This is a genomic window from Pseudomonas maioricensis (assembly GCF_022790535.1).
GTDB classification, from domain to species: domain Bacteria; phylum Pseudomonadota; class Gammaproteobacteria; order Pseudomonadales; family Pseudomonadaceae; genus Aquipseudomonas; species Aquipseudomonas maioricensis.
This window is the reverse complement of record NZ_LOHG01000027.1, coordinates 1-47,820: the sequence shown is the minus strand read 5'-3', so window position 1 is coordinate 47,820 and position 47,820 is coordinate 1. Positions and strand designations below refer to the sequence as shown.

At 54.7% G+C, this 47,820-nt stretch carries 54 protein-coding genes and 4 tRNA genes; 53 read left to right on the top strand and 5 right to left on the bottom strand.

The annotated features are described in order from the left end of the window. Window positions 1-238: 238 nt before the first annotated feature. The 49 genes from birA (at window position 239) to bfr (ending at window position 35,597) form a co-directional block, all read left to right on the top strand. Complete coding sequence (birA, locus tag AUC61_RS24945; RefSeq protein WP_243248910.1) at window positions 239-1,201, top strand: bifunctional biotin--[acetyl-CoA-carboxylase] ligase/biotin operon repressor BirA; 963 nt, start codon at window positions 239-241, stop codon at window positions 1,199-1,201. Beyond that, window positions 1,191-1,940, top strand: coding sequence for a pantothenate kinase (locus AUC61_RS24940; RefSeq protein WP_243248909.1), 750 nt, complete (start codon window positions 1,191-1,193; stop codon window positions 1,938-1,940). The genes birA and AUC61_RS24940 overlap by 11 nt, the downstream gene beginning before the upstream one ends. A 7-nt stretch (window positions 1,941-1,947) precedes the next feature. Next, window positions 1,948-2,385, top strand: a complete 438-nt coding sequence (locus tag AUC61_RS24935) for a hypothetical protein (protein WP_243248908.1) — start codon at window positions 1,948-1,950, stop codon at window positions 2,383-2,385. 143 nt (window positions 2,386-2,528) lie between these two features. Continuing rightward, window positions 2,529-2,613 (top strand) — tRNA-Tyr (locus AUC61_RS24930). A gap of 25 nt (window positions 2,614-2,638) precedes the next feature. Next, window positions 2,639-2,712, top strand: a tRNA-Gly gene (locus AUC61_RS24925). A 25-nt stretch (window positions 2,713-2,737) separates the two neighbouring features. Continuing rightward, a tRNA-Thr gene (locus AUC61_RS24920) sits at window positions 2,738-2,813 on the top strand. A gap of 187 nt (window positions 2,814-3,000) precedes the next feature. Continuing rightward, window positions 3,001-3,076, top strand: a tRNA-Trp gene (locus tag AUC61_RS24915). A 46-nt stretch (window positions 3,077-3,122) separates the two neighbouring features. Further along, on the top strand, window positions 3,123-3,491 hold the full coding sequence (gene secE / locus AUC61_RS24910; protein WP_032626526.1) for a preprotein translocase subunit SecE: 369 nt from the start codon (window positions 3,123-3,125) through the stop codon (window positions 3,489-3,491). Window positions 3,492-3,500: 9 nt separating this feature from the next. After that, entirely contained in the window at window positions 3,501-4,034 is a 534-nt protein-coding gene (gene nusG, locus AUC61_RS24905; RefSeq protein WP_020290714.1) for a transcription termination/antitermination protein NusG, read from the top strand. Between the two features lie 118 nt (window positions 4,035-4,152). Beyond that, window positions 4,153-4,584, top strand: coding sequence for a 50S ribosomal protein L11 (rplK, locus tag AUC61_RS24900; RefSeq protein WP_020290713.1), 432 nt, complete (start codon window positions 4,153-4,155; stop codon window positions 4,582-4,584). Beyond that, on the top strand, window positions 4,584-5,279 hold the full coding sequence (rplA, locus tag AUC61_RS24895; protein WP_032626524.1) for a 50S ribosomal protein L1: 696 nt from the start codon (window positions 4,584-4,586) through the stop codon (window positions 5,277-5,279). The genes rplK and rplA overlap by 1 nt, the downstream gene beginning before the upstream one ends. A gap of 195 nt (window positions 5,280-5,474) precedes the next feature. Next, a complete protein-coding gene (gene rplJ, locus AUC61_RS24890; RefSeq protein WP_122662257.1) occupies window positions 5,475-5,975 on the top strand; it encodes a 50S ribosomal protein L10 in 501 nt (166 codons plus the stop codon). Window positions 5,976-6,053: 78 nt separating this feature from the next. Further along, window positions 6,054-6,419: a 50S ribosomal protein L7/L12 gene (gene rplL / locus AUC61_RS24885; RefSeq protein WP_122662259.1), complete on the top strand. Its 366-nt coding sequence runs from the start codon at window positions 6,054-6,056 to the stop codon at window positions 6,417-6,419. A gap of 220 nt (window positions 6,420-6,639) precedes the next feature. Next, window positions 6,640-10,713 carry a DNA-directed RNA polymerase subunit beta gene (gene rpoB, locus AUC61_RS24880; RefSeq protein ID WP_243248907.1) on the top strand — a complete coding sequence of 1,358 codons (4,074 nt, stop codon included), beginning with the start codon at window positions 6,640-6,642 and terminating at the stop codon, window positions 10,711-10,713. A gap of 63 nt (window positions 10,714-10,776) precedes the next feature. After that, window positions 10,777-14,976 (top strand): DNA-directed RNA polymerase subunit beta', encoded by a 4,200-nt coding sequence (gene rpoC, locus AUC61_RS24875; RefSeq protein WP_122662263.1) that lies wholly within the window; start codon window positions 10,777-10,779, stop codon window positions 14,974-14,976. Between the two features lie 201 nt (window positions 14,977-15,177). Continuing rightward, the gene (gene rpsL / locus AUC61_RS24870) at window positions 15,178-15,549 is read left to right on the top strand and encodes a 30S ribosomal protein S12 (protein ID WP_002555494.1); all 372 of its coding nucleotides are present in this window, start codon (window positions 15,178-15,180) and stop codon (window positions 15,547-15,549) included. Window positions 15,550-15,671: 122 nt separating this feature from the next. Beyond that, window positions 15,672-16,142 (top strand): 30S ribosomal protein S7, encoded by a 471-nt coding sequence (rpsG, locus tag AUC61_RS24865; protein ID WP_002555493.1) that lies wholly within the window; start codon window positions 15,672-15,674, stop codon window positions 16,140-16,142. A gap of 30 nt (window positions 16,143-16,172) precedes the next feature. After that, window positions 16,173-18,275, top strand: a complete 2,103-nt coding sequence (gene fusA, locus AUC61_RS24860; RefSeq protein ID WP_122662265.1) for an elongation factor G — start codon at window positions 16,173-16,175, stop codon at window positions 18,273-18,275. A gap of 32 nt (window positions 18,276-18,307) precedes the next feature. After that, entirely contained in the window at window positions 18,308-19,501 is a 1,194-nt protein-coding gene (gene tuf / locus AUC61_RS24855) for an elongation factor Tu (RefSeq protein ID WP_122662267.1), read from the top strand. A gap of 139 nt (window positions 19,502-19,640) precedes the next feature. Then, on the top strand, window positions 19,641-19,952 hold the full coding sequence (rpsJ, locus tag AUC61_RS24850; RefSeq protein ID WP_003186070.1) for a 30S ribosomal protein S10: 312 nt from the start codon (window positions 19,641-19,643) through the stop codon (window positions 19,950-19,952). 81 nt (window positions 19,953-20,033) lie between these two features. Continuing rightward, complete coding sequence (gene rplC, locus AUC61_RS24845; protein ID WP_027898301.1) at window positions 20,034-20,669, top strand: 50S ribosomal protein L3; 636 nt, start codon at window positions 20,034-20,036, stop codon at window positions 20,667-20,669. A 12-nt stretch (window positions 20,670-20,681) separates the two neighbouring features. Further along, window positions 20,682-21,284, top strand: coding sequence for a 50S ribosomal protein L4 (gene rplD / locus AUC61_RS24840; protein WP_020290705.1), 603 nt, complete (start codon window positions 20,682-20,684; stop codon window positions 21,282-21,284). Then, window positions 21,281-21,580 (top strand): 50S ribosomal protein L23, encoded by a 300-nt coding sequence (rplW, locus tag AUC61_RS24835; RefSeq protein WP_002555488.1) that lies wholly within the window; start codon window positions 21,281-21,283, stop codon window positions 21,578-21,580. Before rplD ends, rplW begins: the two co-directional genes overlap by 4 nt. Window positions 21,581-21,594: 14 nt before the next feature. Next, a complete protein-coding gene (gene rplB / locus AUC61_RS24830) occupies window positions 21,595-22,419 on the top strand; it encodes a 50S ribosomal protein L2 (protein ID WP_003317104.1) in 825 nt (274 codons plus the stop codon). A gap of 16 nt (window positions 22,420-22,435) precedes the next feature. Then, the gene (gene rpsS, locus AUC61_RS24825; protein WP_002555486.1) at window positions 22,436-22,711 is read left to right on the top strand and encodes a 30S ribosomal protein S19; all 276 of its coding nucleotides are present in this window, start codon (window positions 22,436-22,438) and stop codon (window positions 22,709-22,711) included. 13 nt (window positions 22,712-22,724) lie between these two features. Next, entirely contained in the window at window positions 22,725-23,057 is a 333-nt protein-coding gene (rplV, locus tag AUC61_RS24820) for a 50S ribosomal protein L22 (RefSeq protein WP_027898302.1), read from the top strand. A 13-nt stretch (window positions 23,058-23,070) separates the two neighbouring features. Next, entirely contained in the window at window positions 23,071-23,757 is a 687-nt protein-coding gene (gene rpsC / locus AUC61_RS24815; RefSeq protein WP_003176422.1) for a 30S ribosomal protein S3, read from the top strand. Window positions 23,758-23,769: 12 nt separating this feature from the next. Beyond that, window positions 23,770-24,183, top strand: a complete 414-nt coding sequence (gene rplP, locus AUC61_RS24810) for a 50S ribosomal protein L16 (protein WP_003186052.1) — start codon at window positions 23,770-23,772, stop codon at window positions 24,181-24,183. Further along, window positions 24,183-24,374 (top strand): 50S ribosomal protein L29, encoded by a 192-nt coding sequence (gene rpmC, locus AUC61_RS24805; protein ID WP_002555481.1) that lies wholly within the window; start codon window positions 24,183-24,185, stop codon window positions 24,372-24,374. Before rplP ends, rpmC begins: the two co-directional genes overlap by 1 nt. Window positions 24,375-24,376: 2 nt before the next feature. After that, complete coding sequence (gene rpsQ, locus AUC61_RS24800; RefSeq protein WP_002555480.1) at window positions 24,377-24,643, top strand: 30S ribosomal protein S17; 267 nt, start codon at window positions 24,377-24,379, stop codon at window positions 24,641-24,643. A 23-nt stretch (window positions 24,644-24,666) separates the two neighbouring features. After that, entirely contained in the window at window positions 24,667-25,035 is a 369-nt protein-coding gene (gene rplN, locus AUC61_RS24795) for a 50S ribosomal protein L14 (RefSeq protein ID WP_002555479.1), read from the top strand. An 11-nt stretch (window positions 25,036-25,046) separates the two neighbouring features. Beyond that, window positions 25,047-25,361 carry a 50S ribosomal protein L24 gene (gene rplX / locus AUC61_RS24790; protein ID WP_243248906.1) on the top strand — a complete coding sequence of 105 codons (315 nt, stop codon included), beginning with the start codon at window positions 25,047-25,049 and terminating at the stop codon, window positions 25,359-25,361. 20 nt (window positions 25,362-25,381) lie between these two features. Continuing rightward, complete coding sequence (gene rplE, locus AUC61_RS24785; protein WP_003210069.1) at window positions 25,382-25,921, top strand: 50S ribosomal protein L5; 540 nt, start codon at window positions 25,382-25,384, stop codon at window positions 25,919-25,921. Between the two features lie 13 nt (window positions 25,922-25,934). Then, window positions 25,935-26,240 (top strand): 30S ribosomal protein S14, encoded by a 306-nt coding sequence (gene rpsN, locus AUC61_RS24780; RefSeq protein WP_027898304.1) that lies wholly within the window; start codon window positions 25,935-25,937, stop codon window positions 26,238-26,240. 214 nt (window positions 26,241-26,454) lie between these two features. After that, a complete protein-coding gene (gene rpsH, locus AUC61_RS24775) occupies window positions 26,455-26,847 on the top strand; it encodes a 30S ribosomal protein S8 (protein ID WP_020290698.1) in 393 nt (130 codons plus the stop codon). A gap of 12 nt (window positions 26,848-26,859) precedes the next feature. Further along, window positions 26,860-27,393 (top strand): 50S ribosomal protein L6, encoded by a 534-nt coding sequence (gene rplF, locus AUC61_RS24770; RefSeq protein ID WP_020290697.1) that lies wholly within the window; start codon window positions 26,860-26,862, stop codon window positions 27,391-27,393. Window positions 27,394-27,403: 10 nt separating this feature from the next. Then, entirely contained in the window at window positions 27,404-27,754 is a 351-nt protein-coding gene (gene rplR, locus AUC61_RS24765; protein WP_087267435.1) for a 50S ribosomal protein L18, read from the top strand. A 3-nt stretch (window positions 27,755-27,757) separates the two neighbouring features. Further along, window positions 27,758-28,258: a 30S ribosomal protein S5 gene (rpsE, locus tag AUC61_RS24760; protein ID WP_003186035.1), complete on the top strand. Its 501-nt coding sequence runs from the start codon at window positions 27,758-27,760 to the stop codon at window positions 28,256-28,258. Between the two features lie 2 nt (window positions 28,259-28,260). Then, window positions 28,261-28,437 (top strand): 50S ribosomal protein L30, encoded by a 177-nt coding sequence (rpmD, locus tag AUC61_RS24755; protein WP_003186033.1) that lies wholly within the window; start codon window positions 28,261-28,263, stop codon window positions 28,435-28,437. 3 nt (window positions 28,438-28,440) lie between these two features. After that, complete coding sequence (gene rplO / locus AUC61_RS24750; RefSeq protein ID WP_027898308.1) at window positions 28,441-28,875, top strand: 50S ribosomal protein L15; 435 nt, start codon at window positions 28,441-28,443, stop codon at window positions 28,873-28,875. After that, on the top strand, window positions 28,876-30,204 hold the full coding sequence (secY, locus tag AUC61_RS24745; protein WP_027898309.1) for a preprotein translocase subunit SecY: 1,329 nt from the start codon (window positions 28,876-28,878) through the stop codon (window positions 30,202-30,204). It abuts the gene before it with no gap. 28 nt (window positions 30,205-30,232) lie between these two features. Continuing rightward, entirely contained in the window at window positions 30,233-30,349 is a 117-nt protein-coding gene (rpmJ, locus tag AUC61_RS24740; protein ID WP_002555468.1) for a 50S ribosomal protein L36, read from the top strand. Window positions 30,350-30,479: 130 nt separating this feature from the next. Next, window positions 30,480-30,836, top strand: coding sequence for a 30S ribosomal protein S13 (rpsM, locus tag AUC61_RS24735; protein WP_004883692.1), 357 nt, complete (start codon window positions 30,480-30,482; stop codon window positions 30,834-30,836). A gap of 30 nt (window positions 30,837-30,866) precedes the next feature. Further along, complete coding sequence (gene rpsK, locus AUC61_RS24730) at window positions 30,867-31,256, top strand: 30S ribosomal protein S11 (protein ID WP_002555466.1); 390 nt, start codon at window positions 30,867-30,869, stop codon at window positions 31,254-31,256. Between the two features lie 18 nt (window positions 31,257-31,274). After that, the gene (gene rpsD / locus AUC61_RS24725; RefSeq protein WP_025262045.1) at window positions 31,275-31,895 is read left to right on the top strand and encodes a 30S ribosomal protein S4; all 621 of its coding nucleotides are present in this window, start codon (window positions 31,275-31,277) and stop codon (window positions 31,893-31,895) included. A gap of 22 nt (window positions 31,896-31,917) precedes the next feature. After that, window positions 31,918-32,919 carry a DNA-directed RNA polymerase subunit alpha gene (locus AUC61_RS24720; protein ID WP_003176403.1) on the top strand — a complete coding sequence of 334 codons (1,002 nt, stop codon included), beginning with the start codon at window positions 31,918-31,920 and terminating at the stop codon, window positions 32,917-32,919. 42 nt (window positions 32,920-32,961) lie between these two features. Further along, window positions 32,962-33,348 carry a 50S ribosomal protein L17 gene (gene rplQ / locus AUC61_RS24715; protein WP_008145500.1) on the top strand — a complete coding sequence of 129 codons (387 nt, stop codon included), beginning with the start codon at window positions 32,962-32,964 and terminating at the stop codon, window positions 33,346-33,348. Between the two features lie 181 nt (window positions 33,349-33,529). Then, window positions 33,530-34,978 (top strand): catalase, encoded by a 1,449-nt coding sequence (locus AUC61_RS24710; RefSeq protein ID WP_243248905.1) that lies wholly within the window; start codon window positions 33,530-33,532, stop codon window positions 34,976-34,978. Between the two features lie 154 nt (window positions 34,979-35,132). Beyond that, entirely contained in the window at window positions 35,133-35,597 is a 465-nt protein-coding gene (bfr, locus tag AUC61_RS24705) for a bacterioferritin (RefSeq protein WP_122662271.1), read from the top strand. Window positions 35,598-35,673: 76 nt separating this feature from the next. Here bfr and uvrA read toward each other — a convergent pair whose 3' ends face one another. Continuing rightward, window positions 35,674-38,508 carry an excinuclease ABC subunit UvrA gene (gene uvrA, locus AUC61_RS24700; protein ID WP_243248904.1) on the bottom strand — a complete coding sequence of 945 codons (2,835 nt, stop codon included), beginning with the start codon at window positions 38,506-38,508 and terminating at the stop codon, window positions 35,674-35,676. A gap of 190 nt (window positions 38,509-38,698) precedes the next feature. On the opposite strand from uvrA, the gene AUC61_RS24695 reads away from it, so the two are divergent. Then, complete coding sequence (locus AUC61_RS24695; RefSeq protein ID WP_243248903.1) at window positions 38,699-40,093, top strand: MFS transporter; 1,395 nt, start codon at window positions 38,699-38,701, stop codon at window positions 40,091-40,093. 9 nt (window positions 40,094-40,102) lie between these two features. After that, window positions 40,103-40,639: a single-stranded DNA-binding protein gene (locus tag AUC61_RS24690; RefSeq protein WP_027898315.1), complete on the top strand. Its 537-nt coding sequence runs from the start codon at window positions 40,103-40,105 to the stop codon at window positions 40,637-40,639. A 97-nt stretch (window positions 40,640-40,736) separates the two neighbouring features. Here the strand turns inward: AUC61_RS24690 and AUC61_RS24685 are convergent, their stop codons facing one another. Both AUC61_RS24685 and AUC61_RS24680 read right to left on the bottom strand, forming a co-directional pair. Then, complete coding sequence (locus AUC61_RS24685) at window positions 40,737-42,101, bottom strand: NTP/NDP exchange transporter (RefSeq protein ID WP_243248902.1); 1,365 nt, start codon at window positions 42,099-42,101, stop codon at window positions 40,737-40,739. 55 nt (window positions 42,102-42,156) lie between these two features. Continuing rightward, window positions 42,157-43,149, bottom strand: a complete 993-nt coding sequence (locus tag AUC61_RS24680; RefSeq protein WP_422765681.1) for an SDR family oxidoreductase — start codon at window positions 43,147-43,149, stop codon at window positions 42,157-42,159. A 223-nt stretch (window positions 43,150-43,372) separates the two neighbouring features. Between AUC61_RS24680 and AUC61_RS24675 the strand changes: the two genes are divergently transcribed. Beyond that, window positions 43,373-44,299, top strand: a complete 927-nt coding sequence (locus tag AUC61_RS24675; RefSeq protein ID WP_243248900.1) for a LysR family transcriptional regulator — start codon at window positions 43,373-43,375, stop codon at window positions 44,297-44,299. On the opposite strand, the gene AUC61_RS24670 is transcribed toward AUC61_RS24675, so the two are convergent. Together AUC61_RS24670 and AUC61_RS24665 are read right to left on the bottom strand one after the other, a co-directional pair. Further along, entirely contained in the window at window positions 44,300-44,779 is a 480-nt protein-coding gene (locus tag AUC61_RS24670) for a nuclear transport factor 2 family protein (RefSeq protein WP_243248899.1), read from the bottom strand. 29 nt (window positions 44,780-44,808) lie between these two features. Then, window positions 44,809-45,402, bottom strand: coding sequence for a TetR/AcrR family transcriptional regulator (locus AUC61_RS24665; protein ID WP_243248898.1), 594 nt, complete (start codon window positions 45,400-45,402; stop codon window positions 44,809-44,811). A gap of 126 nt (window positions 45,403-45,528) precedes the next feature. Between AUC61_RS24665 and AUC61_RS24660 the strand changes: the two genes are divergently transcribed. Further along, a complete protein-coding gene (locus AUC61_RS24660; RefSeq protein WP_340163305.1) occupies window positions 45,529-47,703 on the top strand; it encodes a mechanosensitive ion channel family protein in 2,175 nt (724 codons plus the stop codon). Window positions 47,704-47,820: the final 117 nt, after the last annotated feature.

Here is a 47,820-nt window from a genome sequence, read left to right as displayed (position 1 = left end):
TTTATGCACGAAGAAAAAGGATTAGCGGTAGGAGCGCGCTTGCCCGCGATGGACGACCATGCTTCTAGCCTGACACACTGCCTCGCAGCCTTCGGCAGCTCCTGCCGTCCAGCGTGGACTCCGTTATCCCCATGCGCACGATGTCTCTTCTGCTATCGCTGAATTAACGATCGGTCGTTTCTATGCATCTTCGTCTTGCGTGGCTATGATGCGAGCCTTATTGCATGGCGATCTCTAAATGCTGACGTTGTTGAAGCTCCTTGAGGATGGAAAATTCCATTCGGGGCAGGCTCTGGGTGAGGCTCTCGGAGTTAGTCGTACCTCTGTGTGGAAGCAGCTGCAGTTGTTGGAGTCTGAGCTGCATATTGGCGTCCATAAAGTCAGGGGGCGTGGATATAAACTCGAGAGTCCTCTATCTCTTCTGCAGGCTGGCGAAATATCTGCGGCAGCAGGAGAGGCTAGCGGCTGGCCGGTTGTTGTCTACGATTCTATAGGGTCAACCAATGCGGCTGCTGTAAAGCTGATTGGCGAAAACTCTCCTACGCCTTTTGTGGTAACTGCAGAGCGTCAGACTGCAGGGCGTGGTCGCAGGGGGAGAAAGTGGGTCAGTCCCTTTGGTGAAAACATCTATTACAGCCTGGCCCTTCGTATTGATGGTGGGATGCGTCAGCTCGAAGGTATGAGTCTTCTGATTGGGCTCGCCGTCCTGAAGACTTTGCGGGAAATGGGTGTGCAGAGTGCTGGATTGAAGTGGCCAAATGACGTCCTTGTGGGGCAGCGCAAAATCGCCGGAATACTCCTGGAGCTGGTTGGTGATCCCGCTGATGTCTGTCACGTGGTCATTGGGGTTGGAATAAACGTGAATATGCGCGCGACAGAGGAAGTCGATCAGTTATGGACCTCGTTGAGGTTGGAAACTGGTGCTCTGTCCAGTCGTAATGTATTGGCTGGCAAATTAACCAGTAATATCCAAGAGTATTTATCTGCTCATCAAGCCTCCGGTTTTGCTGCGTTCAGGTCTGAGTGGGAGCGTAATCACCTATGGCAGGGATGTGCTGTCAGTTTACTTGCTGGTGTTCAGATGATTGAGGGCACTGTGTTGGGTATTGATTCGCAAGGAGCGCTGCGATTGCAGGTTGGAGATGAAGAGAAGGTGTTTAGCGGTGGAGAGCTCAGCTTGAGGTTGCGTGATGATACTTGAGCTGGATTGTGGGAATAGCTTCATAAAATGGCGTGTTATTCGCCAGGGGTTGCCAGGGCTTGTATTGGGGGGTGTCGTCGACTCCGATGAGAAGCTTATTGAGGTTCTTGCGGCTACCTCTGGTTTAAGTCTCCGTCATAGCCGGATGGTTAGCGTGCGTAGTGCCGAGGAGACCCAGAAGCTGGTTGCGCTGATCGCTGAAGAGTTCGGCGTTGAAACTCAGTGTGCGAGTTCGGCCAGAATATTGGCCGGCGTAGCGAATGGTTACGAGGCTTATGAGCGCCTAGGGCTTGATCGTTGGCTGGCTTTGGTGGGGGCTTATGCAACTGTTGGTAAGGCGTGTCTGGTGCTTGATTTGGGTACCGCGATTACCTCGGATTTTGTTAGCGCAAAGGGGGAGCATCTGGGTGGCTACATATGCCCAGGGATGCCGTTGATGCGCGGCCAGCTGCGTACTCATACCCGACGTATTCGATACGATGACGTGGCTGCTGAGGAGGCGCAATCCAGCTTCGCTCCGGGGCGGTCGACCGCTGAGGCTGTGGAGCGGGGTTGCGCGCTGATGATAAGGGGGTTTGCGGCTTCTCAGTTAACGCTTGCGCAGCAGTATCTCGGGGATGATTTCATCGTGTTTGTGACGGGTGGAGATGCTGAGTTGATCGGGGATGTCACGCCGGGTGCGAGGCACATGCCGGATCTGGTATTCGTTGGTCTCGCGTTAGCCTGTCCTTTGGTTTGAGGTTTTTATGCGGTGGTTATTTCTTTTGCTGCTTATGCTCAATGGTCTCTATTACGTGTGGCATCAGCAAGAGGCCCCGTTGAGGGCAAAAGAAGTTTTGCCGCTGTCTCTTTATCGGGCTGAGCAGCAAAACATACATCTCCTCAGTGAGACCGAGGGTAGTGCGGAGTCGTTGGGTGGGCGCGAAGCTCCGGACCGATGTCTCTACCTGGGCGGGTTTGCGCGACAGGAGGAGGCGCGCACGGTTGAGCAGCGTCTAATGAGTCTCGATGTGCAGACTCAATTCCGTGAGATCCATATTGATGGTGCCAGTGCGTACTGGATTAAAATAGAACCTGCCAGCCGTCGTCTTGTCGGAGATGCTCTTTTGAGAGGGTTGGCTCAGGATTTCCCCGATCTGAAAAATAAAATAATGTTGTGCGAAGGCATTGCAACCGCGCAGTAGTTTGCATAGAATGGCGCCCGCTTCGCAGTGCTTGATAATTTTTAAAAGGCTCTGCAACTGCGGTCAACGTTTGTAACCTCAGGTTTTTAATGAGAAAAAGGTTGACAGAAGGGTAGCATGAGTTGAGAATGCTGCCTCGTTCAGGAGGGGTTCCCGAGCGGCCAAAGGGATCAGACTGTAAATCTGACGTCTACGACTTCGAAGGTTCGAATCCTTCTCCCTCCACCATATTTAAGGCTGTGCAGCAAGTTAGGCGGGTATAGTTTAGTGGTAGAACCTCAGCCTTCCAAGCTGATGATGCGGGTTCGATTCCCGCTACCCGCTCCAGATTTGCTGTATGTCCAAAGAGTTTGCTCTTGTAGCTCAGTTGGTAGAGCACACCCTTGGTAAGGGTGAGGTCAGCGGTTCAAATCCGCTCAAGAGCTCCATTATAAAGGCAGATATGAAAATATCTGCCTTTGCTTTACTAGTCATTTCGGTGTCGTTTGGAGTGGCTTGCTTCTAGTCTTTTTGCCTTGGCGTTTCCTTATCTTGGGTCTCGTAGGTTGGTTGGGTTGGAAGGCTGTTGAAAAAATATTGTTGGGCTGGCATATTGGTCGGCCTGATTTTGCTTTTAGGTCAGTAGCTCAATTGGCAGAGCGACGGTCTCCAAAACCGTAGGTTGGGGGTTCGATTCCCTCCTGACCTGCCAGATTCACTAGATTGTATCTGGCTTTCTTTTCACAGGATTATCGTAGATGACTCTCAAGGCTGAAGCCCAAGAATCTCGCTTCGATCTGCTCAAGTGGCTGGTTGTGGTCGCTCTGGTAGTGGTTGGGGTTGTCGGTAATCAATACTACTCAGCTCAGCCTATTTTGTACCGCGTCCTGGTCCTGCTTGTGCTGGCTGGGGTTGCTGCGTTTGTGGGCTTGCAGACTGGTAGGGGCAAGGCTTTCTTTGTTCTGGCTAAGGAAGCTCGTGCTGAAATTCGCAAAGTCGTTTGGCCGACTCGCCAAGAAACCACGCAGACCACTTTGATTGTTGTGGCTGTTGTTCTGGTTATGGCGTTGCTGTTGTGGGGGCTTGATTCCCTCCTCGGCTGGCTTGTTTCCTTGATTGTTGGCTAAGGGTGTCCCGTGGCTAAGCGTTGGTACGTAGTGCATGCTTATTCGGGTTACGAAAAGCATGTAATGCGCTCGTTGATCGAGCGTGTGAAGCTGGCTGGCATGGAAGATGGCTTCGGCGAAATTCTGGTTCCCACTGAAGAAGTGGTGGAAATGCGTAACGGCCAGAAGCGCAAAAGTGAGCGTAAATTCTTCCCTGGCTATGTGTTGGTCCAAATGGACATGAATGAAGGGACTTGGCACTTGGTCAAGGATACCCCTCGTGTCATGGGCTTTATTGGTGGTACGGCCGACAAGCCTGCACCAATCACAGATAAAGAAGCCGATGCGATTCTTCGTCGCGTTGCTGATGGTAGCGATAAGCCTAAGCCTAAGACTCTGTTCGAGCCGGGTGAAGTGGTTCGCGTCACTGATGGTCCATTTGCAGATTTTAATGGCACTGTCGAAGAAGTTAACTACGAGAAGAGCCGCATTCAAGTTGCAGTGCTCATTTTCGGTCGTTCCACTCCGGTGGAGCTGGAGTTCAGTCAGGTCGAAAAGGTCTAGCTGGGCGAGAATCCCATACCCCGTAGCCGTAGGCTGTGGGGTTTTTTCGTCACTGGGATAAACGTGCAAGTAACCGGGGAGCCTTTATTGGCGTTTGAACCCGTAATTGGAGTGCCTCATGGCCAAGAAAATTACCGCTTACATCAAGCTGCAAGTGAAAGCTGCTCAAGCTAACCCAAGCCCGCCAGTTGGTCCGGCCTTGGGTCAGCACGGCGTGAACATCATGGAATTCTGCAAGGCTTTCAACGCCCGTACTCAGGGTCTTGAGCCAGGTCTGCCGACTCCAGTGATCATTACTGTCTACAGTGACCGTAGCTTCACTTTCGAAACAAAGAGCACCCCTGCTTCGGTTCTGCTGAAGAAAGCTGCTGGTCTGACTAGCGGCTCGGCACGTCCGAACACCGTTAAAGTTGGCACCGTGACTCGTGCACAGCTGGAAGATATCGCTAAAGCAAAAAATGCGGATCTGACTGCTGCTGACATGGAAGCGGCCGTGCGTACTATCGCCGGTTCCGCTCGTAGCATGGGCCTTAACGTGGAGGGTGTGTAATGGCTAAGCTGACTAAGCGCCAAAAAGCTATCGCGGCTAAAATCGAGCCGGGCAAATCTTACAGCTTCACCGACGCAGCTACGCTGCTGGCCGAGCTGTCGACCGTTAAGTTCAGTGAGTCTGTAGACGTTGCTGTGAACCTCGGTGTTGACCCGCGTAAATCTGACCAGGTTGTTCGTAGCGCTACTGTGCTGCCGCACGGCACTGGCAAGACTGTTCGCGTTGCTGTGTTCACCCAGGGTCCTGCTGCAGAAGCCGCTCTGGCTGCTGGCGCTGATCGTGTTGGTATGGACGATCTGGCTGCCGAAATGAAAGGCGGCGACCTGAACTACGACGTAGTTATCGCTTCCCCGGACGCGATGCGTGTTGTTGGTCAGTTGGGTCAGATTCTCGGTCCTCGCGGCCTGATGCCTAACCCTAAAGTCGGCACTGTTACTCCTGACGTGGCTAACGCTGTCAAGAATGCCAAGGCTGGTCAGGTTCGTTATCGTACCGACAAAAACGGCATCATCCACACTTCAGTTGGCAAGGTCGGTTTCGACGCAGTCAAGCTGAAAGAAAACGTTGAAGCCCTGATCGCTGATCTTAAGCGTATCAAGCCAGCTTCTTCGAAAGGCATCTACGTTAAGCGCGTAACCTTGAGCACCACTATGGGCCCAGGCCTGGTGATCGACCAGGGTTCCCTGGACGCGTAAGACGTGTTGGTGCGCTTGTCGCACCAGCGAAAAAATTGGGGTCCCTGCCTGGCGGGGGCTATCCAAGACCGTAGGCGGCGCGAGTCTTAAAACACAAGCCTACGCAGATGGTGCTCCCGGTTCCTTACCGAATCAGACACCAAAACGACATCCGGCTTAGGTCAGATGAAACGGTAACAAGCAGGAGTTAAACCCGTGGCAATTAAACTCGAAGACAAGAAGGCCATCGTCGCTGAAGTCAACGAGGCTGCCAAAGTCGCTCTGTCTGCTGTCGTGGCTGATGCCCGTGGCGTGACAGTTGGCGCAATGACCGGACTCCGTAAAGAGGCTCGTGAAGCTGGCGTTTATGTACGCGTTGTACGTAACACCCTGCTCAAGCGCGCTGTTGAAGGGACTGATTACAGTGTCCTCAACGACGCGTTCACTGGCCCGACCCTGATCGCTTTCTCTAACGAACATCCTGGCGCTGCTGCCCGTTTGTTCAAAGAGTTTGCCAAGGGTCAGGATAAGTTCGAGATCAAGGCAGCTGCGTTCGAGGGCAAGTTCCTCGCAGCTAATCAGATCGACGTGCTGGCAACCTTGCCGACCCGTGACGAAGCAATCTCCCAGCTGATGAGCGTGATTCAAGGCGCTACCAGCAAATTGGCTCGTACTCTGGCGGCTATTCGCGACCAAAAAGAAGCTACCGCAGCCTAAGGCTCCGTACCTCCTTTCGCGTATTTTTGTTTATTTCGATGGTCGCGTAGGCCGTCCCCCAATTCAGGAATTAGATTCATGTCTATCTCTCAAGACGATATCCTCAACGCAGTTGGCGAAATGTCCGTTCTGCAGGTTGTTGAGCTGATCAAAGCCTTCGAAGAAAAGTTCGGCGTAACTGCTGCAGCTGCTTCGGCTGGTCCAGCTGCTGCTGCCGCTGTTGTTGAAGAGCAAACTGAATTCAACGTCATGCTGCTGGAAGCTGGCGAGAAGAAAGTTAACGTGATCAAGGCTGTACGTGAACTGACTGGTCTGGGCTTGAAAGAAGCCAAGGCTGTAGTTGACGGCGCCCCAGCACTGGTTCTGGAAGCAGTTGCGAAAGACGCTGCTGACAAAGCCAAAGCTGCGCTGGAAGAAGCAGGCGCTAAAGTCGAGCTGAAATAAGTATCGACTTTGAGTGTCCAGCCCAAGCGTTAAGCGAAAGGCTGATGGCTGGTGGCTCTTGCCACCGGCCTTTTTCCGTTATAGATGACTGGCTCGGCCGGTATCCATAGCGCGTAAAAACCACCGGTGATGGTGGCGCAAACCAAGGGGTTTGCACGATTTTCTGGCTGTTCCCGTCGGGAGGAGCCAAACAAGCAGGTGACCAAGCTGGGGAACGCTGATGGCTTACTCATATACTGAGAAAAAACGTATCCGCAAGGACTTTAGCAAGTTGCCGGACGTAATGGATGTGCCGTATCTCCTGGCCATCCAGCTGGATTCGTATCGCGAATTCCTGCAAGCGGGAGCGACCAAAGATCAGTTCCGCGACGTCGGTCTGCATGCAGCCTTCAAATCCGTTTTCCCGATCATCAGCTACTCCGGCAATGCTGCGCTGGAGTATGTAGGTTATCGCTTGGGCGAACCGGCATTTGATGTCAAAGAGTGTGTGCTGCGCGGTGTGACTTACGCTGTACCTCTGCGAGTAAAAGTCCGTCTGATCATTTTCGACAAAGAGTCGTCGAACAAAGCGATCAAGGACATCAAAGAGCAAGAAGTCTACATGGGTGAAATCCCCCTGATGACTGAAAACGGTACCTTCGTTATTAATGGTACCGAGCGCGTTATCGTTTCCCAGCTGCACCGTTCCCCGGGCGTGTTCTTTGACCACGACCGCGGTAAGACGCACAGCTCCGGCAAGCTGCTTTACTCCGCTCGTATCATTCCTTACCGTGGTTCGTGGCTGGACTTCGAGTTCGATCCAAAGGACTGTGTATTCGTCCGTATCGACCGTCGTCGCAAGCTGCCTGCGTCAGTATTGCTGCGCGCGCTGGGTTATACGACCGAACAGGTTCTGGATGCGTTCTACACCACCAACGTTTTCCATGTGCAGGGTGAAAACCTTAGCCTGGAACTGGTGCCTCAGCGCCTGCGCGGTGAAATTGCAGTCCTGGACATCCTGGATGACAAGGGCAAGGTTATTGTTGAACAGGGCCGCCGTATCACGGCTCGTCACATTAATCAGCTGGAAAAAGCCGGCATCAAACAGCTGGAAGTTCCTTTGGACTACGTCCTGGGTCGCACCACTGCCAAAGTCATTGTGCATCCAGCCACTGGTGAAATCATTGCCGAGTGCAACACCGAGCTGAACACTGAAATCCTGGCCAAAATCGCCAAGGCTCAGGTTGTTCGCATCGAAACGTTGTACACCAACGATATCGACTGTGGTCCGTTCGTATCCGACACGCTGAAGATCGATTCCACCAGCAATCAACTCGAAGCGCTGGTTGAGATCTACCGCATGATGCGTCCAGGCGAGCCGCCTACCAAGGACGCAGCAGAGACTCTGTTCAACAACCTGTTCTTCAGTCCAGAGCGCTATGACCTCTCTGCTGTTGGCCGGATGAAGTTCAACCGTCGAATCGGTCGTACCGAGATCGAAGGTTCTGGCGTCCTGTGCAAAGAAGATATCGTTGCCGTTCTCAAGACGCTGGTTGATATCCGTAACGGTAAAGGCATCGTCGACGACATCGACCACTTGGGTAACCGTCGTGTTCGTTGTGTTGGCGAGATGGCTGAAAACCAGTTCCGCGTTGGCTTGGTGCGTGTTGAGCGTGCGGTCAAAGAGCGTCTGTCGATGGCAGAAAGCGAAGGCCTGATGCCTCAGGACCTCATCAATGCCAAGCCAGTTGCTGCCGCGGTCAAAGAGTTCTTCGGCTCCAGCCAGCTTTCCCAGTTCATGGACCAGAACAACCCGCTTTCCGAGATCACTCACAAGCGTCGTGTCTCCGCACTCGGCCCTGGTGGTTTGACTCGTGAGCGTGCTGGCTTTGAAGTGCGTGACGTACACCCGACTCACTACGGTCGTGTATGCCCGATTGAAACGCCGGAAGGTCCGAACATTGGTCTGATCAACTCTTTGGCGGCTTATGCGCGCACCAACCAGTACGGCTTCCTGGAAAGCCCGTACCGTGTTGTTAAAGACGCGTTGGTCACTGACGAGATCGTGTTCCTGTCGGCTATTGAAGAAGCGGATCACGTCATCGCCCAGGCATCTGCGGCAATGAACGACAAGAAGATCCTGATCGACGAGCTGGTTGCTGTACGTCACTTGAACGAGTTCACCGTCAAGGCTCCAGAAGACGTGACGCTGATGGACGTATCGCCGAAGCAGGTAGTTTCGGTCGCGGCTTCGCTGATCCCGTTCCTCGAGCACGACGACGCCAACCGTGCGTTGATGGGTTCGAACATGCAGCGTCAAGCTGTGCCAACCCTGCGTGCTGACAAGCCGCTGGTAGGTACTGGCATGGAGCGCAACGTGGCTCGCGACTCCGGCGTTTGCGTCGTGGCTCGTCGTGGAGGCGTGATCGACTCTGTTGATGCAAGCCGTATCGTGGTTCGTGTTGCTGATGACGAAGTTGAAACCGGTGAAGCTGGTGTCGACATCTACAACCTGACCAAGTACACCCGTTCCAACCAGAACACCTGCATCAACCAGCGTCCGTTGGTGAGCAAAGGTGATCGGGTTGAACGTAGCGACATCATGGCTGACGGCCCGTCCACCGATATGGGTGAGCTGGCTCTGGGTCAGAACATGCGCATCGCGTTCATGGCGTGGAACGGCTTCAACTTCGAGGACTCCATCTGCCTGTCCGAGCGTGTGGTTCAGGAAGATCGTTTCACCACGATCCACATTCAGGAACTGACCTGTGTGGCGCGTGACACCAAGCTTGGGCCTGAAGAGATCACTGCAGACATCCCTAACGTGGGTGAAGCTGCACTGAACAAGCTGGACGAAGCCGGTATCGTTTACGTAGGTGCTGAAGTTGGCGCTGGCGACATTCTGGTAGGTAAGGTCACTCCAAAAGGCGAGACCCAGCTCACTCCAGAAGAAAAACTGCTGCGCGCTATCTTCGGTGAGAAGGCAAGCGACGTTAAAGACACCTCCCTGCGGGTACCTACCGGTACCAAGGGTACTGTCATCGACGTTCAGGTCTTCACTCGTGATGGTGTAGAGCGTGACGCCCGTGCACTTTCCATCGAGAAAACTCAGCTCGACGAGATCCGTAAGGACTTGAACGAAGAGTTCCGGATCGTTGAAGGCGCTACTTTTGAGCGTCTGCGTTCCGCTCTGGTTGGCCGTAAGGTCGAAGGCGGCGCTGGCTTGAAGAAAGGTCAGGACATCACCGACGAAGTTCTCGACGGTCTTGAGCATGGTCAGTGGTTCAAACTGCGCATGGCTGAAGATGCTCTGAACGAGCAGCTCGAGAAGGCTCAGGCTTACATCGTTGATCGTCGCCGTCTTCTGGATGACAAGTTCGAAGACAAGAAGCGCAAGCTGCAGCAAGGCGATGACCTGGCTCCAGGCGTTCTGAAGATCGTTAAGGTTTACCTGGCAATCCGTCGTCGCATCCAGCCGGGCGACAAGATGGCCGGTCGTCACGGTAACAAGGGTGTGGTCTCCGTGATCATGCCGGTTGAAGATATGCCGCACGATGCCAACGGCACGCCGGTCGATATCGTGCTCAACCCGTTGGGCGTACCTTCGCGTATGAACGTTGGTCAGATTCTCGAAACTCACCTGGGTCTAGCGGCCAAAGGTTTGGGCGAGAAGATCAACCGCATGCTTGAAGAGCAGCGTAAAGTTGTTGAACTGCGCAAGTTCCTGACCGAAATCTACAACGAGATCGGCGGCCGCCAAGAAAACCTGGAAGACTTTAGCGATAAAGAAATCCTGGATCTGGCGAAGAACCTGCGTAACGGCGTGCCTATGGCCACCCCGGTGTTCGACGGTGCCAAAGAAGTTGAAATCAAGGCAATGCTCAAACTGGCAGATATGCCAGAAAGCGGCCAGATGCAGCTGTTCGATGGTCGTACCGGCAACAAGTTCGAGCGTCCGGTTACCGTTGGCTACATGTACATGCTGAAGCTGAACCACTTGGTGGACGACAAGATGCATGCGCGTTCCACTGGTTCTTACAGCCTGGTTACCCAGCAGCCGCTGGGTGGTAAGGCTCAGTTCGGTGGTCAGCGTTTCGGGGAGATGGAGGTGTGGGCGCTGGAAGCATACGGCGCGGCCTACACTCTGCAGGAAATGCTCACAGTGAAGTCGGACGATGTGAACGGCCGTACCAAGATGTACAAAAACATCGTGGATGGCGATCACCGCATGGAGCCGGGCATGCCCGAGTCTTTCAACGTGTTGATCAAAGAAATCCGTTCGCTCGGCATCGATATCGATCTGGAAACCGAATAACACGTGACGCGAATCGAGGGTGGGTCTTTATGACCGCCCTCTGCTCCGCCAGGAGGAAAGGCCTTGAAAGACCTACTGAATTTGCTGAAAAACCAGGGTCAAGTCGAAGAGTTCGACGCCATCCGTATTGGATTGGCATCGCCTGAGATGATCCGTTCGTGGTCGTTCGGTGAAGTTAAAAAGCCGGAAACCATCAACTACCGTACGTTCAAACCTGAACGTGACGGCTTGTTCTGCGCCAAGATCTTTGGCCCGGTCAAGGATTACGAGTGCCTGTGCGGTAAGTACAAGCGCCTGAAGCACCGTGGTGTGATCTGTGAGAAGTGCGGCGTTGAAGTTGCGCTGGCCAAAGTCCGTCGTGAGCGTATGGCTCACATCGAACTGGCATCGCCTGTCGCCCACATCTGGTTCCTGAAGTCCCTGCCATCCCGTATCGGCTTGCTGATGGACATGACCCTGCGTGATATCGAGCGCGTTCTCTACTTCGAGAGCTACGTCGTTATCGATCCAGGCATGACCACCCTTGAAAAAGGTCAGCTGCTGAACGATGAGCAGTACTTCGAAGCTTTGGAAGAGTTCGGTGATGACTTCGACGCCCGTATGGGTGCTGAAGCCGTCCGTGAGCTCCTGCACGCTATCGATCTGGAACACGAGATTGGCCGTCTGCGTGAAGAAATTCCGCAAACCAACTCCGAAACCAAAATCAAGAAGCTGTCCAAGCGTCTGAAGCTGATGGAAGCCTTCCAGGGTTCGGGCAACCTGCCTGAGTGGATGGTTCTGACCGTTCTGCCGGTTCTGCCGCCAGATCTGCGTCCATTGGTTCCGCTGGACGGTGGTCGCTTCGCGACTTCTGACCTCAACGATCTGTATCGTCGAGTGATCAACCGTAACAACCGTTTGAAGCGCCTGCTTGATCTGTCCGCTCCGGACATCATCGTGCGCAACGAAAAACGTATGTTGCAGGAAGCTGTCGATGCTCTGCTCGACAACGGCCGTCGCGGTCGCGCCATTACTGGTTCGAACAAGCGTCCTCTAAAATCCCTGGCTGACATGATCAAGGGTAAGCAGGGTCGTTTCCGTCAGAACTTGCTCGGTAAGCGTGTTGACTACTCGGGTCGTTCGGTAATTACCGTTGGTCCGACCCTGCGTCTGCACCAGTGCGGTCTGCCGAAGAAAATGGCTCTCGAGCTGTTCAAACCGTTCATTTTTGGCAAGCTGGAAATGCGTGGCCTCGCCACGACCATCAAAGCTGCCAAGAAAATGGTTGAGCGCGAATTGCCAGAGGTTTGGGACGTTCTCGCGGAAGTTATCCGTGAACACCCAGTGCTTCTTAACCGTGCACCAACTCTTCACCGTCTGGGTATTCAGGCTTTTGAACCGGTACTGATCGAAGGTAAGGCTATTCAGCTGCACCCTCTGGTCTGTGCTGCGTACAACGCCGACTTCGACGGCGACCAGATGGCTGTACACGTACCGTTGACGCTGGAAGCCCAGCTCGAAGCGCGTGCGTTGATGATGTCGACCAACAACATTCTGTCGCCAGCCAACGGTGAGCCAATCATCGTTCCTTCGCAGGACGTTGTATTGGGTCTGTACTACATGACTCGTGAAGCGATCAACGCCAAGGGCGAAGGTCGTGTGTTTGCGGATCTGCAGGAAGTTGACCGTGTATTCCGTGCCGGCGAAGCCGCGCTGCATGCCAAGGTTAAAGTCCGCATCCACGAAACGATCAACGATCGTGATGGTGGCAGCGTCAAGAACACCCGTATCGTCGACACCACTGTCGGCCGTGCGCTGTTGTTCCAGGTGGTTCCGGCTGGCCTGTCGTATGACGTGGTCAACCAGCCAATGAAGAAAAAGGCGATCTCCAAGCTGATCAACCAGTGTTACCGCGTGGTTGGTTTGAAAGAGACCGTTATCTTCGCTGACCAGTTGATGTACACCGGTTTTGCTTACTCGACGATTTCGGGTGTTTCCATTGGTGTTAACGACTTCGTTATCCCTGATGAAAAAGCTCGCATCATTGACGCGGCTACCGAAGAAGTTAAAGAAATCGAGAGTCAGTACGCCTCGGGCCTGGTAACTCAGGGCGAGAAGTACAACAAGGTAATCGACCTTTGGTCCAAGGCGAACGACGAAGTCTCGAAAGCGATGATGTCGAACCTGTCCAAAGAGCGCGTTATCGACCGTCACGGCGTCGAAGTTGATCAGGAATCCTTCAACTCGATGTACATGATGGCTGACTCCGGCGCACGGGGTTCGGCTGCACAGATTCGTCAGCTGGCGGGTATGCGTGGTCTGATGGCCAAGCCAGACGGCTCGATCATTGAGACGCCGATCACTGCGAACTTCCGTGAAGGTTTGAGCGTACTTCAGTACTTCATCTCTACTCACGGTGCTCGTAAGGGTCTTGCGGATACCGCGTTGAAAACCGCTAACTCCGGTTATCTGACCCGTCGTCTGGTTGACGTTGCTCAGGATCTGGTCGTTACCGAAGTTGACTGCGGTACAGAGCACGGTCTGCTGATGACGCCGCACATTGAAGGCGGCGACGTTGTTGAGCCATTGGGTGAGCGCGTACTGGGTCGAGTTATCGCTCGTGACGTATTCAAGCCTGGCACCGACGAAGTCATCGTGCCTGCCGGTACTCTGGTAGACGAGAAGTGGGTTGAGTTCATCGAGCTGAACAGCATCGACGAAGTAATCGTTCGCTCGCCAATCAGCTGCGAAACCCGTTACGGCATCTGCGCCAAGTGCTACGGCCGTGATCTGGCTCGTGGTCACCAGGTAAACATCGGTGAAGCGGTCGGCGTAATTGCTGCCCAGTCCATCGGTGAGCCGGGTACCCAGCTGACCATGCGTACGTTCCACATCGGTGGTGCGGCAAGCCGGACATCCGCTGCAGACAGCGTTCAGGTGAAGAATGGCGGTACTGTCCGTCTGCACAACCTGAAGCACGTTGAGCGAGTAGATGGTCACCTGGTTGCTGTATCGCGTTCCGGTGAGCTGGCGATCGCTGATGACTACGGTCGTGAGCGTGAGCGTTACAAGCTGCCTTACGGTGCAGTGATTTCGGTGAAGGAAGGCGACAAGGTCGACGCTGGTTCGATCGTAGCCAAGTGGGATCCGCACACTCACCCAATCGTTACCGAAATGAAAGGTACCGTGACCTACGTGGGCATGGAAGAAGGCATCACGATCAAGCGTCAGACAGACGAATTGACCGGTATGACCAACATTGAAGTTCTGGATGCCAAGGACCGTCCTGCTGCCGGTAAGGACATCCGTCCAGCCGTCAAGATGGTAGGTCTGGATGGCAAGGATCTGCTGTTGCCAGGTACCGATGTGCCTGCACAGTATTTCCTGCCTGCTAACGCCTTGGTTGGTGTGGCTGACGGTGCTCAGATCGCGATCGGTGATGTTATCGCCCGTATCCCGCAAGAAACTTCGAAAACTCGAGACATCACCGGTGGTCTGCCGCGTGTTGCCGACTTGTTCGAAGCTCGTCGTCCGAAAGAGGCGTCGATCCTTGCAGAAGTCAGCGGTACCATTGCTTTCGGTAAAGAGACTAAAGGCAAGCGTCGTCTGGTTATCACGCCTAACGACGGTAGCGATCCATACGAAGAGCTGATTCCAAAATGGCGTCACCTGAACGTCTTCGAAGGCGAACAGGTTAACCGTGGTGAAGTTATCTCTGATGGTCCTAGCGATCCGCACGACATCCTGCGTTTGCTGGGTGTGAGTGCGCTGGCCAAGTACATCGTGAACGAGATTCAAGACGTTTACCGTCTGCAGGGCGTGAAGATCAACGATAAGCACATCGAGACCATTCTGCGTCAGATGCTGCGTAAAGTTGAAATCTCCGAATCTGGCGATTCCACCTTCATCAAAGGTGATCAGATGGAGTTGACTCACGTTCTCGTAGAAAACGAGCGCTTGAACACCGACGAGAAGTTTGTCGCCAAGTTCACCCGTGTACTGCTGGGTATCACCAAGGCTTCGTTGTCCACTGAGTCGTTCATCTCCGCGGCGTCTTTCCAAGAGACAACTCGCGTACTGACCGAAGCAGCAGTTACAGGCAAGCGCGATTATCTGCGCGGCTTGAAAGAGAACGTGGTTGTAGGTCGTCTGATCCCTGCCGGTACCGGTCTGGCTTATCACAGCGAGCGCAAGCGTCGTCGTGATGTTGACAAGCCGTTGCGCGTCAGCGCTAGCGAAGTCGAAGCAGCATTGACTGAAGCGTTGAACTCCAGCGGTAATTAAAGAGTAAGGCCTCGGTCTCTTTTCTCACCGAACGACAGGTAAATCCTGTTGTTCGGTGAGAAAGGAGCTCGGGGCTTTGTCTTGACTGGGGGCAAGATCCTCTTTAGACTCTTGTACCCCTAAATTTGGCGGGACTCGCGTCCTGCCATTTTGCTTTTCTTGCAAGACAATAGCGTCGCAAGACAACAGTGGAGCTAGTAGATGGCAACTATCAACCAGCTGGTACGTCAGCCGCGTAAGCGTATCGTCGAGAAATCCGACGTGCCTGCGCTGCAGAACTGCCCGCAACGTCGTGGCGTATGCACTCGTGTGTATACCACCACGCCGAAAAAACCTAACTCGGCACTGCGTAAAGTATGCCGTGTGCGCCTGACCAACGGTTTCGAGGTTTCCTCGTACATCGGTGGTGAAGGTCACAACCTGCAAGAGCACAGCGTGGTACTGATCCGTGGCGGTCGTGTAAAAGACTTGCCAGGTGTTCGTTATCACACCGTTCGTGGTTCTCTGGATACTTCCGGCGTTAAAGGTCGTAACCAGGGTCGTTCGAAATACGGTACCAAGAAGCCTAAGTAGTATTTGGCTTCCTGTGACAAATTGCAGATTTCTATTTTTCTGAGTCGATAAGAGTAAGGTCGGGCGCGCCCTTGATGGGTGATGGTCCCGAGCTAACCTGAAGACCGTTTGAGGGCTTATCCATGCCAAGAAGACGCGTAGCAGCCAAGCGCGAAGTGCTTGACGATCCAAAATACGGAAGCCAAATTCTGGCCAAGTTCATGAACCACGTGATGGAAAGCGGTAAAAAAGCCGTTGCCGAGCGTATCGTTTATGGCGCGCTGGAAAAGGTTAAAGAACGCAAGAACAGCGATCCCCTGGAAATCTTCGAGAAAGCTCTCGACGCCATCGCTCCGCTGGTCGAAGTGAAGTCGCGCCGTGTAGGCGGTGCTACTTACCAGGTTCCGGTCGAAGTTCGTCCGTCCCGTCGTAATGCGTTGGCAATGCGCTGGCTGGTAGACTTCGCGCGCAAGCGCGGTGAGAAGTCTATGGCTCTGCGTTTGGCTGGCGAACTGTTGGACGCCGCCGAAGGTAAAGGTGCTGCAGTTAAGAAGCGTGAAGACGTGCACCGTATGGCTGAAGCTAACAAAGCTTTCTCGCACTACCGCTTCTAATTTCAGCGTCACTAATTTTGCGAGGGCTTTATGGCTCGTACTACTCCGATTAACCGCTACCGTAACATCGGTATCGTTGCTCACGTGGATGCTGGTAAAACCACTACCACTGAGCGCGTCCTTTTTTACACTGGCGTAAACCACAAAATGGGCGAGGTGCATGATGGCGCCGCGACCATGGACTGGATGGTGCAAGAGCAGGAGCGGGGTATTACCATTACTTCCGCTGCTACGACTGCATTCTGGGCTGGCTCCGTTAAGCAGTTCGAGAAGCACCGCTTCAATATCATCGATACTCCGGGTCACGTTGACTTCACCATTGAAGTGGAGCGCTCTTTGCGCGTACTCGATGGCGCGGTCGTTGTGTTCTGTGGCACTTCGGGTGTTGAGCCTCAGTCCGAAACCGTATGGCGTCAAGCCAACAAGTACGGTGTTCCGCGTCTTGTTTACGTAAACAAGATGGACCGTGCTGGTGCAAACTTCCTGCGCGTGATCGGTCAGATCAAGCAGCGCCTGGGTCACACTCCGGTGCCAATCCAGTTGGCTATCGGCTCTGAAGACAACTTCCAGGGTCAGATCGATCTGATGACCATGGAAGCGGTTTACTGGGATGACGCCGACAAGGGCATGGCCCCTCGTCGCGAAGCTATTCCTGCTGAGCTGCAAGAGTTGGCTGATGAGTGGCGTAGCAACATGGTTGAAGCTGCTGCTGAAGCCAGTGAAGAGCTGATGAACAAGTATCTCGAGGGTGAAGAGCTCACCAACGAGGAAATCGAAGGCGCTCTGCGTCAGCGTACTATCGCTGGTGAAATCGTTCTCGCTGTTTGCGGTTCTTCCTTCAAGAACAAGGGTGTTCCCCTGGTTCTCGATGCTGTGATCAAGTACCTGCCTGCGCCTGTGGACATTCCTGCCATCAAGGGTTCCGATCCGGATGACGAGACTGTCGAAATGGAGCGTCATGCAGACGACAACGAGCCATTCTCGGCTCTGGCGTTCAAGATCGCTACCGACCCATTCGTGGGTACTTTGACCTTTGCTCGCGTTTACTCGGGTGTGTTGAGCTCCGGCGACGGCGTGATCAACTCGGTAAAAGGCAAGAAAGAGCGCGTTGGTCGTATGGTGCAAATGCATGCGAACACCCGTGAAGAGATCAAAGAAGTTCGCGCTGGTGACATCGCGGCTCTGATCGGCATGAAGGACGTCACTACTGGTGACACCCTCTGCTCGGCTGACAAGCCAATCATCCTGGTTCGCATGGACTTCCCGGAGCCGGTTATTTCGGTTGCCGTTGAGCCTAAAACCAAGGATGACCAGGAAAAAATGGGTATCGCTCTGGGCAAACTTGCTCAGGAAGACCCTTCTTTCCGCGTTAAGACTGATGAAGAGACTGGTCAAACGATCATCTCTGGCATGGGCGAATTGCACCTGGACATCCTGGTTGACCGGATGCGCCGTGAGTTCAACGTCGAAGCCAACATCGGCAAGCCACAGGTTTCCTATCGTGAGAAAATCACGAAGGCTTGTGAGATCGAAGGCAAGTTCGTTCGTCAATCCGGCGGTCGTGGTCAGTTCGGCCATTGCTGGATTCGTTTTGCTCCTGCTGACGAAGGTCAGGAAGGTCTGCAGTTCGTGAACGAAGTGGTTGGTGGTGTTGTTCCTAAGGAATACATCCCGGCTATCCAGAAGGGTATCGAAGAGCAGATGAAGAACGGTGTTGTTGCCGGCTATCCGCTGATCGGCCTGAAGGCTACCGTTTTCGATGGTTCTTACCACGACGTCGACTCCAACGAGATGGCGTTTAAGGTGGCAGCCTCCATGGCGACCAAGCAACTCGCTACCAAAGGTGGTGGTGTTGTTCTTGAGCCGATCATGAAGGTTGAAGTTGTTACACCTGAGGACTACATGGGTGACGTGATGGGTGACCTGAACCGTCGTCGTGGTCTGATCCAGGGTATGGAAGATACGGTTTCTGGCAAAGTGATTCGCGCCGAAGTACCGTTGGGTGAGATGTTCGGTTATGCGACCGACGTTCGCTCCATGTCTCAGGGTCGCGCGAGCTACTCCATGGAATTCTCCAAATACTCCGAAGCTCCGTCGAATGTCGTCGAAGCTATCGTTAAAAAACAAGGCTGATTTCAGCCCCTTTAGGCTAGGAGTTCACTGTCGTGGCTAAAGAAAAATTTGAACGTAACAAACCGCACGTCAACGTTGGCACTATCGGTCACGTTGACCACGGTAAAACCACTCTGACTGCTGCTCTGACTCGCGTCTGCTCCGAAGTTTTCGGTTCGGCCAAAGTCGACTTCGATAAAATCGATAGCGCACCAGAAGAAAAAGCTCGCGGTATCACCATCAACACCGCTCACGTTGAATACGATTCGGCCGTTCGCCACTACGCGCACGTTGACTGCCCAGGTCACGCCGACTACGTAAAAAACATGATCACCGGTGCTGCTCAGATGGACGGCGCTATCCTGGTTTGTTCCGCTGCTGACGGCCCGATGCCTCAGACTCGTGAGCACATCCTGCTGTCCCGTCAGGTAGGCGTTCCGTACATCGTTGTCTTCCTGAACAAGGCTGACATGGTTGACGACGCAGAGCTGCTGGAACTGGTTGAAATGGAAGTTCGTGATCTGCTGAGCACTTACGAGTTCCCAGGTGATGACACTCCGATCATCATCGGTTCTGCTCTGATGGCTCTGAACGGCCAAGACGACAACGAAATGGGCACCACTGCCGTTAAGAAACTGGTTGAGACTCTGGACAGCTACATCCCAGAACCAGTTCGTGCTATCGACAAGCCGTTCCTGATGCCTATCGAAGACGTATTCTCGATCTCTGGTCGCGGTACTGTTGTAACTGGCCGTGTTGAGCGTGGCATCATCAAGATCCAGGAAGAAGTAGAGATCGTGGGTCTGCGTGACACCACTAAAACTACTTGCACTGGCGTTGAGATGTTCCGCAAGCTGCTGGACGAAGGTCGTGCTGGTGAGAACTGTGGCGTTCTGCTGCGTGGCACCAAGCGTGACGACGTTGAGCGTGGTCAGGTTCTGGTTAAGCCAGGTACCGTTAAGCCGCACACTCAGTTCGAAGCTGAAATCTACGTTCTGAGCAAAGAAGAGGGTGGTCGTCACACTCCTTTCTTCAAGGGCTACCGTCCACAGTTCTACTTCCGTACTACCGACGTAACTGGTAGCTGCGAACTGCCGGAAGGCACCGAAATGGTTATGCCAGGTGATAACGTTAAAGTTTCCGTTACCCTGATCAAGCCAATCGCAATGGAAGATGGTCTGCGTTTCGCAATTCGTGAAGGCGGTCGTACCGTCGGCGCTGGCGTCGTAGCCAAAATCATCGCGTAAGCAATGATTTGATAAAAAGCCTCCGCTTGCGGGGGCTTTTTTATTGGGTTGACACCCTGTCAGCCCATCTATAGAATTGCGCCTCCTTTTAACGGGCGTATTGCGCTCGGTGGGAACAGCAATCTGGAGTCTGAATCCAATGCAAAACCAGCAAATCCGTATCAGGTTGAAGGCTTTTGACCATCGCCTGATCGACCAATCCACCCAGGAAATCGTGGAAACCGCGAAACGTACTGGTGCTCAGGTGCGTGGTCCAATTCCACTGCCGACCCGTAAAGAGCGGTTCACTGTTCTGGTTTCTCCGCACGTCAACAAAGACGCGCGCGACCAGTACGAGATCCGTACTCATAAACGCGTTCTGGACATCGTTCAGCCAACGGATAAAACCGTTGATGCGCTTATGAAGCTTGATCTTGCGGCCGGTGTGGAAGTGCAGATCAGCCTCGGCTAAGACTTGGGTCTTAGTCGTGTAACGCTCTGAAATGGGCGGCCATAGCGGGTGAAAGCCCCGTACACTCATGAGGTTTACAACATGACTATTGGTGTAGTCGGTCGTAAATGCGGTATGACCCGTATTTTCACCGAAGAAGGTGTCTCCATTCCGGTTACGGTCATTGAGATCGAGCCGAATCGCGTCACCCAGTTCAAAACTGAAGAAACCGATGGCTATCGTGCAGTGCAAGTCACTGTCGGCGAGCGTCGTGCTTCGCGTGTTACAGCTGCTCAAGCTGGCCACTTCGCTAAAGCGAACGTTGCCGCTGGTCGTGCCGTGATGGAGTTCCGTCTTGAAGAAGGCGAATACCAAGCAGGCGACCTGATCAACGCTGAAATCTTCGCTGCTGGTCAACTGGTTGATGTAACCGGTCAGTCCAAAGGTAAAGGCTTCCAGGGTACGATCAAGCGTTGGAATTTCCGCGGGCAAGATAACACCCACGGTAACTCCGTATCCCACCGCGTCCCAGGCTCTATCGGCCAGTGCCAGACTCCTGGTCGTGTATTCAAGGGCAAAAAAATGTCCGGTCATATGGGCGCTGAGCGCGTGACCGTGCAGTCCCTGGAAGTAGTGCGCGTGGACGCTGAACGCAATCTGTTGTTGGTCAAGGGCGCTGTTCCTGGCGCTACTGGCGGCAACCTGGTTGTACGTCCAGCAGCCAAGGCTCGCGGTTAAGGGGAAGCTGACATGCAATTAAATGTAAATGACGCTCAGGCAATCGAAGTTTCCGAACTGACATTTGGCGGCGAGTTCAACGAGACACTGGTTCACCAGGCAGTCGTGGCCTACATGGCTGGCGGTCGTCAGGGTACCAAGCAGCAAAAGACCCGTTCTGATGTCCGTGGTGGCGGTAAGCGCCCTTGGCGTCAAAAGGGTACTGGCCGTGCTCGTGCCGGTACAATCCGTAGCCCAATCTGGCGTGGCGGTGGTACCACTTTCGCAGCACGTCCACAGGATCACTCTCAGAAGCTCAACAAGAAGATGTATCGCGCAGCTCTGCGCTCCATCCTTGCTGAACTGGTTCGTACTGATCGTCTGGTCGTGGTTCAGGACTTCGCTGTTGAAGCACCGAAAACCAAAGATCTGCTGAACAAGCTGACCGGTATGGGCCTGACTGATGTCTTGATCGTATCTGATGCTGTTGACCAGAATCTGTACCTGGCTGCTCGCAACCTGCCGCACGTAGATGTACGTGATGTTCAAGGTTCCGATCCAGTTAGTCTGATCGCATACGACAAAGTGTTGATCACTGTGTCGGCCGTGAAGAAATTCGAGGAGCTGCTGGGATGAACCAGGAACGCGTATTTAAAGTTCTGCTTGGCCCGCACGTTTCCGAAAAGGCTACGGTTCTTGCAGACAAGAAAGGTCAGTTCGTTTTCAAGGTTGCTACTGACGCAACCAAGCTGGAAATCAAGAAGGCCGTCGAAAGCCTGTTCAGCGTGAAAGTAGAGCGTGTTACTACCCTGAATGTTCTGGGTAAGAGCAAGCGCACTGCTCGCGGTCTGGGCAAGCGTAATGACTGGAAGAAGGCAGTTATCTCCCTTCAGCCAGGCCAAGATCTCGATTTCAGCAGCAGTGCTGAGTAAGGAAGGGGTGCATCATGGCAATCGTTAAATGCAAACCGACTTCCCCTGGCCGCCGTTTTGTGGTCAAGGTGGTCAACCAGGAGCTGCATAAAGGCGCTCCTCACGCACCGCTGCTCGAGAAAAAGTCGAAGTCTGGTGGTCGTAACAACAATGGCCGTATTACTACCCGTCATATCGGTGGTGGTCATAAACAGCATTATCGTCTGGTCGACTTCCGTCGCAACGACAAAGATGGCATCGCTGCCACTGTCGAGCGTATCGAATACGATCCAAACCGTACTGCTCACATCGCATTGCTGCTGTACGCAGACGGCGAGCGTCGCTACATCATCGCCCCTAAAGGCGTAAGTGCTGGCGATCAGCTGATTGCAGGCGCTTTGGCTCCAATCAAGCCGGGTAACGCTCTTCAACTGCGTAACATTCCAGTTGGTAGCACCGTTCACGGTATCGAACTGAAGCCAGGTAAAGGTGCACAGATCGCTCGTTCCGCTGGTGCTTCTGCTCAGCTGATCGCTCGTGAAGGTGTCTACGTGACCCTGCGTCTGCGTTCGGGCGAAATGCGTAAAGTGCTTTCCGAGTGCCGTGCAACGCTGGGCGAAGTCTCGAACTCCGAGCACAGCCTGCGTTCCTTGGGTAAAGCTGGTGCCAAGCGCTGGCGTGGCGTTCGCCCAACCGTTCGTGGTGTTGCCATGAACCCGGTTGATCACCCACATGGTGGTGGTGAAGGTCGTACCTCTGGTGGTCGTCATCCGGTATCGCCGTGGGGCTTCCCGACTAAGGGCGCGAAGACTCGTGGTAATAAGCGTACCGACAAAATGATCGTCCGTCGTCGCAAGTAAATAGAGGGATACGACAGTGCCACGTTCTCTGAAAAAAGGTCCTTTTATTGATCTTCACCTACTGAAGAAGATCGAAGTGGCGGCGGAAAAGAACGATCGCAAACCGGTGAAAACCTGGTCGCGTCGTTCGATGATCCTGCCACAAATGGTCGGTTTGACCATTGCTGTGCATAACGGTCGCCAACATGTCCCAGTTCTCGTGAACGAAGACATGGTCGGCCATAAACTGGGCGAGTTTGCCGGTACCCGCACTTATCGTGGGCACGTGGCAGACAAGAAAGCCAAGCGTTAAGGGGTAAGGAACGATGGAAGTAGCCGCTAAGTTGTCGGGCGCTCGAATCTCCGCCCAGAAAACCCGCTTGGTCGCCGACCAGATCCGCGGGAAGAAGGTGGGCGAAGCGCTCAACCTGTTGGCTTTCAGCAACAAGAAAGCTGCCGAGATCCTGAAGAAAGTGCTGGAGTCGGCTGTAGCCAACGCCGAGCACAACGAAGGCGCAGACGTTGATGACCTCCGGGTCTCTACTGTTTTCGTCAACGAAGGGCGTTCGCTGAAGCGCATCATGCCACGTGCCAAAGGCCGTGCTGATCGCATCGTCAAGCGGTCTTGCCATATCACTGTCAAGGTTGCTGACAAGTAACGGAGTCGAAGAGATGGGTCAGAAAGTACATCCCATTGGCATTCGCCTGGGAATCGTCAAGGAGCACACCTCCGTCTGGTACGCAGACGGTCGGACTTATGCGGACTATTTGTTCGCTGATCTGAAAGTGCGTGAGTATCTCCAAGACAAACTAAAAAGCGCGTCCGTAAGCCGTATCGATATCCATCGTCCGGCTCAGACAGCACGTATCACCATCCACACTGCTCGTCCAGGTATCGTTATCGGGAAGAAAGGTGAAGATGTTGAGAAACTGCGTCAGGACCTGACCAAGCAAATGGGTGTGCCTGTGCACATCAATATCGAAGAGATCCGTAAGCCGGAGCTCGACGGTATGCTGGTTGCGCAGAGCGTAGCTCAGCAGCTGGAGCGTCGTGTAATGTTCCGTCGCGCTATGAAGCGCGCTGTACAGAACGCAATGCGCATTGGTGCCAAAGGCATCAAAATCCAAGTGAGCGGTCGTCTCGGCGGTGCTGAAATTGCACGTACTGAATGGTATCGCGAAGGTCGTGTGCCTTTGCACACCCTGCGTGCCGACATCGACTATGCCAACTACGAAGCTCACACCACTTATGGTGTGATCGGTGTAAAGGTTTGGATCTTCAAAGGCGAAGTAATTGGTGGTCGCCAAGAAGAACTGAAACCACAAGCACCTGCGCCTCGTAAAAAAGCTGCTAAGTAAGGGGTACGCCAAATGTTGCAACCAAAGCGTACGAAGTTCCGCAAGCAGATGACAGGCCACAACCGTGGTCTGGCATTGCGCGGTAGCAAAGTCAGCTTCGGCGAGTTCGCGCTGAAGTCTGTTGCTCGTGGTCGTCTCACTGCCCGTCAGATTGAGTCAGCGCGTCGTGCACTGACCCGTCACGTTAAGCGTGGCGGTAAAATCTGGATCCGTGTATTCCCGGACAAGCCTGTAACCAAAAAGCCCCTCGAAGTTCGTATGGGTAAAGGTAAGGGTAACGTGGAGTACTGGGTTGCCCAGATTCAGCCAGGCAAAGTCCTGTATGAAATCGAGGGTGTTTCTGAAGAGCTGGCGCGTGAGGCTTTCGCCCTGGCTGCTGCAAAGCTGCCGCTCGCCACCTCCTTTGTTAAACGGACGGTGATGTGATGAAAGCGAATGAACTTCGTGAAAAATCAGCACAGCAGCTGAACGAGCAACTGCTCGGCCTGCTGCGCGACCAGTTCAATCTGCGTATGCAGAAAGCAACTGGCCAGTTGGGGCAGTCTCACCTGCTCTCGCAAGTTAAGCGTGACATCGCTCGCGTGAAGACTGTGCTCAACCAGCAGGCAGGTAAGTAATCATGGCTGAAGCCGAAAAAACCGTCCGTACGCTGACTGGCCGTGTTGTCAGCGACAAGATGGACAAGACCATCACCGTTCTGATCGAGCGTCGCGTTAAGCACCCGATCTACGGTAAATACGTTAAGCGTTCGACTAAGCTGCACGCGCACGACGAAACCAATCAATGCCACATCGGCGACAAAGTCACGATTCGTGAAACTCGTCCTGTAGCCAAGACCAAGTCTTGGGCACTGGTTGATATTCTCGAACGCGCTGTGGAAGTCTAAGGACTAGGGGTCGGAGAAATTATATGATTCAGACTCAATCCATGCTCGATGTGGCCGATAACAGCGGCGCACGCCGCGTTATGTGCATCAAGGTGCTGGGTGGCTCCCATCGTCGTTACGCTGGTATCGGTGACATCATCAAAGTTACCGTCAAGGAAGCAATTCCTCGCGGTAAGGTGAAAAAAGGCCAAGTGATGACTGCTGTTGTAGTCCGCACTCGCCATGGCGTCCGTCGTGCTGACGGCTCCATCATCCGCTTTGATGGCAACGCTGCTGTTCTTTTGAACAACAAGCAAGAGCCGATCGGCACCCGTATCTTTGGGCCAGTGACCCGTGAACTTCGTACTGAGAAGTTCATGAAGATCGTCTCGCTCGCCCCAGAAGTGCTGTAAGGAGATCCGACATGCAAAAGATTCGTCGTGACGACGAGATCATCGTGATCGCCGGCAAAGACAAAGGTAAGCGCGGTAAGGTGCTCAAGGTTCTCGCTGACGACCGTTTGGTCGTTAGTGGGATCAACCTGGTAAAGCGTCATACCAAGCCTAACCCGATGTCGGGCGTACAGGGCGGTATCGTCGAGAAAGAAGCGCCACTGCACGCTTCTAACGTCGCTATTTTCAACGGTGCAACCAACAAGGCTGATCGCGTTGGTTTCAAAGTTGAAGATGGCAAGAAAATTCGTGTCTTCAAGTCGACCCAAAAAGCGGTTGATGCTTGAACACTGCTAGGTAGAAGACCATGGCACGACTAAAAGAGATTTACCGGAAGGAAATCGCTCCGAAGCTTAAAGAAGAACTTAAGCTGTCGAACGTGATGGAAGTTCCGCGCGTTACCAAAATCACCCTGAACATGGGTCTGGGCGAAGCGATCGGTGACAAAAAAGTCATCGAGCACGCTGTTGCTGACCTGGAAAAGATCACCGGTCAAAAAGTCGTTGTGACTTACGCTCGGAAATCCATCGCTGGCTTTAAAGTCCGTGAAGGTTGGCCGATCGGTGTCAAAGTGACTCTGCGCCGTGAGCGTATGTATGAGTTCCTAGATCGTCTGCTGTCGATCTCCCTGCCTCGGGTTCGCGACTTCCGCGGCCTGAATGCCAAGTCCTTCGATGGTCGTGGTAACTACAGCATGGGCGTGAAAGAGCAGATCATTTTCCCGGAAATCGACTACGACAAGATCGATGCTCTCCGCGGTCTGGACATTACCCTGACCACCACTGCCAAGAACGATGATGAAGGCCGCGCTCTGCTGCGTGCTTTCAAATTCCCGTTCCGCAACTGATTGGAGTAGGAAAATGGCCAAGAAGAGCATGAAGAACCGTGAGCTGAAGCGTCAGCTCACCGTTGCCAAGTACGCCACCAAGCGTGCAGCGCTCAAAGCAATCATCGTTGATCTGAACGCAAGTCCAGAAGCGCGTTGGGAAGCTACCGTAGCTCTGCAGAAGCAGCCACGTGACGCAAGCGCTTCGCGCATGCGTAACCGCTGCCGCATCACTGGTCGTCCGCACGGCGTTTACCGCAAGTTCGGCCTTGGCCGTAACAAGCTGCGTGAAGCTGCAATGCGTGGTGATGTACCAGGTCTGGTTAAAGCCAGCTGGTAATACGCCTTTCACGCAGGATTCCGGTCGGTCGCGCAGGCGATTGGTCGGAATCAAGCCTGAATTTGAATCAAGCCCCTATTGGGGCTTGATTCATTTCCGGGGTGCGCCTAGAATTGCCGGCTCGCCTGAGCCCGTGTTTTTCATTTGCCCGGAATTTCTCGGCGACAAGCTGTAGCCGCAAGGCTAATTATTTTGTATTAGGAGCGTCTAGCCCATGAGTATGCAGGACCCGTTAGCGGACATGCTAACTCGTATCCGTAATGCCCAGATGGCTGAAAAGCCCGTCGTAAGCATGCCATCTTCCACGTTGAAGGTTGCTGTAGCCAAAGTCTTGAAAGACGAAGGTTACATTGCGGGTTATCAGATCAGCAGCGAAACAAAACCGCTGTTGTCCATCGAGCTGAAGTACTTCGAAGGCCGTCCAGTCATCGAAGAAGTGAAGCGCGTCAGCCGTCCAGGCTTGCGTCAGTACAAGTCCGTCGATGATCTGCCAAAAGTACGTGGCGGTCTCGGTGTGTCTATCGTCTCCACCAACAAAGGTGTGATGACGGATCGTGCTGCGCGCGCTGCCGGTGTCGGCGGCGAAGTGCTTTGCACAGTGTTCTAAGGGGGGATAAGCATGTCACGCGTAGCTAAGAACCCCGTTAAGTTGCCAGCAGGCGTCGAAGTTAAGCTCGTCGGCCAGCAGCTTTCGGTGAAGGGTGCCAAGGGCACTCTAGATCTGAACATCCATTCGTCCGTTGAGATTGTTGAAGAAGCTGGTGAGCTGCGTTTCGCTGCTCGCAATGGCGATCAACAAACTCGCGCAATGGCCGGCACCACTCGTGCACTGGTTAACAACATGGTCCAAGGCGTAAGCCAAGGCTTCGAGCGTAAGCTCCAGCTGGTCGGTGTTGGTTACAAAGCGCAAGCAAAAGGCACAGTGCTGAACCTGGCTCTTGGCTTCTCGCACCCAGTGGATTACGAACTGCCGGAAGGCATCACCGCTGAGACTCCCAACCAGACCGATATCTTCATCCGAGGTATCGACAAGCAGTTGGTTGGTCAAGTGGCCGCTGAGATCCGCGACTTCCGCCGTCCTGAGCCATACAAAGGCAAAGGTGTGCGTTACGCAGACGAAGTCGTCCGCCGTAAAGAAGCCAAGAAGAAGTAGGGCATAGCAAATGACCGTCAAAAAAGTTACCCGACTGCGTCGCGCTCGCAAAGCACGCCTGAAAATGCACGAGCTAGAAGTCGTGCGTCTCTGCGTGCACCGCTCTTCGCAGCACATTTATGCCCAGGTCATTTCGGCCGACGGCAGCAAAGTCTTGGCGAGCGCCTCGACTTTGGACAAAGAACTGCGTGATGGTGCCACTGGCAACATCGACGCGGCCACTAAGGTTGGCCAGCTGGTCGCTGCGCGTGCGAAAGCCGCCGGTGTATCGCAAGTGGCTTTCGACCGTTCTGGCTTCAAGTACCACGGCCGCGTCAAGGCGCTGGCTGATGCTGCTCGTGAAGGCGGGCTGGAGTTCTAAGTTATGTCAAATAACGACCAAAAACGCGACGAAGGCTACATTGAGAAGCTGGTTCAAGTTAACCGCGTTGCAAAGACTGTAAAGGGCGGCCGTATCTTCACTTTCACCGCGTTGACCGTGGTTGGTGATGGTAAAGGGCGTGTTGGTTTTGGCCGTGGCAAGTCACGTGAAGTGCCTGCTGCGATCCAGAAGGCGATGGAAGCTGCTCGCCGCAACATGATCCAGGTTGATCTGAATGGCACTACTCTGCAGTACGCAATGAAGTCCGCTCATGGCGCTTCGAAGGTGTACATGCAGCCTGCCTCTGAAGGTACCGGTATCATCGCTGGCGGCGCTATGCGCGCAGTGTTGGAAGTTGCTGGTGTTCAGAACGTATTGGCCAAGTGCTATGGCTCGACTAACCCGGTAAACGTGGTTCACGCCACCTTTAAGGGTTTGAAGGCTATGCAATCTCCTGAATCCATTGCTGCCAAGCGCGGCAAAAGTGTCAAGGAGATCTTCTGATCATGGCTACCGTTAAAGTAACGCTGATCAAAAGCATGACCGGTCGCATTCCTAACCACAAACTGTGTGTTAAAGGTCTGGGTCTGCGTCGCATCGGTCACACTGTAGAAGTGCTGGATACTCCCGAGAATCGCGGGATGATCAACAAAGCTTACTACATGCTGCGAGTCGAGGGTTAATCGATGAAACTCAATGATCTGAGTCCAGCGCCGGGTTCCCGTCGCGAAAAGCATCGTCCGGGCCGTGGTATCGGTAGCGGTTTGGGTAAGACTGGTGGCCGTGGTCACAAAGGTCAGACCTCCCGTTCCGGTGGCACTATTGCTCCGGGCTTTGAAGGCGGCCAACAGCCGTTGCATCGTCGTCTGCCAAAATTCGGCTTCGTTTCCCTGAAGGCCATGGACCGCGCAGAAGTGCGTCTGTCCGAGCTGGCTAAAGTGGAAGGCGACGTTGTAACTGTGCAGTCCCTGAAGGATGCCAACGTGATTAACCAAAACGTACAGCGCGTGAAAATCATGCTGTCCGGCGAAGTTAATCGCGCTGTCACCATCAAAGGTATCGCAGCCACCAAAGGTGCGCGTGCGGCTATCGAAGCAGCTGGCGGCAAGTTCGAGGAATAAATGGCTAAGCAAGGTGCTCTCTCTGCGCTCGGCAAAGGCGGTATGTCTGAACTCTGGGCTCGTCTGCGTTTTCTGTTCCTGGCGATTATCGTCTACCGAATAGGCGCACACATCCCGGTTCCAGGTATTAACCCGGAGCGACTCGCAGACCTGTTTCGACAGAATGAGGGGACCATTCTTAGCTTGTTCAACATGTTTTCCGGCGGTGCGCTGGAGCGGATGAGCATTTTTGCACTGGGGATCATGCCGTACATCTCGGCATCGATCATCATGCAATTGATGACCGCCGTCAGCCCACAGCTGGAGCAGTTGAAGAAGGAAGGGGAAGCTGGCCGTCGCAAGATCAGCCAGTACACCCGCTACGGCACCGTCGTTCTGGCCTTGGTTCAAGCTATCGGCATGTCCGTTGGCCTGGCCGGTCAGGGCGTTGCGTTCTCTGCAGATATCGGCTTCCACTTCGTGGCTGTCACCACCTTTGTGGCTGGTGCGATGTTCATGATGTGGCTGGGCGAGCAGATTACCGAGCGCGGTGTTGGTAACGGTATCTCGATGTTGATCTTCGCAGGTATCGTGGCCGGTCTTCCGAGAGCGATCGGGCAGTCTTTCGAGTCTGCACGTATGGGTGATATCAATATTTTTGCCCTGGTTGCGATCGGTTTGCTGGCAGTAGCGATTATCGGTTTTGTGGTGTTCATTGAGCGTGGTCAGCGTCGTATTGCTGTTCACTACGCCAAGCGTCAGCAGGGCCGTAAGGTCTTTGCTGCGCAGACTAGCCACTTGCCGCTGAAAGTGAATATGGCCGGTGTTATTCCAGCTATTTTCGCGAGCAGCATTTTGCTGTTTCCAGCGTCGTTGGGTGCCTGGTTCGGTCAGTCTGAAGGTATGGGCTGGTTGCAGGACATCTCGCAGTCGATCGCTCCTGGTCAGCCGTTGAATATTCTGCTGTTTAGTGCAGGGATTATTTTCTTCTGCTTCTTCTATACGGCGTTGATGTTCAATCCGAAAGACGTAGCGGAAAACCTGAAGAAGTCCGGTGCCTTTATTCCGGGCATCCGTCCAGGCGAGCAGTCTGCGCGCTATATTGATGGCGTTCTGACCCGCTTGACCATGTTCGGTGCTCTATATATGACGGCCGTCTGCCTGCTGCCTCAGTTTCTGGTGGTTGCAGCAAACGTACCGTTCTACCTTGGCGGGACCTCGTTGCTGATCGTGGTAGTGGTTGTGATGGACTTCATGTCCCAAGTACAATCGCACCTCGTTTCGCACCAGTACGAATCCCTGATGAAGAAAGCCAACCTGAAGGGCTACGGCAGCGGCATGTTGCGCTGAAGTACCCATAAGGTTCGAGGAGCTGGTAATGAAAGTTCGTGCATCGGTGAAAAAGCTGTGCCGTAACTGCAAGATTATTCGCCGCGAAGGTGTTGTTCGAGTAATTTGCAGCGCGGAACCACGTCACAAACAGCGCCAAGGCTGAGTGTGATCTGTGCTTAAGCCCAGCAGCTAGTGCGCTGCTGGGTTGATTATTTGTTATTACAGCGATATTATCTCGCGCCCTATTTCTTGGCTTCCGGGGCGTAGGTAGCTGTCAATTGGAGTCCCACTGAATGGCCCGTATTGCAGGCGTTAACATTCCAGATAACAAGCATACTGTTATCTCGCTGACCTACATCTATGGTGTTGGTCGCACCACTGCACAGAAAATCTGTGCAACCACTGGGGTTAACCCAGCGGCAAAGATCAAAGATCTGAGCGACGAGCAGATTGAACAGCTGCGTGGCGAAGTGGCGAAGTTCACCACTGAAGGTGACCTGCGTCGCGAAATCAACATGAAAATCAAGCGCTTGATGGATTTGGGCTGCTACCGCGGTCTGCGCCATCGTCGTGGTCTTCCAGTGCGCGGTCAGCGTACCAAGACTAACGCGCGTACTCGCAAAGGTCCGCGTAAGCCGATCCGCAAGTAATCGCACCAGCGCAACGACAGGAATTTAGTCATGGCAAAACCTGCTGCTCGTCCTCGTAAAAAAGTTAAAAAGACGGTGGTTGATGGCATCGCCCACATCCACGCTTCTTTTAACAACACAATCGTCACCATCACCGATCGTCAAGGTAACGCGCTGTCCTGGGCTACCTCCGGCGGTTCGGGTTTCCGCGGTTCTCGCAAGTCCACCCCGTTCGCTGCTCAAGTAGCTGCTGAACGTGCTGGTCAAGCTGCGCTGGAATATGGTCTGAAGAACCTCGACGTTAACGTCAAAGGTCCAGGCCCAGGTCGTGAGTCTGCTGTCCGTGCTTTGAACGGCTGTGGCTATAAGATCGCCAGCATCACCGACGTGACGCCAATCCCGCACAACGGGTGCCGTCCGCCGAAGAAGCGCCGCGTGTAATCCAGGAGACTGTAAGAAATGGCTCGTTACATTGGTCCAAAATGCAAGCTTGCTCGTCGTGAAGGCACCGATCTCTTTCTGAAGAGCGGCGTTCGCGCGATCGAATCCAAGTGCAACATCGAAGCAGCTCCAGGTATCCACGGCCAGCGCCGTGGCCGTCAGTCCGACTACGGCACCCAGCTGCGTGAGAAACAAAAAGTTCGTCGTATCTACGGCGTACTCGAGCGTCAATTCAGCGGTTACTACAAAGAAGCTGCCGGCAAGAAAGGCGCTACTGGTGAGAACCTGCTGCAATTGCTCGAATGCCGTCTGGACAACGTTGTATACCGTATGGGCTTCGGCTCGACTCGTGCCGAATCCCGTCAATTGGTTTCGCACAAGTCGATCAGCGTAAACGGCAAAACCGTTAACGTTCCGTCGTATCAGGTTCGTGCTGGTGACGTGGTTGCTATCCGCGAGAAAGCCAAGAACCAACTGCGCATCGTCCAGGCTCTCGATCTGTGTGCCCAACGTGGCCGCGTAGAATGGGTAGAAGTAGACACTGAGAAGAAATCGGGCGTTTTCAAGAACGTTCCAGCTCGCAGTGATCTGTCCGCCGACATCAACGAAAGCCTGATTGTCGAGCTCTACTCCAAGTAAGGGCTAGAAAATAGGTGCATCCATGCAGATTTCGGTAAATGAGTTCCTGACACCCCGCCATATTGATGTGCAGGTTGTCAGTCCAACCCGCGCCAAGATCACACTCGAGCCTCTCGAGCGTGGTTTCGGCCATACCCTGGGCAACGCGCTGCGCCGCATCCTGTTGTCCTCCATGCCCGGCTGTGCAGTAGTCGAGGCCGAGATTGACGGTGTACTCCACGAGTACAGCGCCATCGAAGGTGTACAGGAAGATGTAATTGAAATCCTGTTGAACCTTAAAGGTCTGGCTATCAAGCTGCACGGTCGAGACGAAGTTACGCTGACCTTGTCGAAGAAGGGTTCGGGGGTGGTTACCGCTGCCGATATTCAGCTGGATCATGATGTCGAGATCGTTAACCCCGATCACGTAATCGCTAACCTGGCGTCTAACGGCGCCCTGAACATGAAGCTCACCGTAGCTCGTGGTCGTGGTTATGAACCGGCAGACTCGCGTCAGAGCGATGAGGACGAAAGCCGCAGCATTGGTCGCTTGCAGCTTGACTCTTCGTTCAGCCCGGTTCGCCGTATCGCATACGTGGTGGAAAACGCCCGTGTCGAGCAGCGTACTAACCTGGACAAGCTGGTTATTGATCTGGAAACCAACGGTACTCTGGATCCTGAAGAGGCTATTCGCCGCGCTGCAACCATTCTGCAACAGCAGTTGGCTGCGTTCGTCGACCTCAAAGGTGACAGCGAACCAGTGGTAATCGAACAGGAAGACGAGATCGATCCGATCCTGCTCCGTCCGGTTGACGATCTGGAACTGACTGTACGTTCGGCCAACTGCCTCAAGGCGGAGAACATTTACTACATCGGCGACCTGATTCAGCGCACCGAAGTAGAACTGTTGAAGACTCCAAACCTTGGCAAGAAATCCTTGACTGAGATCAAGGACGTCCTGGCCTCCCGTGGTCTGTCCCTCGGCATGCGCCTCGACAACTGGCCGCCGGCAAGTCTTAAGAAGGACGACAAGGCGACTGCCTGATCGTCGTAATCACCGAACGTTGTGTTTGGTAAGGAATGAACCATGCGTCATCGTAAAAGTGGTCGTCACCTGAGCCGGACTAGCTCGCACCGTAAGGCCATGTTCCAAAACATGGCGGTGTCGCTGTTCGAGCACGAGCTGATCAAAACTACATTGCCGAAAGCTAAAGAACTGCGTCGCGTTGCTGAGCCGCTGATCACTTTGGCTAAAACAGACAGTCTGGCTAACCGCCGTCTGGCTTTCGACCGTACTCGTTCGAAAGCAATCGTTGGTAAGCTGTTCAACGATCTGGGCAAGCGTTATGCAACTCGCGAGGGTGGCTATCTGCGCATCCTGAAGTGCGGTTTCCGCACTGGCGACAACGCGCCTATGGCGTATGTCGAGCTGGTTGATCGTCCTGCTGGCGGTGAAGCTGTATCCGCTGAGTAAGATGTTAGTTTGAACAAGAAACCGGGCCCTGTGCCCGGTTTTTTGTTTTTCGGCTTCGCGTGTGTGGATTGGATATACCTATCGACAATCAAGATTTAATAAATTTTGCCGTGTAACAAAACTGGACAATAATCTCTGCCATGCCGATTAGCCGGTCGTTTTTGCCAGAGGAAAATTATTAATGAGCCAGTCCAAGACTCTTACCACCGCCAGCGGCGCTCCTGTAGCTGATAATCAGAATTCCCGCTCGGCCGGTCCGCGTGGCCCTTTGTTGCTCGATGATTTTCACCTGATCGAGAAGCTTGCTCATTTCAATCGTGAAAACATCCCTGAGCGTCGTGTACACGCGAAAGGCTCGGGTGCTCACGGTACTTTCACGGTTAGCCGTGACATCACCCAATACACCAGTGCCAACCTCTTTAATTCAGTGGGTAAACAGACCCCCATATTTCTGCGTTTTTCCACTGTCGGCGGCGAACGTGGTTCGGCTGATACCGAGCGAGATCCGCGTGGGTTTGCCCTGAAGTTCTACACAGAAGAAGGCAACTGGGACATCGTGGGTAACAACACGCCGGTATTCTTCATTCGTGACCCGATGAAGTTTCCTGACTTCATCCACACCCAAAAGCGCCAGCCGCAGACCAACCTCAAAAACGCTCAAATGATGTGGGATTTCTGGTCGCATTCCCCTGAGGCGCTGCATCAGGTGACGATTCTGTTCTCGGACCGTGGCATCCCGGATGGCTATCGCCACATGCACGGGTTCGGCAGCCACACCTATAGCCTGATTAGCGCCAGTGGTGAACGTCACTGGGTCAAATGGCACTACAAGACCCAGCAGGGCATCAAAAACCTCACGCCTGCCGATGCTGCGCGTATTGCCGGGACCGATCCGGACTACGCTCAGCGCGACCTGTTCACGGCTATTGAGAAAGGCGAGTTTCCGAAGTGGACCGTCTGCATTCAATTGATGACTGAGGCACAGGCTGCAAACCATCACGAGAACCCTTTCGACGTGACCAAAACGTGGTCGCAGAAAGAGTACCCGCTGATCGAGGTCGGTGAGATTGAGCTCAATCGCAATCCGCTTAACTACTTCGCCGAGGTAGAGCAGGCGGCGTTCGGCCCAAGCAACATGGTCCCTGGTGTCGGCCTGTCTCCAGATCGTATGCTTCAAGGGCGTGTTTTCGCTTACGCTGATGCTCACCGCTACCGTGTAGGTACAAATCACCAGCAGTTGCCAATCAATGCACCAAAGAATCCTGTACATAGCTATCAACGTGACGGTGCAATGGCTTTCGGTAGCAACGGTGGTTCTGCGCCCAACTACGAGCCAAATAGCTACTCGGATGCGCCAAAGCAAGCGCCGCACTATGCTGAGCCGGGCTTGGCCCTTAGCGGGGCTGCTGATCGCTACGATCACCGCGAAGATGGCGACTACTACAGCCAAGCGGGGAAGTTGTTCAAACTCATGAGCGTTGATCAAAAAGCGCTGTTGATCAACAATATTGCCGGCACGATGGCGGGTGTTTCCAACGATGTAGTGCAGCGTCAGTTGCAGCATTTCTACAAGGCTGATGCCGCTTACGGCGAAGGTATTGCGAAAGTGCTGGGCGTATCGTTGATGTAAGTCTAAGTGATAAACGGAACCGCCCTCATTTGGGCGGTTTTTCGTATCTAATCGCTGGTTTTTCGCTGCTTTTTGTCGCTTTTTATCGCTCTGGCCAGTGACCTTCGCAGGCGGTTGGTTCAGACTATGCACTTTCAGGCAGGAGACGTGGGCGATGCTAGGCCACCCGGAAGTAATCGATTATCTCAATACGCTGCTGGTGGGCGAATTGGCAGCGCGTGACCAATATTTCGTTCATTCGCGTATGTACGAAGACTGGGGCTTTACCAAGCTCTACGAGCGTATCAATCACGAGATGGAAGAAGAGGCACAGCACGCCGATGCTCTGATGCGTCGTATCTTGATGCTCGAAGGCACTCCGCGGATGCGTCCGGATGACCTGGAGGTTGGTACTACGGTGCCCGAGATGTTCGCCGCTGATCTGCGTCTGGAATACAAGGTCCGTGCTGCACTGTGCAAAGGCATTGAGCTCTGCGAGCTGCACAAGGACTACGTCAGCCGGGACATTTTGCGTGTTCAGCTTGCCGACACCGAAGAAGATCACACGTATTGGCTCGAAAAGCAGCTGGGTCTCATCAAGACCATAGGCCTGGAAAACTACCTGCAATCGCAGTTCTGATTCTTCGCCAAGCTGCAAAAAAAAGCCCCTGCACTTCACGTGACAGGGGCTTTTTCGTTCAACCGGTCAAACAGCGTCAGGCTTTATCTCTAAGCAGCAACGGCTTGAGGTAGTGACCTGTGTAGGACTGCTCCATTTCAGACACCTGCTCCGGGGTGCCCACGGCAATGATCTGGCCGCCTTTGGAGCCGCCTTCCGGACCAAGGTCCACAAGCCAGTCGGCAGTCTTGATCACGTCCAGGTTGTGCTCGATAACCACCACTGTGTTGCCGTGGTCGCGCAGGCGATGCAGTACGTCCAGCAACTGCTGAATATCCGCGAAGTGCAACCCTGTGGTCGGCTCGTCGAGGATGTACAGGGTTTTGCCGGTGTCGCGCTTGGACAGCTCGCGGGACAGCTTCACCCGCTGCGCTTCACCGCCAGATAGCGTTGTCGCCGATTGACCCAGTTTGATGTACGAAAGGCCCACATCCATCAACGTCTGTAGCTTGCGCGCCAGGGCTGGAACCGCATCGAAGAATTCGCGTGCTTCTTCAATGGTCATTTCCAGCACTTCGTGGATGCTTTTGCCCTTGTATTTGATCTCAAGGGTTTCACGGTTGTAGCGCTTGCTCTTACACACGTCGCACGGCACGTAGATGTCTGGCAGGAAGTGCATCTCGACCTTGATCAGACCATCACCCTGGCAGGCCTCGCAGCGACCGCCTTTGACGTTAAAGGAGAAGCGTCCTGGGCCATATCCCCGGGACCGTGACTCTGGTACGCCAGAGAACAGCTCGCGGATTGGCGTGAACAGCCCGGTGTAAGTTGCCGGATTGGAGCGCGGTGTGCGACCGATCGGGCTTTGGTCGATATCGACGACCTTGTCCAGGTGCTCCAGGCCTTTGATGCTGTCGTGGGTCGCCGCCTCCAGCGTGGTTGCGCCATTCAGTGCTGTCGCGCTGAGCGGAAACAGCGTGTTGTTGATCAGCGTTGATTTGCCCGAGCCGGAAACGCCAGTCACACAGGTCAACAAGCCAATTGGAATTTCCAGATCGACGTTGCGCAAGTTGTTGCCACGGGCGCCCTTGAGGGTCAGTGACAGCTTTTTGTTGCGCGGCGTGCGTTTGGCTGGCACTGCGATCTTCACGCGGCCGGAGAGGTACTTGCCGGTGAGTGAGTCAGGGTGTGACATGACTTGGTCCGGTGTACCTTCTGCAACGATGTGCCCACCGTGCACACCAGCACCTGGACCGATGTCGACCACGTAATCGGCAAGGCGAATAGCATCTTCGTCATGCTCCACCACAATCACCGTGTTGCCGATATCGCGCAGATGCTTGAGTGTGCCCAACAACCGGTCGTTGTCTCGTTGGTGCAGCCCGATCGAAGGCTCATCGAGGATGTACATCACGCCGACGAGGCCGGCACCAATCTGGCTGGCCAGACGAATACGCTGAGCCTCACCGCCCGACAGGGTGTCAGCGCTACGATCAAGCGTCAGGTAATCAAGGCCGACGTTGACCAGAAACTGCAGGCGCTCGCGAATCTCTTTAAGAATTTTGTCAGCGATTTCGCCACGACGTCCGGTCAGCTTCAGCACACCGAAATATTCGGTGGCATCGCCGATTGGCATGTTCGTGACTGCTGGCAAAGTCTTTTCACCCACCCACACGTGACGAGCCTCGCGACGCAGGCGAGTACCACGGCAATCCGGGCAAGGTTGAGTACCAAGAAACTTGGCCAGCTCTTCGCGAACGGTCGCCGACTCGGTTTCCCGATAGCGACGTTCCAGATTGGGCACGATGCCTTCGAAGGGGTGAGCACGTTTGACGATGTCGCCACGATCATTCAGATAGCGGAAGTCAACATTCTGCGAGCCGCTGCCGTTAAGCAAAGTCTTCTGAATGTCGGCAGGCAGTTCCTTGAACGGTACTTCCAGGCTGAAATCGTAATGCTTGGCCAAAGAGCCGAGCATCTGGAAGTAATACACGTTGCGCCGGTCCCAGCCGCGTATCGCGCCTTCAGCCAGCGTCAATTCGGCATTCACCAGTCGTTTGATGTCGAAGAACTGCTTCACACCCAGGCCGTCGCAAGTCGGACAGGCGCCAGCCGGGTTGTTGAAGGAGAACAGCTTGGGTTCCAGCTCGCTGATCGCATGGCCACAAATCGGGCAGGCGAAGCGGGCAGAGAAAATCATTTCTTCGCCGGGCTCGTCATCCATCGGCGCGACCCAGGCGATACCGTCGGCGAGCTTCAGAGCAGTCTCGAAAGATTCGGCAAGGCGTTGCTGCAGGTCTGCGCGAACCTTGAAGCGGTCGACCACCACATCGATAGAGTGCTTCTTCTGTTTATCCAGTTTTGGCAGCTCATCGAGCTCACAGAGACGGCCATCAACCCGGGCGCGTACGAAACCCTGGGCACGTAATTCCTCGAACACCGACAAGTGCTCGCCCTTGCGTTCACGAACAACCGGGGCCAACAGCATCAGTTTGCTGCCTTCAGGTTGCGCCATAACCAGGTCAACCATCTGGCTAACGGTCTGCGCTTCCAGCGGGATGTCATGATCCGGGCAACGAGGCTGACCTACACGTGCGTATAGAAGGCGCAGATAGTCGTAGATCTCGGTGATCGTGCCCACGGTCGAGCGCGGGTTATGCGATGTCGATTTTTGCTCGATGGAAATAGCCGGCGACAGACCTTCAATGGTGTCGACGTCCGGCTTTTCCATCATCGAAAGGAATTGCCGGGCATACGCTGAAAGTGATTCGACATAGCGCCGTTGCCCTTCGGCATACAGCGTGTCGAAAGCCAACGACGATTTGCCAGAGCCGGAAAGCCCGGTAATCACGATCAGCTTGTCGCGTGGCAGGGTCAGGTCAATATTTTTCAGGTTGTGGGTTCGGGCCCCACGAATCAGGATCTTGTCCAAAGTGGCCTCGCACGGCGGGCGTCGAAAACGTAGGAGTATACGGACAAATACTGGATGGATGCACACTATCTAGTCGGCTCTTGTAGCCTTAAATGAAGACTGTGTCATCTAGGCGTGTCATAGCGTCGCGATATACCCCGTCAATCGATGGGACTGGTAGAATCGCCGCCGGTTCACACGAGGTTTTTCCATGCACGATCCCCACAGCGAGCGAATGAGCGGCGGCGAGACCCGCGCGGCAGGCGGTCTTGCACTGGTTTTTGCGTTTCGCATGCTCGGCATGTTCATGGTGTTGCCCGTGCTGGCGACCTATGGCATGGATCTGGCGGGGGCGAGCCCTGCGTTGATCGGTCTGGCAATCGGTGCCTACGGCTTGACCCAGGCCTTCCTGCAAATCCCTTTCGGGATCATTTCCGATCGTATCGGCCGTCGCCCGGTGATCTATTTCGGCTTGATCATTTTTGCCCTAGGCAGCGTTCTGGCGGCCAGCGCCGATTCGATCTGGGGAATCATCGCAGGGCGCATCCTGCAGGGCGCAGGTGCGATATCCGCGGCGGTCATGGCGCTACTCTCGGATCTGACCCGCGAACAGCACCGCACGAAAGCGATGGCCATGATTGGCATGACCATCGGCCTGTCGTTTGCCATCGCTATGGTTGTTGGCCCGATCCTGACCAGCGCCTTCGGTTTGTCCGGTCTGTTTCTTGCGACCGGAGGCATGGCCTTTCTGGGCATTGGCATCGTTGCCTTCGTGGTGCCGAAAAATACCGGCACCTTGCAGCATCGTGAATCCGGTGTAGCACGTCAGGCATTGGGCCCAACCTTGCGCCACCCGGATCTGCTGCGTCTGGATTTGGGTATCTTCGTGTTGCACGCGATGCTCATGTCAAGCTTCGTCGCCTTGCCTCTGGCGCTGGTCGAAAAAGCCGGTTTGCCCAAGGAGCAGCACTGGTGGGTCTACCTAACGGCGCTGCTGATCTCATTTTTCGCAATGATTCCATTCATCATTTATGGTGAGAAAAGGCGTCAGATGAAGCGTGTGCTCATTGGTGCGGTCGCCGTACTGATGCTCACTGAACTATTCTTCTGGGAGTTTGGGAACACGTTGCGAGCACTGGTCATCGGGACAGTGGTATTCTTCATCGCGTTCAACCTGCTGGAAGCGTCTTTGCCGTCATTGATCAGCAAAGTGTCACCGGCTGGCGGAAAAGGTACGGCGATGGGGGTTTATTCCACCAGCCAGTTTCTTGGTTCGGCCGCAGGTGGGATACTCGGCGGCTGGTTATTCCAGCATGGCGGGCTCGACGTGGTGTTCCTTGGTGGTGCTGCGATGGCCGCCATCTGGCTGGCAGTTGCAGTGACCATGCGTGAACCGCCTTACGTGACGAGCCTGCGTCTGCCCTTGTCGCCTGAAGCCCTTCGTGATGCGGGCCTGGCAGACAGACTCAAGGCCGTAGAAGGCGTAACGGATGCAGTGGTGGTTGCGGAAGAAGCAGCCATTTACATCAAATTAGACACAGAACTATTGGATCGCGCGACTCTGGAGCGGATGGTCAACCCAGCCACTCAAGCGTGCGAAGCCTAGGAGAACGTTATGGCCCGTGGGGTTAACAAAGTTATATTGGTCGGCACATGCGGCCAGGATCCCGAAGTTCGCTACCTGCCTAACGGTAATGCCGTGACCAACCTGAGTCTGGCAACCAGCGAACAATGGACTGACAAACAAACCGGCCAGAAAGTCGAAAAGACTGAATGGCACCGTGTGTCGATGTTCGGCAAAGTCGCCGAAATCGCTGGCGAGTACCTGCGTAAGGGCTCCCAGGTTTACATCGAAGGCAAACTGCAGACCCGTGAGTGGGAAAAAGACGGTATCAAGCGTTACACGACTGAAATCGTCGTCGACATGCAAGGCACCATGCAGTTGTTGGGCGGCCGTCCACAAAACGACGGCGCTCCACAGGGCCAAGGCGGCGGCAATTACCAGAACTCCGCTCCACGTCCTCAGCAGTCGCGTCCACAACAGTCCGCGCCTCAGCAACAGCCACAACGCGAATCCCGCCCGGCTCCGCAACAACAAGCGCCACAGCCAGCTGCTGATTTCGACAGCTTTGATGACGATATTCCGTTCTAGGATATCTCTGGCTTAGCCTGTACCGGTTGCCTAAAAACCCCGAGAGCGTTGCTCTCGGGGTTTTTTATGGGGTATGAATCAGGCGTCTTGCAGATTTCTACTCGATCGAGCTGCTCTGCCTGCGAGTCGCTCTTGAAAGTGCGGGTCTAAGTAAATCCGTGTCTGTTTGTGCTGGCCGCTGCATTCGCCCATCGGCCTCCTTGCCAAGTCTCCATCCCAGATAGCCCCACAGCAGAGCGCAGACGGCACCGACCACTGCCACCAGCCCGGCTCCCTGGCCGAGCATGTCCAACACGCTTTTGGCCCAGCCGCTGAGGGCGTCACCGGCGCGATAGACAATCGTATCGATGACATTTTTTGCCTTGTACTTACTCTCGGCGTCCAGGGGCGCAAACAGCATTTCCCGACCGGGCCGAACAAAGGCGTACTCGCCGATACGACGCACGATCATCAGCGTTGCGAGCATGGCGAAACTCGGCGCCAGCGCCAGGCCGACGAAGCCGATGCACATCAACAATGGCACGATCGCCAGCAGGACTCGCACACCGAGCCGTTGCGCGATGCGACCGGTTAGAAATATCTGTGAGAGAAGTGCCCCAGCCTGGACTATCAGGTCAATGGTGCCGAACACCCGGATCTGCTCTTGCCTGTTTGGAAACAGCTCGGCCACCAAACGTGCCTGCTCGAAATAGAGAAACGTGGTAACGGTAGCCAACAGAATCACGAAGCCCGCAATTCCCAGCAGGTAGGGCGATTGCAGCACGCGGGTGATGCCACTAAAGGGATTGCCGGGCAATGGCTTGCGTGTGCTTTCAGATGCTGTTGCGCCGGGTCTGCCTGCGCCGCCGGTTTCCCGCCAGCGCATCAGTGAAAACTTCAGGGTTAGCGCGATGCCCAGTAACAGCCCAGCCAGGAGTATCAGACCCGACTCGCCGATGCTGTTGACCAGTAATGCACTGAGGCCTGGCCCAACCAGGCCGCCGACACTCGCACCCGCGGCGATGAAAGCAAACAGGCGCTTGGCCTGAGCGCCGTCGAACACATCAGCCATCAGACTCCACGCGACCGAGACGACAAACAGGTTGTAGACCGATATCCATACGTAGAACAGGCGGGCCATCCAGATGCTTTCGCCATATGACTGAAACAGCGCCGCGAAAATCAGCAGGTTTACGCAGAAGAATCCGTAAACCCAGTCGATGAAATGCAGGCGCGGAACCCTGGAGCTGAGCCATGCGAACAGAGGAACAGCGGCGAGCATGACGAAGAAGGTCGCGGTAAATAGCCATTGCAGATTTTCCACGCCCGCCGAAATACCCATGGACTCGCGAATGGGGCGCAGCATGAAGTAGCCGGTAAACAGGCAGAAAAATAATAGAAAACCAGACAGCGCAGGGCGCAGTTCCTGATCCTCGGCATTGATGGTGGCGCTCAGACGGTGCAAGACAGAGGGCGTGCTCATAGAGGCTCCTGAAAAGTGAGGGGCGAGACACGGACGCATGTCCGTGTCGCTGCATTCAGGGGTAGGTGACGCCGGTGAGGCGTTCCGAGAGTTGCCAAAAGTTTTCTACATCGTCTTGCGCTACAGCGGCCGGAGGGACTGTCGCAAATCCCAAGGGACCGCGTTTTTCCTCTTCGCCGATCGGGCCGTAATACGCGCCGCCGACGGCTTCAGGCGCGGTAGCGGCATACAGGGACGACAATGCACCTTGCGCCGCTGAATGGTATTTTTCGCGATCCTGGGCCCATTCCTGGCCGAATTTACTGTCCAGGCCAGGGCCTCGCGCAATCAACTCAGTGACCGCGACACCTGGGTGCACCGCTATGCTGCGAACACCCCAATGATTGATATCACTGCGACGCTGCAGCTCAAAAGCCCACTTGAGTACGGCCAATTTGGATTGTGCATAAGTAGCAAAGGGGTTGTAGGTCTTTTCGGCCTGCAGGTCCTGGTAGTTCATCTGGCCACGAGCGGCGGCGATGCTCGACAGACTCACGACTCGGGCGTCATCGCTCTGCCGTAGCAAAGGCATCAACAAGCTTGTCAGGGCAAAGGGCCCTAGATAGTTGGTTGCCAGTTGCAGTTCAAGGCCATTTGCAGATGTGCCCCGTTGCGGTGGCGACATGATTGCGGCGTTGTTGATTAATACGTCGAGCCGCGACAACCGGCCTTTGAGACGATCGGCAAGGCTGCGAACCGAGTCCAGGTTGGCCAGGTCCACCGTTTCGAATTGCACGCTGGCACCTGGGACTTCCTGACGTATGCGGGTGATCGTTTCTTCGCCGCGCTCAGGATTACGCGCTGCAATGATCACTTGAGCGCCAGCACGGGACAGGGCCAATGCGTCCTCATAGCCCATGCCGCTGGTGCCGCCTGTGATCAGGATGATTCGGCCTCTCTGCGAGGGGATATCGCCCGCCGTCCAGTCAGGTTTCGGCGGGATTCGGCTGGCAGCTTCAACAGTGACTGCGCCTGTCAGAGCCAGTCCCGCCACCAGCGTTTTGGTCATCGTCATGAGTTGGCGCGCGATGCTCGCGGTGCCGGTTTCAAGAGCGTTGGTTGTGCTCCACATATCGGTGTCCTGATCGTCGTTTAAAGGGATGACCGGCCTCTAAGTGGGCAGTCGGTCGACGCAGACGATTATCACCGTACGGTCTGATCCTGATAATCCAGGCAGAGGTGGACGGCTCGTACGGGCAGTCGTACAGTTGGCGACCAATAATGGAGGCGTCATGCGTCAACCCAACCTGAGTGATGTGGCGGTTTTTGCCACTGTGGTCGAGTTCGGAGGTTTCAGAGCGGCAGCACAGAAATGCGGGATTTCTGCGTCATCTCTGAGTGATTGCATGCGTCGCCTGGAGCGCGAGGTGGGGGTGCGTTTGCTCAACCGAACGACTCGCAGTGTTACCCCAACTGCCGCTGGTGAGCGCTTGCTTGAGCGCTTGCGTCCGGCGCTTGATGAGATTGGTGCCGCGTTCAACGATCTGGATGATGAATCGCAGCGTCCAGTAGGCAATTTGAAGCTGAATGTGCCGGTACCGGTAGCGCGTTATTTGATGCCCGATCTGCTGAGCCGTTTTCTCAGGCTTTATCCTGGCGTGAACGTCGAGGTGACCATGGAGAATACGTTTATTGATGTCATTGCGGCAGGGTATGACGCCGGTGTGCGTTATGAGGAGAGTCTGGCCAAAGACATGATTGCGATACCCATAGGGCCACGTCGGCAGCGCTTCGTCGCCGCGGCTGCACCGGCCTATCTGGCTGCCCGTGGAACGCCTCTACATCCCTCGCAACTCACGGATCATGACTTGCTTGGTCACCGTTTCGAAAGCGGCAAGGTCGGGATCTTCGAGTTTGAAAAAGAAGGCAAGACGTTGCGTATTCCGCCCCATGGGCAGCTGTTGACCTCTTCACATGATCTCAAGATCAGTGCCGCCATCAATGGATTTGGCATCGTCTATACCTTCGAGGACTTCATCCGCGAGCCTCTTTCGGATGGCCGCCTGACGCCTGTGCTTCAAGATTGGTGGCAGTCTTTCGACGGCCCCTATCTTTATTATCACGGGCGTCGCCATATGCCCTCACCGCTAAGGGCCTTCGTCGATTTTATAAAGGAGCAGGCACCCGCTGACCTGTCGGGCAATAGCGGGAGCGACTGACTACAGCCCTAAATCCGACAACCCCGGGTGATCATCCGGGCGGCGTCCCAGCGGCCAGTGAAATTTGCGCTCGGACTCCTTGATCGGCATGTCGTTGATGCAGGCGAAGCGGTTGGCCATCAGACCGTTTGCGTCGAACTCCCAGTTCTCGTTGCCGTACGAGCGGAACCAGTTGCCCGAGTCGTCGTGCCATTCGTAGGCGTAGCGCACCGCGATACGGTTATCGGTGAAGGCCCACAATTCCTTGATCAGCCGATAATCCAGCTCTTTGGCCCATTTACGGGTCAGGAAAGCTTTAGCTTCCTCGCGGTTACTTGCGAACTCGGCGCGGTTACGCCACCGGGTATCGAGCGTATAGGCCAGTGCGACTTTTTCAGGATCTCGACCATTCCAGCCATCTTCAGCCAGGCGGACTTTCTGGATCGCGGCTTCCCGGGTGAAGGGCGGCAAAGGCGGACGGGTTTCAGTGCTGGATGACATGGCATAACCTCTGGACGAAGAGTGGATGATCAGCTTGCAGCGGGAGCAGGATTTTGCAGGGCAGACTTCAAGAGTAATTGCGCCATGTCCCTGGCACTGTCGGCGGCGCTGTGGTCGCCCATGACCAAGGCGAGGGTGATGGCGCCGTCGACCAGGATCAGCAGTTGTTTGGCCAGCGTTTCGGGTTGATCAATGTTCAACTGCTGACAAAGCTCCAGGGCGTAGTCAAAGAGCTTCTGTTTGTGCGTTTTTGCCAACTGACGGATCGGGTCTTCAGGATTGCCGATCTCGCCCGCAGTATTGATAAACGCGCAGCCACGAAAACCTTCCGATTTGAACCAGCCTTTGAGCACCGTGAACATTTCAAGAATGCGCGCTTCGGGGGTGGCTGCCTTTTCGGTTTCGCATCGAAACCATTGCATCCAGCGCACGTCACGAGCGCTGAGTGCTTTCACGGCCACGTCTTCTTTGGTGGCGTAATATCGATAGATGCTTTTGCGCGCAACGCCGGACGTTCGCACCAGCAAGTCCATGCCCATGGCATGAATCCCGTTGGTGTAGATGAGTTGCTCGGCGGTTTGCAGGATTTTGTCCTGCACGGCTGTGGTCGATGTCTTATTCATGGCTAAAGAGTAGAACGATCATTCTACTCTGGTCAAGAGGTCGAGGTTTTCATGGTCCAACACCGAACTTGTCCGACGTATACGGATCAGTTCCTATTGCCTGATTACCAGAGGAGCGCCCCGCGCTTGTTGAACTTCAAGTCGTCCATCGTCCTGCTTTGCGCGCTGCTCTTTGCTGGCAGCTTCAACTTGCAGGCTGCCGAGCAAGTGGCGGCTGCTCCCGCTGCTCCTGCAGATGCGGCACCTGATGCTCCAGCAACGCCTGCTGCGCCGGAAATTCTCGTGCGGGGCGGGCTGTTGGGTGTAATCAGTTCCAGCATTGATGATGTGCAGGACACCCTGTCGCTGGATGGCCGACTGCTCGACAGCTGGCGCCTGCGCGCTGACCGGGCAGCCGATGAGCTGGACAAGCTGGTCAACAAGCCGACCTCGCGTTCCAAGTGGGGCGTTGTCGGCGACTTCCTGATGCTCTCGGTGGTGTGGATCGGCGCTTTTGCCGCATTGACCACCCTAGGCAGCTTCGTTGTCATGCGTCTGAGCCGCCGTCCGTTTTTCCAGGTACGTGAACGCAGCCAGGCGTTGCTTGGCTATGTATTGCCCTACACCTTGCCCGCGTTGATCAGCCTGCCGCTGACGCTGTATGCCAGCCACTTCCTGACGGCTTCGGTAGGACGTGCGTTGGCGCTGTGTCTGGCCTACTCCACCAGTAGCGGCATCGTCTCCACCTCCGTGTTGTTGTGCGTGATCGTCATGTTCAACTACGGTCACAAGCGTGCTGCTGTGCGAATGATTCGCCGTTTCAGCCCCAAACCGCTGTTCGTTATCGGTTTCATGGCGGCGCTCAGCGACGCGTTGACCAGCCCGCAGATCGCTCGCCAGATCGGTAATAACGTCACTACCAGCGTTGCGGTGTTTACCGGGCTGTTTGCGTCAGTCGTGTTCTGCATGTTGGTGATCAAGGTGCGTCGGCCTATCGCGCATCTGATACGCAACCGCTCGCTAAGCAGCCGCTTGGCTCGACCCGCGTTGCAAGAATCTCTGAAGGTATTCTCAAACCTTTGGTATCTGCCGATTCTGCTGATGATCCTTGTCTCGGCTGTGAGTTTGATCGGCGCTGGAGAAGACAGCCAGAAGGCTTTGCGCTGTGCGTTGTTCACCACAGTGCTGCTGATTGCCACAGTGTTCCTGAGCACGGTATTCCAGCACCTGTTCAAGCCAGCCAACGTTGAGGGGCGCGGCGGGCATATCTACAAAGCGCGGTTGTTGAATCTGGCACATGGGCTGACGCGGATTATTCTGGCGGTGGCGTTTATTGAAATCCTCGGCCAGATCTGGGGCTTTTCGCTGTTCGAGTTTGCTCAGAGCAACAGCTTGGGGAGAGCGATCGGTGAGTCGCTCAGCAGCATCGGTCTGATCTTCATGGTCACTTGGATGCTATGGGTGGTGCTCGACACAGCTATCCAGGAAGCGCTGAAAACGCCGCTCAATCATCGTTCGTCGCGTCAGCCCAGTACGCGAGTCAAAACCATCCTGCCGCTGCTGCGTAATGCGATAAAAATCATTCTGGTGGTGATCTGTGCCATTACCACTATGGCGAATCTGGGCATCAACGTCGCGCCGTTGCTGGCCGGTGCCGGTGTCGTAGGTCTGGCGATTGGTTTCGGTTCGCAGCAATTGGTACAGGACGTGATCACCGGGCTATTCATCATCATTGAAGACACCTTTTCCATCGGTGATTGGGTGGTGCTGAGCACCGGGCATTCCGGAACCGTTGAAAGCCTGACCATTCGTACTGTGCGCTTGCGCGACGGTAAAGGTTTTGTGCATTCGGTACCGTTTGGGCAGATCAAGGCAGTGACCAATCAATCGCGGCAGTTTGCTTATGCGTTCTTCTCAGTGCAGTTCACTTACGATTCCAACATCGACAGCGCGCTCTCACTGATTCGCGAAGTGGGGCAGTCGATCACTGAAGACATTTTGCTCAAGAGCAATCTGCAGGGCCCGCTGGAGGTGTTTGGCGTAGACCGTATGGATCTCAACGGCGTGGTACTCACTGCGCAGTTCCGGACATCCTCAGGCGGGCAATACAGCGTTGGCCGTGCGTTCAATGAGCGACTGAAAAAGCTTGTGGATAAATCCGATGACGTGCGCTTCGCGCAAACTTATCCACAGACCGTGATCAGCCCGAATGCCGGACACGTGCAGCAGCTTTCCGTCGACAGAGATGCGCAACCGGCATCGGGCAAAGGCAATGTGGTGAACGTCGATGGCTCGGAGAGCCCGCCGGTCAAACCCGCTTAACTTAGACTTGTGGGCGCTGGCCAAGTGTCCATAACACCGTGCGGCCTTGCGCCAAACGGTGGACCTGTAGGAGCGCACGAGCACCGCGAGGCCGCGATAGCGGTGTATCAGACAGAC

Excerpts from the sequence above, each read along its gene's own strand:
- AUC61_RS24710 (WP_243248905.1), top strand. The coding sequence starts at position 33,530 with ATGAGCCAGTCCAAGACTCTTACCACCGCCAGCGGCGCTCCTGTAGCT.
- rplW (WP_002555488.1), top strand. The coding sequence starts at position 21,281 with ATGAACCAGGAACGCGTATTTAAAGTTCTGCTTGGCCCGCACGTTTCC.
- secE (WP_032626526.1), top strand. The coding sequence starts at position 3,123 with ATGACTCTCAAGGCTGAAGCCCAAGAATCTCGCTTCGATCTGCTCAAG.
- rpsQ (WP_002555480.1), top strand. The coding sequence starts at position 24,377 with ATGGCTGAAGCCGAAAAAACCGTCCGTACGCTGACTGGCCGTGTTGTC.
- rpsK (WP_002555466.1), top strand. The coding sequence starts at position 30,867 with ATGGCAAAACCTGCTGCTCGTCCTCGTAAAAAAGTTAAAAAGACGGTG.
- rplB (WP_003317104.1), top strand. The coding sequence starts at position 21,595 with ATGGCAATCGTTAAATGCAAACCGACTTCCCCTGGCCGCCGTTTTGTG.
- rpoB (WP_243248907.1), top strand. The coding sequence starts at position 6,640 with ATGGCTTACTCATATACTGAGAAAAAACGTATCCGCAAGGACTTTAGC.
- rplP (WP_003186052.1), top strand. The coding sequence starts at position 23,770 with ATGTTGCAACCAAAGCGTACGAAGTTCCGCAAGCAGATGACAGGCCAC.
- AUC61_RS24670 (WP_243248899.1), bottom strand. The coding sequence starts at position 44,779 with ATGTCATCCAGCACTGAAACCCGTCCGCCTTTGCCGCCCTTCACCCGG.
- rpsH (WP_020290698.1), top strand. The coding sequence starts at position 26,455 with ATGAGTATGCAGGACCCGTTAGCGGACATGCTAACTCGTATCCGTAAT.
- rplF (WP_020290697.1), top strand. The coding sequence starts at position 26,860 with ATGTCACGCGTAGCTAAGAACCCCGTTAAGTTGCCAGCAGGCGTCGAA.
- rplD (WP_020290705.1), top strand. The coding sequence starts at position 20,682 with ATGCAATTAAATGTAAATGACGCTCAGGCAATCGAAGTTTCCGAACTG.
- rplR (WP_087267435.1), top strand. The coding sequence starts at position 27,404 with ATGACCGTCAAAAAAGTTACCCGACTGCGTCGCGCTCGCAAAGCACGC.
- AUC61_RS24685 (WP_243248902.1), bottom strand. The coding sequence starts at position 42,101 with ATGAGCACGCCCTCTGTCTTGCACCGTCTGAGCGCCACCATCAATGCC.
- rplX (WP_243248906.1), top strand. The coding sequence starts at position 25,047 with ATGCAAAAGATTCGTCGTGACGACGAGATCATCGTGATCGCCGGCAAA.
- AUC61_RS24680 (WP_422765681.1), bottom strand. The coding sequence starts at position 43,149 with ATGACCAAAACGCTGGTGGCGGGACTGGCTCTGACAGGCGCAGTCACT.
- rpmC (WP_002555481.1), top strand. The coding sequence starts at position 24,183 with ATGAAAGCGAATGAACTTCGTGAAAAATCAGCACAGCAGCTGAACGAG.
- rplO (WP_027898308.1), top strand. The coding sequence starts at position 28,441 with ATGAAACTCAATGATCTGAGTCCAGCGCCGGGTTCCCGTCGCGAAAAG.
- rplV (WP_027898302.1), top strand. The coding sequence starts at position 22,725 with ATGGAAGTAGCCGCTAAGTTGTCGGGCGCTCGAATCTCCGCCCAGAAA.
- rpmD (WP_003186033.1), top strand. The coding sequence starts at position 28,261 with ATGGCTACCGTTAAAGTAACGCTGATCAAAAGCATGACCGGTCGCATT.
- secY (WP_027898309.1), top strand. The coding sequence starts at position 28,876 with ATGGCTAAGCAAGGTGCTCTCTCTGCGCTCGGCAAAGGCGGTATGTCT.
- rplK (WP_020290713.1), top strand. The coding sequence starts at position 4,153 with ATGGCCAAGAAAATTACCGCTTACATCAAGCTGCAAGTGAAAGCTGCT.
- AUC61_RS24695 (WP_243248903.1), top strand. The coding sequence starts at position 38,699 with ATGCACGATCCCCACAGCGAGCGAATGAGCGGCGGCGAGACCCGCGCG.
- rplQ (WP_008145500.1), top strand. The coding sequence starts at position 32,962 with ATGCGTCATCGTAAAAGTGGTCGTCACCTGAGCCGGACTAGCTCGCAC.
- rpsJ (WP_003186070.1), top strand. The coding sequence starts at position 19,641 with ATGCAAAACCAGCAAATCCGTATCAGGTTGAAGGCTTTTGACCATCGC.
- rpsC (WP_003176422.1), top strand. The coding sequence starts at position 23,071 with ATGGGTCAGAAAGTACATCCCATTGGCATTCGCCTGGGAATCGTCAAG.
- rplC (WP_027898301.1), top strand. The coding sequence starts at position 20,034 with ATGACTATTGGTGTAGTCGGTCGTAAATGCGGTATGACCCGTATTTTC.
- birA (WP_243248910.1), top strand. The coding sequence starts at position 239 with ATGCTGACGTTGTTGAAGCTCCTTGAGGATGGAAAATTCCATTCGGGG.
- bfr (WP_122662271.1), top strand. The coding sequence starts at position 35,133 with ATGCTAGGCCACCCGGAAGTAATCGATTATCTCAATACGCTGCTGGTG.
- rpsL (WP_002555494.1), top strand. The coding sequence starts at position 15,178 with ATGGCAACTATCAACCAGCTGGTACGTCAGCCGCGTAAGCGTATCGTC.
- AUC61_RS24935 (WP_243248908.1), top strand. The coding sequence starts at position 1,948 with ATGCGGTGGTTATTTCTTTTGCTGCTTATGCTCAATGGTCTCTATTAC.
- rpsG (WP_002555493.1), top strand. The coding sequence starts at position 15,672 with ATGCCAAGAAGACGCGTAGCAGCCAAGCGCGAAGTGCTTGACGATCCA.
- rpmJ (WP_002555468.1), top strand. The coding sequence starts at position 30,233 with ATGAAAGTTCGTGCATCGGTGAAAAAGCTGTGCCGTAACTGCAAGATT.
- rplA (WP_032626524.1), top strand. The coding sequence starts at position 4,584 with ATGGCTAAGCTGACTAAGCGCCAAAAAGCTATCGCGGCTAAAATCGAG.
- AUC61_RS24720 (WP_003176403.1), top strand. The coding sequence starts at position 31,918 with ATGCAGATTTCGGTAAATGAGTTCCTGACACCCCGCCATATTGATGTG.
- fusA (WP_122662265.1), top strand. The coding sequence starts at position 16,173 with ATGGCTCGTACTACTCCGATTAACCGCTACCGTAACATCGGTATCGTT.
- AUC61_RS24675 (WP_243248900.1), top strand. The coding sequence starts at position 43,373 with ATGCGTCAACCCAACCTGAGTGATGTGGCGGTTTTTGCCACTGTGGTC.
- rpsM (WP_004883692.1), top strand. The coding sequence starts at position 30,480 with ATGGCCCGTATTGCAGGCGTTAACATTCCAGATAACAAGCATACTGTT.
- rplN (WP_002555479.1), top strand. The coding sequence starts at position 24,667 with ATGATTCAGACTCAATCCATGCTCGATGTGGCCGATAACAGCGGCGCA.
- AUC61_RS24665 (WP_243248898.1), bottom strand. The coding sequence starts at position 45,402 with ATGAATAAGACATCGACCACAGCCGTGCAGGACAAAATCCTGCAAACC.
- rplL (WP_122662259.1), top strand. The coding sequence starts at position 6,054 with ATGTCTATCTCTCAAGACGATATCCTCAACGCAGTTGGCGAAATGTCC.
- rpsD (WP_025262045.1), top strand. The coding sequence starts at position 31,275 with ATGGCTCGTTACATTGGTCCAAAATGCAAGCTTGCTCGTCGTGAAGGC.
- rpsE (WP_003186035.1), top strand. The coding sequence starts at position 27,758 with ATGTCAAATAACGACCAAAAACGCGACGAAGGCTACATTGAGAAGCTG.
- AUC61_RS24940 (WP_243248909.1), top strand. The coding sequence starts at position 1,191 with ATGATACTTGAGCTGGATTGTGGGAATAGCTTCATAAAATGGCGTGTT.
- AUC61_RS24690 (WP_027898315.1), top strand. The coding sequence starts at position 40,103 with ATGGCCCGTGGGGTTAACAAAGTTATATTGGTCGGCACATGCGGCCAG.
- rpsN (WP_027898304.1), top strand. The coding sequence starts at position 25,935 with ATGGCCAAGAAGAGCATGAAGAACCGTGAGCTGAAGCGTCAGCTCACC.
- rplE (WP_003210069.1), top strand. The coding sequence starts at position 25,382 with ATGGCACGACTAAAAGAGATTTACCGGAAGGAAATCGCTCCGAAGCTT.